The 56,942-nt window shown below is 68.3% G+C and carries 50 protein-coding genes (2 of these 50 cut by a window edge); 22 read left to right on the top strand and 28 right to left on the bottom strand.

Features of this window, described 5'->3' with window-relative positions:
* The 6 genes in view from VPH46_RS00810 to cyoA are tightly spaced (at most 10 nt apart) and all read right to left on the bottom strand, a layout consistent with a single transcriptional unit that may run on beyond the window.
* Positions 1 to 641, bottom strand: partial view of an ATP-binding protein gene (locus tag VPH46_RS00810; RefSeq protein ID WP_416608030.1) — the 5' portion only. It extends 637 nt beyond the left edge of the window; 641 of the gene's 1,278 nt are visible here — the first part of the coding sequence; its start codon is at positions 639 to 641; its stop codon lies beyond the left edge, outside the window.
* On the bottom strand, positions 631 to 1,344 hold the full coding sequence (locus tag VPH46_RS00805; protein ID WP_416608028.1) for an SURF1 family protein: 714 nt from the start codon (positions 1,342 to 1,344) through the stop codon (positions 631 to 633). Before VPH46_RS00805 ends, VPH46_RS00810 begins: the two co-directional genes overlap by 11 nt.
* Positions 1,341 to 1,709 (bottom strand): cytochrome o ubiquinol oxidase subunit IV, encoded by a 369-nt coding sequence (gene cyoD / locus VPH46_RS00800; RefSeq protein WP_125959995.1) that lies wholly within the window; start codon positions 1,707 to 1,709, stop codon positions 1,341 to 1,343. Before cyoD ends, VPH46_RS00805 begins: the two co-directional genes overlap by 4 nt.
* Positions 1,706 to 2,335: a cytochrome o ubiquinol oxidase subunit III gene (gene cyoC, locus VPH46_RS00795; RefSeq protein ID WP_416608026.1), complete on the bottom strand. Its 630-nt coding sequence runs from the start codon at positions 2,333 to 2,335 to the stop codon at positions 1,706 to 1,708. The genes cyoD and cyoC overlap by 4 nt, the downstream gene beginning before the upstream one ends.
* 2 nt (positions 2,336 to 2,337) lie before the next feature.
* Positions 2,338 to 4,341, bottom strand: coding sequence for a cytochrome o ubiquinol oxidase subunit I (gene cyoB, locus VPH46_RS00790; protein WP_416608024.1), 2,004 nt, complete (start codon positions 4,339 to 4,341; stop codon positions 2,338 to 2,340).
* Between the two features lie 10 nt (positions 4,342 to 4,351).
* Complete coding sequence (gene cyoA, locus VPH46_RS00785; protein WP_204991369.1) at positions 4,352 to 5,476, bottom strand: ubiquinol oxidase subunit II; 1,125 nt, start codon at positions 5,474 to 5,476, stop codon at positions 4,352 to 4,354.
* 111 nt (positions 5,477 to 5,587) lie between these two features.
* Between cyoA and VPH46_RS00780 the strand changes: the two genes are divergently transcribed.
* Positions 5,588 to 6,916, top strand: a complete 1,329-nt coding sequence (locus VPH46_RS00780; protein WP_125959998.1) for an MFS transporter — start codon at positions 5,588 to 5,590, stop codon at positions 6,914 to 6,916.
* Between the two features lie 75 nt (positions 6,917 to 6,991).
* On the opposite strand, the gene VPH46_RS00775 is transcribed toward VPH46_RS00780, so the two are convergent.
* The 4 genes from VPH46_RS00775 to VPH46_RS00760 all read right to left on the bottom strand — a co-directional run bounded on the left by VPH46_RS00775 (position 6,992) and on the right by VPH46_RS00760 (position 14,019).
* A complete protein-coding gene (locus VPH46_RS00775) occupies positions 6,992 to 7,972 on the bottom strand; it encodes an aldo/keto reductase (RefSeq protein ID WP_416608021.1) in 981 nt (326 codons plus the stop codon).
* 94 nt (positions 7,973 to 8,066) lie between these two features.
* Positions 8,067 to 9,512, bottom strand: a complete 1,446-nt coding sequence (locus VPH46_RS00770; protein WP_416608019.1) for an efflux transporter outer membrane subunit — start codon at positions 9,510 to 9,512, stop codon at positions 8,067 to 8,069.
* Entirely contained in the window at positions 9,505 to 12,735 is a 3,231-nt protein-coding gene (locus tag VPH46_RS00765; protein WP_416608016.1) for a multidrug efflux RND transporter permease subunit, read from the bottom strand. The genes VPH46_RS00770 and VPH46_RS00765 overlap by 8 nt, the downstream gene beginning before the upstream one ends.
* Positions 12,736 to 12,738: 3 nt before the next feature.
* Positions 12,739 to 14,019, bottom strand: coding sequence for an efflux RND transporter periplasmic adaptor subunit (locus VPH46_RS00760; RefSeq protein WP_416608013.1), 1,281 nt, complete (start codon positions 14,017 to 14,019; stop codon positions 12,739 to 12,741).
* Here VPH46_RS00760 and VPH46_RS00755 point away from each other — a divergent pair.
* Positions 14,012 to 14,794: a TetR/AcrR family transcriptional regulator gene (locus VPH46_RS00755; RefSeq protein ID WP_416608010.1), complete on the top strand. Its 783-nt coding sequence runs from the start codon at positions 14,012 to 14,014 to the stop codon at positions 14,792 to 14,794. The two genes, VPH46_RS00760 and VPH46_RS00755, sit on opposite strands and share 8 nt — an antisense overlap.
* A gap of 19 nt (positions 14,795 to 14,813) precedes the next feature.
* Here VPH46_RS00755 and VPH46_RS00750 read toward each other — a convergent pair whose 3' ends face one another.
* A complete protein-coding gene (locus tag VPH46_RS00750; RefSeq protein WP_416608007.1) occupies positions 14,814 to 15,461 on the bottom strand; it encodes a Crp/Fnr family transcriptional regulator in 648 nt (215 codons plus the stop codon).
* Positions 15,462 to 15,726: 265 nt separating this feature from the next.
* Between VPH46_RS00750 and VPH46_RS00745 the strand changes: the two genes are divergently transcribed.
* The 9 genes from VPH46_RS00745 to ccoS all read left to right on the top strand — a co-directional run bounded on the left by VPH46_RS00745 (position 15,727) and on the right by ccoS (position 24,013).
* Complete coding sequence (locus tag VPH46_RS00745) at positions 15,727 to 16,026, top strand: hypothetical protein (protein WP_125960005.1); 300 nt, start codon at positions 15,727 to 15,729, stop codon at positions 16,024 to 16,026.
* A gap of 97 nt (positions 16,027 to 16,123) precedes the next feature.
* Entirely contained in the window at positions 16,124 to 17,809 is a 1,686-nt protein-coding gene (gene ccoN / locus VPH46_RS00740; RefSeq protein WP_416608004.1) for a cytochrome-c oxidase, cbb3-type subunit I, read from the top strand.
* An 11-nt stretch (positions 17,810 to 17,820) separates the two neighbouring features.
* The gene (gene ccoO, locus VPH46_RS00735) at positions 17,821 to 18,555 is read left to right on the top strand and encodes a cytochrome-c oxidase, cbb3-type subunit II (RefSeq protein ID WP_416608001.1); all 735 of its coding nucleotides are present in this window, start codon (positions 17,821 to 17,823) and stop codon (positions 18,553 to 18,555) included.
* Positions 18,552 to 18,716 carry a cbb3-type cytochrome oxidase subunit 3 gene (locus VPH46_RS00730; RefSeq protein WP_416607998.1) on the top strand — a complete coding sequence of 55 codons (165 nt, stop codon included), beginning with the start codon at positions 18,552 to 18,554 and terminating at the stop codon, positions 18,714 to 18,716. The genes ccoO and VPH46_RS00730 overlap by 4 nt, the downstream gene beginning before the upstream one ends.
* Entirely contained in the window at positions 18,709 to 19,674 is a 966-nt protein-coding gene (ccoP, locus tag VPH46_RS00725) for a cytochrome-c oxidase, cbb3-type subunit III (RefSeq protein WP_416607995.1), read from the top strand. The genes VPH46_RS00730 and ccoP overlap by 8 nt, the downstream gene beginning before the upstream one ends.
* Entirely contained in the window at positions 19,661 to 21,208 is a 1,548-nt protein-coding gene (locus VPH46_RS00720) for a 4Fe-4S dicluster domain-containing protein (protein WP_416607992.1), read from the top strand. The genes ccoP and VPH46_RS00720 overlap by 14 nt, the downstream gene beginning before the upstream one ends.
* A complete protein-coding gene (locus tag VPH46_RS00715; protein WP_416607989.1) occupies positions 21,205 to 21,684 on the top strand; it encodes a FixH family protein in 480 nt (159 codons plus the stop codon). The genes VPH46_RS00720 and VPH46_RS00715 overlap by 4 nt, the downstream gene beginning before the upstream one ends.
* Positions 21,681 to 23,828, top strand: a complete 2,148-nt coding sequence (locus VPH46_RS00710; protein ID WP_416607986.1) for a heavy metal translocating P-type ATPase — start codon at positions 21,681 to 21,683, stop codon at positions 23,826 to 23,828. Before VPH46_RS00715 ends, VPH46_RS00710 begins: the two co-directional genes overlap by 4 nt.
* Positions 23,825 to 24,013: a cbb3-type cytochrome oxidase assembly protein CcoS gene (gene ccoS / locus VPH46_RS00705; RefSeq protein ID WP_416607983.1), complete on the top strand. Its 189-nt coding sequence runs from the start codon at positions 23,825 to 23,827 to the stop codon at positions 24,011 to 24,013. The genes VPH46_RS00710 and ccoS overlap by 4 nt, the downstream gene beginning before the upstream one ends.
* A gap of 284 nt (positions 24,014 to 24,297) precedes the next feature.
* On the opposite strand, the gene VPH46_RS00700 is transcribed toward ccoS, so the two are convergent.
* Entirely contained in the window at positions 24,298 to 25,845 is a 1,548-nt protein-coding gene (locus VPH46_RS00700) for an alpha/beta fold hydrolase (protein ID WP_416607980.1), read from the bottom strand.
* 243 nt (positions 25,846 to 26,088) lie between these two features.
* Here VPH46_RS00700 and VPH46_RS00695 point away from each other — a divergent pair, with 243 nt between their 5' ends.
* Both VPH46_RS00695 and chrA read left to right on the top strand, forming a co-directional pair.
* Entirely contained in the window at positions 26,089 to 26,487 is a 399-nt protein-coding gene (locus VPH46_RS00695; protein WP_416607978.1) for a VOC family protein, read from the top strand.
* A 220-nt stretch (positions 26,488 to 26,707) separates the two neighbouring features.
* Positions 26,708 to 27,898 carry a chromate efflux transporter gene (gene chrA, locus VPH46_RS00690; protein WP_416607976.1) on the top strand — a complete coding sequence of 397 codons (1,191 nt, stop codon included), beginning with the start codon at positions 26,708 to 26,710 and terminating at the stop codon, positions 27,896 to 27,898.
* 145 nt (positions 27,899 to 28,043) lie between these two features.
* Here chrA and VPH46_RS00685 read toward each other — a convergent pair whose 3' ends face one another.
* The gene (locus tag VPH46_RS00685; RefSeq protein ID WP_416607973.1) at positions 28,044 to 28,733 is read right to left on the bottom strand and encodes an OmpW/AlkL family protein; all 690 of its coding nucleotides are present in this window, start codon (positions 28,731 to 28,733) and stop codon (positions 28,044 to 28,046) included.
* Positions 28,734 to 28,863: 130 nt separating this feature from the next.
* Between VPH46_RS00685 and VPH46_RS00680 the strand changes: the two genes are divergently transcribed.
* The gene (locus VPH46_RS00680; protein WP_416607970.1) at positions 28,864 to 29,103 is read left to right on the top strand and encodes a hypothetical protein; all 240 of its coding nucleotides are present in this window, start codon (positions 28,864 to 28,866) and stop codon (positions 29,101 to 29,103) included.
* Between the two features lie 102 nt (positions 29,104 to 29,205).
* Here the strand turns inward: VPH46_RS00680 and VPH46_RS00675 are convergent, their stop codons facing one another.
* The 7 genes from VPH46_RS00675 to carA form a co-directional block, all read right to left on the bottom strand.
* Entirely contained in the window at positions 29,206 to 30,216 is a 1,011-nt protein-coding gene (locus VPH46_RS00675; protein ID WP_416607967.1) for a 2-hydroxyacid dehydrogenase, read from the bottom strand.
* Positions 30,217 to 30,230: 14 nt separating this feature from the next.
* On the bottom strand, positions 30,231 to 31,097 hold the full coding sequence (locus tag VPH46_RS00670; protein ID WP_416607964.1) for a pirin family protein: 867 nt from the start codon (positions 31,095 to 31,097) through the stop codon (positions 30,231 to 30,233).
* Positions 31,094 to 32,056: a glutathione S-transferase family protein gene (locus VPH46_RS00665; RefSeq protein WP_416607961.1), complete on the bottom strand. Its 963-nt coding sequence runs from the start codon at positions 32,054 to 32,056 to the stop codon at positions 31,094 to 31,096. Before VPH46_RS00665 ends, VPH46_RS00670 begins: the two co-directional genes overlap by 4 nt.
* A 71-nt stretch (positions 32,057 to 32,127) precedes the next feature.
* Complete coding sequence (gene greA, locus VPH46_RS00660) at positions 32,128 to 32,604, bottom strand: transcription elongation factor GreA (RefSeq protein ID WP_125960018.1); 477 nt, start codon at positions 32,602 to 32,604, stop codon at positions 32,128 to 32,130.
* 79 nt (positions 32,605 to 32,683) lie between these two features.
* Positions 32,684 to 36,016: a carbamoyl-phosphate synthase large subunit gene (carB, locus tag VPH46_RS00655; RefSeq protein ID WP_416607958.1), complete on the bottom strand. Its 3,333-nt coding sequence runs from the start codon at positions 36,014 to 36,016 to the stop codon at positions 32,684 to 32,686.
* Positions 36,016 to 36,240, bottom strand: coding sequence for a hypothetical protein (locus tag VPH46_RS00650; RefSeq protein ID WP_416607955.1), 225 nt, complete (start codon positions 36,238 to 36,240; stop codon positions 36,016 to 36,018). Before VPH46_RS00650 ends, carB begins: the two co-directional genes overlap by 1 nt.
* Positions 36,240 to 37,454 carry a glutamine-hydrolyzing carbamoyl-phosphate synthase small subunit gene (gene carA / locus VPH46_RS00645; RefSeq protein ID WP_416607953.1) on the bottom strand — a complete coding sequence of 405 codons (1,215 nt, stop codon included), beginning with the start codon at positions 37,452 to 37,454 and terminating at the stop codon, positions 36,240 to 36,242. Before carA ends, VPH46_RS00650 begins: the two co-directional genes overlap by 1 nt.
* Before the next feature lie 141 nt (positions 37,455 to 37,595).
* On the opposite strand from carA, the gene VPH46_RS00640 reads away from it, so the two are divergent.
* The 8 genes from VPH46_RS00640 to VPH46_RS00605 all read left to right on the top strand — a co-directional run bounded on the left by VPH46_RS00640 (position 37,596) and on the right by VPH46_RS00605 (position 49,183).
* The gene (locus VPH46_RS00640; RefSeq protein ID WP_416607950.1) at positions 37,596 to 38,051 is read left to right on the top strand and encodes a GatB/YqeY domain-containing protein; all 456 of its coding nucleotides are present in this window, start codon (positions 37,596 to 37,598) and stop codon (positions 38,049 to 38,051) included.
* 49 nt (positions 38,052 to 38,100) lie between these two features.
* Positions 38,101 to 39,996 carry a DNA primase gene (gene dnaG / locus VPH46_RS00635; protein ID WP_416607947.1) on the top strand — a complete coding sequence of 632 codons (1,896 nt, stop codon included), beginning with the start codon at positions 38,101 to 38,103 and terminating at the stop codon, positions 39,994 to 39,996.
* Between the two features lie 41 nt (positions 39,997 to 40,037).
* On the top strand, positions 40,038 to 42,062 hold the full coding sequence (rpoD, locus tag VPH46_RS00630) for an RNA polymerase sigma factor RpoD (protein ID WP_416607944.1): 2,025 nt from the start codon (positions 40,038 to 40,040) through the stop codon (positions 42,060 to 42,062).
* A 159-nt stretch (positions 42,063 to 42,221) separates the two neighbouring features.
* On the top strand, positions 42,222 to 42,878 hold the full coding sequence (locus VPH46_RS00625; RefSeq protein ID WP_416607941.1) for a DUF6975 family protein: 657 nt from the start codon (positions 42,222 to 42,224) through the stop codon (positions 42,876 to 42,878).
* 73 nt (positions 42,879 to 42,951) lie between these two features.
* Positions 42,952 to 43,494 carry a CHAP domain-containing protein gene (locus VPH46_RS00620; protein WP_416607938.1) on the top strand — a complete coding sequence of 181 codons (543 nt, stop codon included), beginning with the start codon at positions 42,952 to 42,954 and terminating at the stop codon, positions 43,492 to 43,494.
* Positions 43,495 to 43,528: 34 nt separating this feature from the next.
* Positions 43,529 to 44,914: a hypothetical protein gene (locus VPH46_RS00615; RefSeq protein WP_416607935.1), complete on the top strand. Its 1,386-nt coding sequence runs from the start codon at positions 43,529 to 43,531 to the stop codon at positions 44,912 to 44,914.
* 74 nt (positions 44,915 to 44,988) lie between these two features.
* The gene (locus VPH46_RS00610; RefSeq protein WP_416607932.1) at positions 44,989 to 47,262 is read left to right on the top strand and encodes a hypothetical protein; all 2,274 of its coding nucleotides are present in this window, start codon (positions 44,989 to 44,991) and stop codon (positions 47,260 to 47,262) included.
* 262 nt (positions 47,263 to 47,524) lie between these two features.
* Positions 47,525 to 49,183, top strand: a complete 1,659-nt coding sequence (locus VPH46_RS00605) for an MFS transporter (RefSeq protein ID WP_416607929.1) — start codon at positions 47,525 to 47,527, stop codon at positions 49,181 to 49,183.
* Here VPH46_RS00605 and VPH46_RS00600 read toward each other — a convergent pair.
* From VPH46_RS00600 to VPH46_RS00565, 8 genes are all read right to left on the bottom strand, one after another.
* The gene (locus tag VPH46_RS00600; protein ID WP_416607925.1) at positions 49,170 to 50,408 is read right to left on the bottom strand and encodes a S41 family peptidase; all 1,239 of its coding nucleotides are present in this window, start codon (positions 50,406 to 50,408) and stop codon (positions 49,170 to 49,172) included. The two genes, VPH46_RS00605 and VPH46_RS00600, sit on opposite strands and share 14 nt — an antisense overlap.
* 47 nt (positions 50,409 to 50,455) lie before the next feature.
* Positions 50,456 to 51,142, bottom strand: coding sequence for a GNAT family N-acetyltransferase (locus VPH46_RS00595; protein ID WP_416607922.1), 687 nt, complete (start codon positions 51,140 to 51,142; stop codon positions 50,456 to 50,458).
* Between the two features lie 393 nt (positions 51,143 to 51,535).
* Entirely contained in the window at positions 51,536 to 51,796 is a 261-nt protein-coding gene (locus tag VPH46_RS00590; protein WP_239434144.1) for a DUF1467 family protein, read from the bottom strand.
* Positions 51,797 to 51,801: 5 nt separating this feature from the next.
* Positions 51,802 to 53,439: a ribonuclease J gene (locus tag VPH46_RS00585; RefSeq protein WP_416607918.1), complete on the bottom strand. Its 1,638-nt coding sequence runs from the start codon at positions 53,437 to 53,439 to the stop codon at positions 51,802 to 51,804.
* Positions 53,440 to 53,518: 79 nt separating this feature from the next.
* The gene (locus VPH46_RS00580) at positions 53,519 to 54,307 is read right to left on the bottom strand and encodes a type III pantothenate kinase (RefSeq protein WP_416607915.1); all 789 of its coding nucleotides are present in this window, start codon (positions 54,305 to 54,307) and stop codon (positions 53,519 to 53,521) included.
* A gap of 41 nt (positions 54,308 to 54,348) precedes the next feature.
* Positions 54,349 to 55,062 (bottom strand): biotin--[acetyl-CoA-carboxylase] ligase, encoded by a 714-nt coding sequence (locus VPH46_RS00575; RefSeq protein ID WP_416608333.1) that lies wholly within the window; start codon positions 55,060 to 55,062, stop codon positions 54,349 to 54,351.
* Positions 55,059 to 56,516, bottom strand: a complete 1,458-nt coding sequence (gene nuoN, locus VPH46_RS00570; RefSeq protein ID WP_416607913.1) for an NADH-quinone oxidoreductase subunit NuoN — start codon at positions 56,514 to 56,516, stop codon at positions 55,059 to 55,061. The genes VPH46_RS00575 and nuoN overlap by 4 nt, the downstream gene beginning before the upstream one ends.
* Positions 56,516 to 56,942: the 3' end of an NADH-quinone oxidoreductase subunit M gene (locus tag VPH46_RS00565; RefSeq protein ID WP_416607910.1), read on the bottom strand. Its footprint extends 1,142 nt past the window's final position; the window shows 427 of its 1,569 coding nt (coding positions 1,143–1,569); the start codon falls outside the window, past its right edge; its stop codon occupies positions 56,516 to 56,518. The genes nuoN and VPH46_RS00565 overlap by 1 nt, the downstream gene beginning before the upstream one ends.

The raw sequence follows: 56,942 nt of genomic DNA, 5'->3' as shown, positions 1-56,942 counted from the left end.
CCGCTCGCAAGCAGTCCCATGCGGACGATGTGGTCCTCTTCGGCCGCTCGCTGGCGGATCGCCGCCAGATGGGCGTCCCGGTCGCGGACGTTGCGGGCCATGCGGGTCACGAACGCGACCAGCAGGATCGAGGTAAGCGTGAAGTTGAACCAGTTGGCGGCCATGAACCCTGGGGACAAGTCGCTCGCCAATGCCGCCGGCAGCGACAGCGGTCGATGCACCACCGCGAGCGCTGCAAACGCCACGCTGGTCATCGCCACCAGCGCCCAGCTCGACCAGGCGGACAGCAGCACCGCGCCGATGACGACCTGCAACAGGTAGAGGGTCACGAACGGGTTCGTCGCCCCGCCGGACAGGTAGAGCTGGACCGTCAGCGCACCGACATCGACCAGCAGTACGCCGAACATCTGGAGGTTGGTGGTCGACCTGCCCCGGCGGAACAGGGCGAACAGGTTGAGACCGAGGAGTACCCCCAGGGTCGCCAGCATCGGCGTCAGCGGGAGTGCGATGCCCAGACCGAAGTGCACGGCCAGGATCGCGGTCAGCTGCCCCCCGATCGCGATCCAGCGGAGCTGTACCAGCAGCCGCTGGTTCCGGCTCCCGGCGTCGCCGTCGGCGCGAAAGGCGATGCTACGCGTCATGTGGCGGCGCCTCGTGGACCTCCCTTCCCCAGCGGCGGGCGACCGCGACCATCACCAGCAGACCGGCGGCCAGCCCAAACCAGGTGAAGGCGTACCCGAGGTGATTGTTCCGGAAGCGGACGACCGTCAGGCCGCCGCGCGGCCATCCGGAGCGTGGTTCGACGGCATCGATGAAATAGGGAGCGACATTCCCGAGCCCCCGCTTGTTGGCGATCGCGGCGACGTCGCGCGAGTACCAGCGATCCTGCCCGGGATCGTTGCTGCGCAGGAAACCACCGCCGGGCTCCGTCACCCGCAACAGCCCCTCAACAGAGACCTGCCCTTCGGGCGCCGCCACCTTGCCGCGCAGTTCCGGCGGCACGAAGCCCCGGTTGACCAGGAGCGTGAACTTGCCCGTGTCGAGCGGCGTCAGCACCCAGTATCCGGGACCAAGCTGCGTGCTAGCCTGAACGAAACTGTCCGCACCGGCCCGGTAGCGGCCGCTTGCGACAACGCGGGTATAGACATCCCCGTCATCGATGCCGCACCAGGCCGTCGGCCCCGGAGCCGCGACAGGTGGAGCGTGCAGTCGCTGCTCCACCTGTGCGATCAACGCCAGCTTCCAGCTGCGGCGTTCCAGCTGCCAGATCCCCAGCGCCACCAGCGCTGCAAAGACCAGGGCAATCAGCGTGCCCAGCGCGAGCCGGGCGACACGCTGCTTCACATCGCTTCCATGGCCTCGGACGCCATCTCGGGCATCATGTTGAGGTTCATGTGGTACATGACCCAGAGCGATCCGGCGACCACGATGACGACGATGATGATCGTGAAGATCAGCGCCATCAGCGTCCAGCCGCTTTCAGACTTGGTGTTCATGTGCAGGAAGTAGATCATGTGAACGACGATCTGCACCATCGCCATCGCCGTCACGATGCCCGCGGTCACCCGCGGATCCGAGAAGGCGTTGGTCATGACGAGCGCGAACGGGATCGCCGTCAGCACGACCGACAGGAGAAAGCCGATCACATAGTCGCGGCGCGAGCCATGTGCTTCGCCGCTGGCGTGATGGGCCACGGGTTCCGCGCTCATCGCAGCACTCCCAACAGATAGACAAAGGTGAAGACGCCGATCCAGACGACGTCGAGGAAGTGCCAGAACAGCGACAGGCACTGGAGGCGACGCTGGTTGGCGGCGATCAGGCCACCACGCCTCACCTGCACCATCAGCACCACCAGCCAGATGATGCCGAAGGTGACGTGCAGACCGTGGGTACCGACAAGCGTGAAGAAGCCGGACAGGAACGCGCTGCGCCACGGCCCCGCACCCTCATGGATCAGGTGCGAGAACTCGTAGAGCTCGATACCCAGGAACGCGAGGCCGAACAGGCCGGTCGCGGCCAGCCAGCCAAGGGTCACGCCCTTGTTCTGCTCGCCGGCTGCGATCATCGCGAAGCCATAGGTGATCGACGACAGCAGCAGCATCGCGGTGTTCACCGCGACCAGCTTCAGGTCGAACAGCTCATGCGGTCCAGGACCACCGGCCAGGCTGCCGCTGTAGACGCCGTAGCAGGCGAACAGCATCGCGAAGATGAGGCAGTCGCTCATCAGGTACATCCAGAAGCCCAGCATGGTGCTGGACCCGGCGTCGTGATGATGCTCGTCGAGCTCGTAGAACATGGGCGCCTCGGCGCCGGGCGGAATCGTGGCCTCGGCCATCGTTATGCTGCTCCTGCCGCGGCGAGCTGACGCCCGTAGGCTTCCTCGGTGGCGGTTACTTCGGCGGCCGGGATGTAGAAGTCCCGGTCATAGTTGAAGCTGTGGATGATCGTCGCTGCGATCACGCCCAGCAGGCCCAGGGCTGCCAGCCACCACATGTACCAGATCAGGCCGAAGGCACAGATCGCGGAGAACGCGGCGATGATGAGGCCGGCACCCGTGTTCTTGGGCATGTGGATGTCGCGGTAGCCACCGGTCGGACGAACGGCCTGACGGTTCTTCATGTCGTACCAGGCGTCCAGGTCGTGGACGATCGGCGTGAACGCGAAGTTGTAGGCAGGCGGCGGCGACGAGGTCGCCCACTCCAGCGTGCGGCCACCCCACGGATCGCCCGTCAGGTCGCGCAGCTGGTCGCGGCGCAGGATGCTCACCCCGAACTGGATCAGCATGGCGAGGATGCCCACCGCGATCAGCGCGGCACCCAGCCCTGCGATGATGAACCAGATTTGGAGCGACGGATCATCGAACACGCGCAGGCGACGGGTAACGCCCATGAGGCCCAGGATGTAGATCGGCGCGAACGCGACCCAGAACCCGACGACCCAGCACCAGAAGCTCACCTTCCCCCAGAACGGGTCGAGGCGGAAGCCCATGGCCTTCGGCCACCAGTAGTTCACGCCTGCGAACAGGCCGAACAGCACGCCGCCGATGATCACGTTGTGGAAGTGCGCGACCAGGAACAGCGAGTTGTGGAGGACGAAGTCCGCCGGCGGCACCGCGAGGATGACGCCCGTCATGCCGCCGATCACGAAGGTCAGCATGAACGCGACCGTCCACATCATCGGCAATTCGAAGCGCACGCGCCCCTTGTACATGGTGAACAGCCAGTTGAAGATCTTCGCTCCCGTCGGGATCGAGATGATCATCGTCGTGATGCCGAAGAAGGAGTTCACGCTCGCGCCAGAGCCCATCGTGAAGAAGTGATGGAGCCAGACGAGGTACGACAGGATGGTGATGACGAGGGTCGCGTAGACCATCGACGTGTAGCCGAACAGGCGCTTGCTCGAGAAGGTGGAGGTCACCTCCGAGAAGATGCCGAACGCCGGCAGGATGAGGATGTACACCTCCGGGTGACCCCAGATCCAGATCATGTTCACGTACATCATCGGGTTGCCGCCCAGCGTGTTCGTGAAGAAGTTGGTTCCGGCGTAGCGGTCGAGCGACAGCAGCGCGAGCACCGCGGTCAGCACCGGGAAGGCGGCGACGATCAGCACGTTGGTCGCCAGCGACGTCCAGACGAACACCGGCATCTTCATCATGGTCATGCCCGGCGCGCGCATCTTCACGATGGTCGCGATCAGGTTGACGCCCGATAGCAAGGTACCGACACCCGCCACCTGCAAGGCCCAGATGTAGTAGTCGACACCGACGTCCGGCGAATAGTCGAGGCCCGAGAGCGGCGCCATCGCCAGCCAGCCGGTGCGGGCGAACTCGCCCACGAACAGGCTGACCATCACCAGCGCCGCACCGAACGCCGTCATCCAGAAGCTGAAGTTGTTCAGGAACGGGAACGACACGTCGCGGGCACCGATCTGCAACGGCACCACCAGGTTCATGAGGCCCGTGACGAACGGCATCGCCACAAAGAAGATCATGATCACGCCATGGGCGGTGAAGACCTGGTCGAAGTGGTGCGCGGGCAGATAGCCCTCGCTGCCGCCGAAGGCCATGGCCTGCTGCAGACGCATCATCACCGCGTCGGCGAAGCCGCGCAGGAACATGATCAGCGCCAGGATGATGTACATGATCCCGATGCGCTTGTGGTCGACCGTGGTGAACCACTCCTTCCAGAGATAGCCCCAAAGCCGGAAATAGGTGAGCGCCGCGACGGCCGCGAGGCCGCCCAGCATGACCGCCGCAAAGGTGACCAGCAGGATCGGCTCGTGGATCGGGAAGCTCTCGAGCGTCAGTCGCCCGAAGATTGTCTTGAGAATGCTGTCTGACATGGTTCGGCCTTTATGCGCGGTCGGCCGCGCTCGCACCCGGCACGCGGGGGCGGAGGAGCTGGGTCATATTGCGGTTCGCCTCGGATCCGGGATCCTGGGTGCCCTGGGCCGGGCCCGCCGGCTTCGACTGGTGATCGCCGCCGTGCTTTTCCTCGTTGCCCTTGAAGAGCGCGCCTTCCGGCTCACCCGGCATCGCGTGGCGGTTGTTCACGCCCGGCTGGCCGCCGTGCCCCATGTTGTGGGTATCGCACGGACGCTTGGGATCCGGGCACATCTGCACGATGCGTTCGAACAGGCCCTTGTCGACGCCGCCGAAGCGCATCACCGGCACCTTTTCGGACGGCTTCTCGAGCTTGAGATAGGTCGCCGCGTCGAGCGTGCCTTTGGCGGCCTTCGCCTCCGAGACCCAGCGCGCGAAGCCCGCGTCATCCACCGAGTGGGTGGTGAAGCGCATGTGGCTGTAGCCGGCGCCGCTGTAGTTCGAGGAGATGCCCGGGAACTGGCCGGGACGGTTCAGGACGGCGTGAAGCTTCGTCTCCATGCCCGGCATGGTGTAGATCATGCCCGCCATCGCCGGCACGTAGAACGCGTTCATCACGCTGGACGAGGTCAGGCGGAACTGGACCTGGCGGCCGACCGGCACCACCAGCTCGTTCACCGTTGCGATGCCCTGTTCCGGGTAGATGAACAGCCACTTCCAGTCGAGCGACACCACTTCGACTTCCAGCGGCCGCTCGTTCGCCTTCACCGCCTGAGTCGGCGAGAGGCGGCCCAGCGGGCGGTACGGATCGAGCAGATGCGTCGAAGTCCAGGTCAAGGCGCCGAGCGCGATGATGATCAGCAGCGGCGCCGACCAGATCACCAGCTCGAGCATGATCGAGTGATCCCAGTCCGGCTTGTACTCGGCGTCCTTGTTGCTCGCGCGATAGCGCCAGGCGAACAGGACGGTGAGCACCATCACCGGAACGATGATGAGCAGCATCAGACCGGTCGACCAGAGAATCAGGTCGCCTTGCTGACGCGCCACGTCACCAGAGGGGTTCAGCACCACCAGGTCGCACCCTCCCAGGAGTGCGGCAAGCGGCAAGCTCAGGCCGCATCGCGCGGCGAAGGAAGACGATAGGCGGGACATCATCGGCGCGCCTAGACCTCCGTTCGCACATGCGGAATAGGACAATTTGTCCTATCCCCGATCGGCGCCCCGGAGCCTATCGGGACGCCGAACGTTCGGAGAGTTGAATACGTAATGGCTCAGGCCCATGCCTCGTCCGCGCCCTTGGAGCGCGATGCCCGCGTCGTGAATTCCCGCGGCCATGATGACGTGCACCCGGGGGAGATCGCCGTCGGTGTGATCATCGGGCGCACTTCGGAATTCTTCGACTTTTTTGTCTATGCGATCGCGTCGGTGCTCGTGTTCCCCCGGTTCGTCTTCCCCTATCTGGAAGCGGTCCAGGCGACCCTCGCCTCCTTCGCGCTGTTCGCATTGGCCTTCATCGCGCGCCCGGTCGGCAGCCAGATCTTCATGGCGATCGACCGCCGTTATGGCCGCAGCGTCAAGCTGACGATCGCGCTCTTCCTGCTCGGCACGTCCACCGTGTCGGTGGCCTTCCTGCCCAGCTATGCGCAGGTCGGCGCCGCTTCGGCGGTTCTGCTGGCGATCTTCCGGATCGGCCAGGGGCTCGCGCTGGGAGGTAGCTGGGACGGCCTGGCATCGCTGCTCGCGCTTAACGCGCCGCCGCACAAGCGGGGTTGGTACGCGATGGTGCCGCAGCTCGGCGCTCCGATCGGCCTGATCGTGGCGAGCGCGCTGTTTGCCTTCTTCCTCGGCACGCTCGGGGGCGAGGACTTCCTGAGCTGGGGTTGGCGCTATCCGTTCTTCGTGGCGTTCGCGCTCAACGTCGTGGCGCTGTTCGCGCGCCTTCGCATGGTGGCGTCGCCGGAATATTCCGAGCTGTTCAAGTCGCGCGAACTCACCGCCTCGCCGGTGCCCGCGACGCTCAAGAACCAGTGGCGCAACATCATCATCGGTGCGTTCGCACCGCTGGCGAGCTTTGCGCTGTTCCACATGGTCACCGTATTCCCGCTCTCCTGGGTCGCGGTGTTCACGCAGCAGAGCGTCACCCGCTTCCTGGTGATCGAGATGGTCGGCGCCGTCTTCGGCGTGGTGGCGATCGTGTGCTCGGGCCTGCTTGCGGATCGCATCGGGCGTCGCTCGGTGCTCGGCTACACCGCTGCTGCAATCGCGATCTTCGCCTGCGTCGCACCGATGCTGCTGAATGGCGGCGAGGCGGGCGAGACGGCCTTCATGATCGTCGGCTTCATCCTGCTCGGCCTGTCGTTCGGCCAGTCGTCGGGTGCCGTGACCAGCAACTTCCCGAAGCGCGCGCGCTACACGGGTGCCGCGCTCACCTCGGACCTGGCCTGGCTGTTCGGTGCGGGCTTCGCTCCGTTCGCCGCGCTGTGGCTCGCGGAGACCTTCGGCCTGATCGCCGCCGGCGGCTATCTGCTGTCGGGTGCGGTCGCCACGTTGATCGCGCTGGGCCTCAACCGCGAACTGGCCCGTCGCCTCGACTGAGGCTGCGCTCCGGATCAAAGGAAAGGCGGCGGGGACCCGGTCCCCGCCGCCTTTTTCTTTGTCCGCTCCCGGCGATCAGGAGAACCCGACCACCGCGTGGGGCACATAGGGTGCTTCGAGCCGCTCGATCTCCTCGTCGCTCAGCACGAGATCAAGCGCGGCGATCGCGTCCTCCAGGTGAGCCGGCTTGGATGCACCGATGATCGGCGCACTCACCATCGGCTTTGCCAATACCCAGGCAAGCGCGACCTGTGCGGGCGGCACGCCCCTGCCCGCCGCCACCTCTGCCACCGCCTCGATGACCTTGCGATCCCCATCGGCGGTGTGCGCGTAGAGGCTCCTGCCGAACGCGTCGCTCTGCGTTCGCTCCGTCTCTGCGTTCCAGGGCCGCGTCAGCCGCCCGCGCGCAAGCGGGCTCCACGGGATGACGCCGATCCCCTCCGCCTCGCAGAGCGGCAGCATCTCGCGCTCTTCCTCGCGATAGAGCAGGTTTACGTGGTTCTGCATGGTCGCGAACCACGTCCAGCCATTCGCCTCGGCGACATGGAGCATGGTGGCGAACTGCCAGGCGTACATCGAGGAAGCGCCGATGTACCGGGCCTTGCCGGCCTTCACGACGTCGTGCAGCGCCTCCAGCGTCTCTTCGATTGGGGTGTCGGGATCGAACCGATGGATCTGGTACAGATCCACATAGTCGGTGCCGAGCCGGCGGAGCGAGGCGTCGATCTCCTGCAGGATGGCCTTGCGGCTAAGGCCGGCGCCATTCGGCCCCGCATGCATGCGACCGTGCACCTTCGTGGCGATCACCACCTCGTCGCGCCGCGTGAACTCCTTGAGCGCCCGCCCGACGATCTCCTCCGACGTGCCATCCGAATAGACATTGGCGGTGTCGAAGAAGTTGATCCCCGCCTCCACTGCCTGACGCAGCAGCGGCCGGCTGCGCTCCTCGTCCAGCGTCCATGGGTGGGTCCCACGATCGGGAACGCCATAGGTCATGCAGCCGAGGCACAGGCGCGACACGTCCAGACCGGTGCTGCCGAGCTTCCGATATTCCATGCTGATCTCCTCCAGACGCAAAACGGCCGGCACGGGAGGCTGATCCCGTACCGGCCGTGATTTGGACGATCGACGGGCCGCAGCCCGCCGCATGTTACTGGGCGGACACCTCACGAAGGCCGCCGCCCAGTGCCACATAGAGCGACACGCCGTTCTGGAGCTCTGCGGCGCGAAGCGCCAGCAGCTGCTGCTCGGCGGCGAACAGGTTGCGCTCCGCGTCCAGCACCTCGAGGTAGATCGAGATGCCGTTCTGGTACCGCAGCCGCGCCGTGCGGGCGAGGCTCCGCTGCGCGGCCACCGCGCGTGCCTGCGCGTCGATCTGCTCGGCGTAGCGCCGACGTGCGACCAGAGCGTCTGCGACTTCGCGGAACGCCTCCTGGACCGTACGCTGATAGGCCGCGACGAGTTCGTCCGCCTGTGCCCGCGTCAGCTGCAGATTGGCCTCGCGGCGTCCCCAGTCGAAGATGGGCAGGTTGAGCGCACCGCCGAAGGACCAGCTCTGCGAACTCCCGCTGAACAGGCCCCCGAGGTCCGGCGAGGCGAAGCCATAGTTGCCGGTCAGCGAGATGTTCGGGAAGAAGGCTGCCCGCGCTGCGCCGATGTCGGCATTCGCCGCACGCAGCTGCAGTTCCGCGCCCAGGATATCCGGCCGGTTGGCAAGGAGCGCAGAAGGCAGTCCGGGGTCGATCGCGCTGAACTGCGCGGACTGGCTGAGAGGACGCGCCTCCGGCAGCGGCCCCGTCAGCGGCCCGCCGATCAACACGGTCAGCAGGTTCTCCGACTGGGCGGTGGTCCGCCGCAACTCGGCGAGTTCCGCTTCCGCCTGGGTCACCAGCAAGGTTGACTGGTCGAAGTCCACCGAGGAGGTGACGCCCCGCTCCATGCGAATACGCGCGATGCGCAATCCCTCGCGGCGGGCTTCCAGCGTCCGTTCGGCAAGCGCGATGCGCTCCTCGCCCGCGCGAATCGACAGGTAGGTCGCCGCCACCTGGCTCACCAGCGACAGGCGGAACGAACGCTCCGCCTCGATCGTCGCCAGATAGCGCGCCCGTGCCGCTTCGCTGAGGTTGCGCACCCGGCCCCAGAAGTCGAGTTCGAACGAAGTGACCGCCACGCCGACGTTCAGCTGCGTGACCTCGATTGCGTCCGGCGACTCCGCCGCCTCGCCGCCGCCCCCCAGCGCGTCGCCGAACCCGAGCGAGTTGAGCGGGGTCCGGGTGCGGGTGCCGCTGGCCTGTAGCCCTAGCTCCGGCAAGCGCTGCGCGTCGGTGATGCGGTACTGCGCCCGCGCCTGCTCGATGCGCGCGACGGACTGTGCCAGGTCGCGGTTATTGGCGAGTGCCGCAGCGATATAGGACTCCAGCCGCGCATCGCCGAAGAACTCGCGCCAGCCGATCTCGGTCGCGAGGCGGCTCCCCGGGGCGGCCACCGCCTCCGGGAACGTCCCGGACACGGGTGCCACGGGCTGGCGGTACTGGGGTGCGAAGTTGCACCCCGCGAGCATGGTGGTCGCCGCAAGGGCGGTGACGAGCTTACGCATTCTGGGGCTCCCCGGCGCGGCCGTCGCGCTCCGCAAGGCGTCGGGCATCCTCCGCCTCCTCGCGCGCATCCATCGCCTCATAGTCGTGGTCGCGGGCAAGCCACTTCTTCGCCGCGATGTAGAACACCGGCGTGAAGAAGATGCCGAGCAGCGTGGCGGTGATCATGCCGCCCATCACGCCCGTACCCACCGCATGGCGGCTTGCCGCACCCGGACCGGTCGCGATCACCAGCGGGACCATGCCCAGGATGAAGGCAAGGCTGGTCATCAGGATCGGCCGCAGGCGCTGGCGTGCGGCCTCTATGGTCGCAGCCTCGGCAGTCTTGTCGCCCTGCTCGTCCTCGATCGCGAACTCGACGATCAGGATCGCGTTCTTTGCGGCGAGGCCGATGATCGTGATCAGGCCGACGTTGAAGTAGACGTCCGCCGACAGCCCGCGCAGCGAGGTGAAGACCACCGCGCCCAGCACGCCGAACGGCACCACCAGAAGCACCGCCAGCGGGATCGGCCAGCTGTTGTAGAGCGCGGCCAGCAGCAGGAAGACGACGACCATGGAGAGGCCGAGCAGAAGGCCGATCTGGCCGCCCGCCTGCTTCTCTTCATAGGCAGTGCCGGTCCACTCATAGGCCTGGCTGCCCTTCAGCACCTCGCCCGCGATCTTCTCCATCTCCTCGAGCGCGGTTCCGCTCGACTGGCCCGGAGCCGCCTGGCCCGAGATCGTCAGCGACGGATAGCCGTTGTAGCGTTCGAGCTGGGTCGGGCCCGAAGTCCAGCGCACGGTGGTGAAGGCGGAGAACGGCACCATGGTGCCGGTCGTCGCATTGCGGACGCGCAGGTTCAGCACATCCTCCGGCTTCATCCGCTGCGGAGCATCCGCCTGCAGATAGACGCGAAGTACGTTGCCGTCGCGGCTGAAGTCGTTGGCATAGGCCGAGCCGAAGCTGATCGCGAGGGTCGCGTTCACGTCCGCGATCGAGAGGCCAAGCGCACGCGCCTGTACCCGATCGATGTCGACGTAGAGCTGCGGCGCCTCACCCTGGCCTTCCGGCCGGACGCCGGCGAGCACCTTGCTCTGCATGGCGCGGCCGAGGATGGCGTCGCGTGCTGCAAGCAGGCCGGCACGATCGGTGCCGCTGCGGTCCTCGATCTTCATCGAGAAGCCCGTGGCGTTGCCGAGCGACTGGATCGGCGGCGGGTTCAGCGGGAATACCGTCGCCGATGCGATGCCCGACACGAAGCCGAACGTCTTGCCGATGATGGTGTCGACGCTGTTCTCCGCGCCCGGACGCTCTTCCCACGGGTGGAGATCGACGAACGACAACGCCGCCGACTGCCCCTGGCCGAAGAAGTTGAAGCCCACGATCGACACGATGTTTCGGACCTGCGGCTGCTCCTTCAGGAACGCCTCGGTCGTCCGCACCGCGGTTTCGGTCCGCTGCATCGTGGAACCGGGCGCCGCGTCATAGTTGACCATGAAGTAGCCCTGGTCCTCGTTCGGCAGGAAGCCGCCGGGCAGACGCATGAACATCAGGACGGTGATGACGAGCACGACCGCGAACACGGCGAGCCAGCGCACCGGACGCGACAGCATCGATCCGACACCACGACCGTAGCGATTGGTCGCGCGACCGAACCGGTTGTTGAACCAGTTGAAGAAGCGCTGCGGGATGCCCCGCCAACCCGGCTTCGGCTCGGGCGGGTGCTCACCCGGCAGATGCGCCTGATCCCGCTTCAGCAGCTGCCCGCAAAGAGCAGGCGTGAGCGTGAGCGCGAGCACGGCCGAGAAGAAGATCGACACTGCCAGCGTGACGGAGAACTGGCGATAGATGCCGCCGGTCGAACCGGGGAAGAACGCCATCGGGATGAACACCGCGATCAGCACCAGCGTGATGCCGATGATGGCGCCGCGGATCTGGCCCATCGCCTTCACGGTTGCGCGGCGGGGGCTGAGCCCCTCCTCGGCCATGATGCGCTCGACGTTCTCCACGACGACGATCGCGTCGTCGACGAGGATGCCGATCGCCACCACCATGCCGAACAGCGACAGCGTATTGATGGAGAAGCCGAAGAGGTAGAGCCCCAGGCACGCGCCCGCGAGCGCGATCGGGACCACGATCGCCGGGATCAGCGTCGCCCGCCAGTTCTGCAGGAACAGGAACATGACCAGGAACACCAGCACCATCGCCTCGACCAGCGTATGGATGACGCTGTCGATCGACGCGTTGATGAAGGGCGTGGTGTCGAACGGGACGCGCCACGTCATCTCGGGCGGGAAGTTCGCCTCCAGCTCCTGCATGCGGGTGCGCACGGCCTCTGCGGTGGCGACCGCATTGGCGCCTGCCGCGAGCTGCACGCCCATGCCGGCGATCTCGCTGCCGTTCAGGGTCGCCTTGAAGCCATAGCTCTCGGCGCCGAGCTCGACGCGCGCCACATCGCCCAGGCGGATGGTCGCACCGCTGGGATCGGAACGGACGATGATGTTCTGGAACTGCTCGGGATCGCTGAATCGGTTCTGCGTGACGATCTTCGCGTTGAACTCGGTCTCGCGCGTGATCGGCTGCTCACCCAGGCCACCGCCTGCGGTCTGGCTGTTCTGCTCCTGAACCGCCGCCAGCGCCTCGGCCGGCGAGATGCCGTAGCCGGCAAGCTTTTCCGGATCGAGCCAGATGCGCATCGCATATTGCGAGCCGAACAGCTGCACGTCGCCCACGCCCTCGACGCGGCGCAGTTCGTTGACGACGTTGTTCGCGGCGTAGTTGCCGAGCTCGACGACCGGCATCGTGCCGTTCTTCGAGGTGAGCGCGACCACCATCAGGAAGCCGGAGGTATTGTCGGTGATCTGAATGCCCAGGCGCCGCACGTCTTCGGGCAACCGCGGCTCGGCCCGGTTGAGACGATCCTGGACCTCGACGCGGGCGGTGTTCAGATCGGTGCCGCTCTGGAAGGTGAGCGTGATCTGCGCCGTGCCGTTCGAGCGGCTCGTCGAGTTCATGTAGAGGAACCCGTCGATGCCGTTCATCTCGCGCTCGATGACCGAAGTCACGTTGCGGTCGAGCGTCTCGGCGTCGGCACCATTATAGGTGAAGGCGAGGTTCAGCGCCGGCGGCGCCACCTGCGGATATTGCTCGATCGGAAGGCCGATCAGCCCGATCACGCCGGCCAGGGCGATGAACGCCGCGATGACCCACGCGAAAACGGGCTTGTAGACGAAAAAGCGGTCCATGGATCAGCGTCCCGATGCGGGGCCGTTGGCGGCACCCGGTTGCCCGGGCTGCCCCGACTGCGCGGCAGTGCCGCCCTGGCCCGGCTGCCCGGCGGCCCCACCCTGTCCGGCCGGCCCGGCGCGGCCAGGGGCGCCGGCTGCGGCGGGCTGCTCGCCCTGCACCCGCACCTTGCCGCCCGGCTGCACCTTCTGCCAGCCTTCGGTGATCACGCGGTCGCCCGCCTTCAGGCCCGAGCGGATGATCCAGTTGGCACCGCTCTGCCCGCCCAGCTGCACCTGGCGCGTGCTGACGCTTCCGTCCTGCGCGACGACGGAGACGCTCGCGTTGGTGCCGTTGATCTGCACGGCGCGCTGCGGCACCATGAAGCCGTTGACGGTGCCCGCCGACAGGCGGCCGCGCACGAACTGTCCCGGCAACAGGCGGCGATCCGGGTTCACAAAGCTTGCTCGCAGCACCTGGCTGCCGGTTGCGGGATCGACGCTCAGGTCGGCGAAGTTCAGCCGGCCGACCGGACCATATTCCTCACCGCTCTCCAGGATCAGCCGGACTTCCACGCCGGTGAGCGTCGGAAGCTTGAGTTCACCGTTGCGCGCGCGGGTAAGCAGCGTCTGCAGCTCGGTGCTCGACTGGGCGAAGACAGCGTAGACCGGGGTCAACTGCTCGATGGTCGTGAGCGGCGTCGCCTGGGTAGCGCTTGCAAGCGCACCCTCGGTCACCTGCGCCCGACCCACCCGGCCGCTGATCGGCGCCCGCACGGTGGCGTAGCTCAGCTCCAGCTCCGCACGCGTCAGCGCCGCGCGCGCATCGGCGACGCTCGCCTCCGCCTGGCGAAGCGTGGCCTGGGCGGCCTCGAACTCCTGCGCGCTCACCGCACGCTCGCTGATGAGCGGCCGGTAGCGTTCATATACCTGGCGGGCGTTTACGCGCGTCGCCTCTGCACGCTGCACTGCAGCGCGAGCCTGCTGCACCGCCGCGCGCTTGTCGCGCGGATCGATCAGGAACAGCGGCGTGCCTTCGCGCACGTCGGTTCCTTCCTGATAGAGACGGCGCTCGATGATGCCGTCGGTCCGCGCGCGGACTTCCGCCGAGCGCACCGCCTCGATGCGGCCGGGCAGCTCGATGATGTTAGGGACGCTCTGCGCCTGGATGGTCACCACCGACACGAGCGGCGGCGGGGGTGCAGGCGCTTGCTCCGCACCGCCGCCACAAGAGGCGAGCGCAAGCGCACCAGCGACGACGACCAGCGTCCGGCCGGGCCGGCCGAAGGAGGGGGCGATGATCACAAACGATTCTCCAAGAGGGCGAGCCCGTGCAGGCGCGGATTTCTGTACCGCTCCGATGCGACAAATCAACTGCGTCGTGCATTTTTTTGCGGACCAGTTTATAACGTTTTCCGGGAAGCGTGGAGCTACTGATTTGAAATGTGGTGAACGCCGGGGCGCCGGCCGTCCGACGCGCGAAGAAGCAGCTGCTATCAACGATCGTGTGCTCGACGGGGCCCGTACCGCTTTCTGCCGCCAGGGGATATCTGGGGCGTCGATGGATGAAATCGCAACCGCGGTCGGCGTCACCAAGCACACCATCTACCGCCGCTATCCCAGCAAGGCAGCCTTGCTCGAAGCCGTTGTGCAGCGCGACATCGCGCGCTTCGCAGGAGAGATGCAGGCCGATAGCGATCAGGCGGCGGCAGAGGTCGGTGACCCCGTGGAGGCGCTGAAACTCGCCACGCGACGTTTCTTCCAATGCTGCGTGACGCCGGAGGACGTCGCCTTCATCTCCTTCCTTCAGGCGGAGGGCGCCTTTTCGGAGGACATGCGCCGCAAGCTGACGGAATGGGAGCGCGTTGCGAACGCACCGCTGCGCGAGCGCATCGAGGATGCGCAGGCGGCCGGCTGCGTTCGCACGGGCGACCCCGCCAGGATCTGTGAGGTCCTGGTCGATCTGATCGACGGCGGCGCCCGGCGGTCCACCTCCACCGAAGGTACCAAAAGCCTTTCCGAAGATCGGTTCGAGGAGCGCTGGAGCATCTTCGCGCGCGCGATGCTCGAACGCTGTTGAGGCACCTTAGCCGGCGAGGTTACTTGGCGGTCTCGCCCTCCGTCTCCAGGCGTTCCGCATCGAGGATGCGCACCCGCTTGCGTCCGGCCGCGACGATGCCGGCACGCTCCCACCGGCTCACCAGCCGGCTGACGCTATGGAGCGTCGTGGCGGTCAGTTCGGCGAGGTCCTGACGCGAAAGCGCCACCTGCACCCCGCCCTCGCCCGGCGCCCCGTCCGCTGCGAGCCGAAGGAGCGCGCGCGCCACCCGCTGGGCGACCGGAAGCGTGGATACCTCATGAAGCCGCTGGAGCATCTCCTCGTTCCGCTCGGCGATCATCTGCAGGAAGTTGCTCGCAAGTTCAGGGTGCGCGGCGATGAGCTGGCGCATTTTATCGGCCGGCCAACTCAGCGCGCGAATGTCGGTCAGTGCCGTGACAGTCGCGGGATAGGGCATCTGGCGGAGCGCCGCGACGCAGCCCGGCATCGTCCCCGGCCCCAGCATGTGCACGGTCATGGCCGTGCCCCCGGTCGACGTCCGCCACACCCGCACCCGCCCCTCCGTCAGCAGCAGGAACTGATCGGGGTAGTCCTCCTCGTACATCAGGACCTGACCGGCCCGGTACGTCCGGGGGGTCGCAGCGCGACGCAGCGCGGCGTCCAGTTCTTCCGGAAGACCGTCAAACAAGCGGCAATGGGTCAACAATCCTGGCACGGTGATTCCGTTTCTCCGCGCGAGGAAGCGGCGCGCCCGTTACAAGCAGCTGCGAACCCCCGCGGCCTCCCCGACAGTCCAGCACCTAGAAACCCGCACGACATGCTTCTTTGACGCGCGTCAAACGGCGTTGTTTGACCGCCATCAAATCCCGTTCGTCTCGGTCGTGCCATGCGGAACCCGTGATTCCGGGCACCTGAGCTGTGCCGGGACTATGGGCGCAGGGAGGACGATGCGCATGCCGATCGGAGTAATCACCGGTACCTATGGGCTGTTGATCCTGGTGACGCTGGTGTCGGGGTATTTCGCATTCCTGCACGCAAACACGCTCGCGCGGGAATCGCAGACGCCCGACAACGACGTCGTCGCCGGTCGAAGTCGCCCGGTCGGCCGCCGCGGGCGGGCACGCCGTTCGATCCTGGCGGTGATCATCTTCCACCTGGCCTGGATTGGCCTGATGGTTCTGATCGGCCTGCACGTGAGCGGCACGCTTTCCACCCTGGTCAAGTCTCAGGACGTGACGGTGCAGCGGCCGTAGGCGCCCGCGCCGCAGGTCTTGACGGAAATCAATGTTGCAGGGGGCCGAGCAGCCGAGGGCCCCCGTTAGCTGGATCGGCTGCTCGAGCGAGGGGCTCATGGACAATATCATCACAAATGCCGGAGCCTGGTTGCTCCTGGCCATTCTGGCGCTGTTCGGCGCGGCGCTTGCCGCCGACGCGGGCTTCGCCGTCCACATGGGAATCATGGCGATCGCGGCGCTGGCTGCGTCGTTCCTCACCATCTCGAAGGGCGACTTCAACGCGCTCCCGGGTCGGCTTGCCGGTCCCGCGGCACTGCAGAGCCGCTATTACGACGACGTGATCCGCTGGGGCGTGATCGCGACCGTCTTCTGGGGCGTCGTCGGCTTCCTGGTCGGCGTCGTCATCGCCCTACAGCTCCCCTTCCCGGCCCTGAACCTCAATAACGAGTTCACGACCTTCGGGCGCCTGCGGCCGCTGCACACCTCGGCCGTGATCTTCGCGTTCGGCGGCAACGCGCTGCTCGCGACGAGCTTCTATGTCGTGCAGCGCACCTGCCGCGCGCGGCTGTTCGCACCCAAGCTCGCGAACTTCGTGTTCTGGGGCTACCAGCTGTTCATCGTCCTGGCGGCGACCGGCTATGTCCTCGGCATCACCGAGGGCAAGGAATATGCCGAGCCTGAATGGTACATCGACCTGTGGCTGACGATCGTCTGGGTCTGCTACCTCGCGGTCTTCGTCGGCACGATCGTGAAGCGGTCCGAACCCCACATCTATGTGGCCAACTGGTTCTACCTGTCCTTCATCATCACCATCGCGATGCTGCACATCGTCAACAACCTGTCGATGCCGGTGTCGCTGCTGGGCTCCAAGTCCTACGCCGCATTCGCGGGCGTGCAGGATGCGCTGACCCAATGGTGGTATGGCCACAACGCGGTCGGCTTCTTCCTGACCGCCGGCTTCCTCGGCATGATGTATTATTTCGTGCCCAAGCAGGCCGAGCGCCCGGTCTACAGCTACCGGTTGTCGATCATCCACTTCTGGTCGCTGATCTTCCTCTACATCTGGGCGGGTCCGCACCACCTCCACTATACCGCGCTGCCGGACTGGGCGCAGACGCTGGGCATGGTGTTCTCGGTGATGCTGTGGATGCCGAGCTGGGGCGGCATGATCAACGGGCTGATGACGCTCAACGGTGCCTGGGACAAGATCCGCACCGATCCGATCATCCGCATGATGGTCTTCGCGCTCGCCTTCTACGGCATGGCGACCTTCGAAGGCCCGATGATGTCGATCAAGTCGGTCAACTCGCTCAGCCACTATACCGAGTGGACGGTCGGCCACGTGCACTCCGGTGCGCTCGGTTGGAACGGCATGATCACCTTCTCGGCGATCTACTACATGGCGCCGCGCCTGTGGGGTCGTGAGCGGCTCTATTCGCTCCGGATGGTGAACTGGCACTTCTGGCTCGCGACGCTGGGGATCGTTCTCTACGCCTCCTCCATGTGGGTGGCGGGCATCACCCAGGGCCTGATGTGGCGCGAGTACGGCGAGGACGGCTACCTGGTCTACGCGTTCGCCGAAGTCGTCTCCGCGATGAAGCCCTACTACGTGATCCGCATGCTGGGCGGCCTGTTCTACCTCACCGGCGCGCTGGTGATGGCCTGGAACATCTTCAAGACGATCAAGGGCGACCTGCGCCAGGAGGCACCGATGACCGACGCCGCCTTTGATCCCGAGGCGGACCGCCCGGTCGTGCGGGTGCCCGCCGCCGGCGCCGCCCAGCCCGCTCCCGCCGAGTAAGGACAAGGACGATGGCTTCCAAGTTCCTCGATCACAAGAAGATCGAACGCAATGTCACCGTGCTGGGCGTCCTCGCCTTCCTGGCGGTGATCATCGGCGGCATCGTGGAGATCGCTCCGCTGTTCTGGATCGACTCCACGGTGGAGAAGGTGGAGGGGGTTCGACCCTACACCCCGCTCGAGCTGGCCGGTCGCAACATCTACATCCGCGAGGGCTGCTACAACTGCCACAGCCAGCAAATCCGCCCCTTCCGGGACGAGGTCGAGCGCTATGGCCACTACAGCCTCGCGGCTGAGAGCATGTACGACCACCCGTTCCAGTGGGGCTCCAAGCGCACCGGGCCGGACCTCGCGCGGGTCGGCGGTCGCTATTCGGATGAATGGCACGTCCAGCACCTCAAGGACCCGCGCTCCGTGGTGCCGGAGTCGATCATGCCGCCCTATGCCTTCATGGCCGCGCGCGACCTGGAGGCGGGCGACATGGCCAAGCACCTGACCGCCATGCGCCGGGTCGGCGTCCCCTACACGGACGAGGACATCCAGAAGGCGCAGCAGGACCTGCAGCTTCAGGCGCTTGCCGACGGCGACGCCGCGGACCTGGTCCGCCGCTATCCCAAGGCGCAGGCCCGCGATTTCGACGGGGATCCCAACCGGCTGACCGAGATGGATGCGCTGGTCGCCTATCTCCAGATGCTCGGCACCACCGTCGATTTCCGGTCGGCGGAGGCACAGGAGCAGCCCCGGTGACCTACACCGATCTGCGGCATTTCGCAGACAGCTACGGCCTGGTCTTCATGAGCGTGGTCTTCCTCGTGCTGGTCGGATGGACGTTCCGCCGCAACGCCGGGAAGCACCACGACCAGGCCGCCCACAGCATCTTCGAGGAAGAGGACCGCTCCGATGGTTGAGCGCAAGCGGATCGACGACAAGACCGGCACCAGCACGGTCGGCCACGAATGGGACGGCATCGAGGAACTCGACACGCCGATGCCACGCTGGTGGCTGATCACCTTCTTCGCCAGCATCGTGTTCGCCGCGGTGTATGTCGTCCTCTATCCGGCATGGCCGCTGGTCCACAGCGCCACCGCGGGCGTGCTCGGCTGGTCCAGCCGGGGCCAGCTAGCGAAGGAAGTGGCATCCGAGGGCAATCGCAAGGCACCGATCGAGCAGGCACTGGCCCGCATTCAGATCGAGCGCCTGCCGGAGAACAGCGAGCTGTTCCAGGCGGCCGTCGCCGGCGGCAGCGCAGCGTTCAAGGTCTATTGCGTCCAGTGCCATGGTGCAGGCGCCGCCGGCACCAAGGGCTATCCCAACTTGAACGACGACGACTGGCTCTGGGGTGGCGACCTGAAGACGATCCAGCAGACGTTGCTGAACGGCATCCGCCAGCCGGGCAACGATGCGACCCGCATGTCGGTGATGCCCGCCTTTGGCCGCGACGGCATCCTCCAGCCGGCAGAGGTTCAGGACGTGGTGAGCTATGTCCGCGTCATCTCCCGCCAGGAGAAGCCGAGCGAGGCCGCCCGCCGCGGCGCCACGCTGTTCGCGAACAACTGCGTCGCCTGCCACGGGCCGCAGGGCAAGGGCATGCGCGAGTTCGGTGCCCCGAACCTGACCGACGGCATCTGGCTGTACGGCGGTGATCGCGACACGCTGACGGAGACCGTCACCAACTCGCGCTATGGCGTGATGCCCGCCTGGGGTCATCGCCTCGACCCCGTCACCATGAAAATGCTCGCGGCCTATGTCCATTCGCTGGGCGGCGGCGAGGCGTTCGTACCCGAGACGCCGGCAGCCGTTGCGGCCGCCACGTCCAACCCGGAGGCGGCCACACCGGTCGCGCAACCCCGAAATGTCCAGCCCTGACGACCTGGCGGGCCCCAAGCAGAAGCTGTTCGAGGCCCGCACCAAGATCTTTCCCAAGGCAGTCGACGGCAGCTTCCGCCGGCTGAAGTGGGCGCTGATGGCCGTGACCCTGACCATCTACTATGTGACGCCGTGGCTGCGGTGGGATCGGGGCCCGTACGCCCCCGACCAGGCGGTGCTGGTGGACATCGCCCACCGCCGCTTCTTCATGTTCTCGATCGAGATCTGGCCGCACGAGTTCTACTATGTGGCCGGCCTGCTCATCATGGCCGGGATCGGCCTGTTCCTGGTGACCTCTGCCGTGGGGCGCGCCTGGTGCGGCTATGCCTGCCCGCAGACGGTGTGGACCGACCTGTTCGTCCATGTCGAACGCGCGATCGAAGGCGACCGCAACGCGCAGATCCGCCTGCAAAAGGCGCCCTGGGGTCCGGCCAAGATCGCCAAGCGCGTCACCAAGCACGGCATCTGGCTGCTGATCGCGGTTGCGACCGGGGGCGCCTGGATCTTCTACTTCGACGATGCGCCGACGCTGTTCGGGCAGGTCGTCCGCGGCCAGGCGCCGATCGCCGCCTATGCCACCATCGCGATCCTGACGGGCACCACCTATGTGCTGGGCGGGCTGATGCGCGAGCAGGTGTGCGTCTATATGTGCCCGTGGCCGCGCATCCAGGGTGCGATGCTCGACGAGAAGTCGCTGCTGGTCACCTACAAATACTGGCGGGGCGAGCCGCGCACCCATGGCCTGAAGCGCGCCGGCCCTGCCGCGCGCCGGCCGGAGGTGCAGGACCAGGGCGCCGAGCCGCAGGGCGGCATCCCGTCGCTGGTGGCGCTCGCCGCCAACCCGGAAAAGACGCCGCGGATCGGCGACTGCATCGACTGCAATGCCTGCGTGGCGGTGTGCCCGACCGGCATCGACATCCGCAACGGCAGCCAGATCGGCTGCATCACCTGCGGGCTGTGCATCGATGCGTGCGACCAGATCATGGCCAAGATCGGCCGACTGCCGCGGCTGATCGGCTACAGCACCATCGCCGACGAGACGATCGCGGGCGAAGGCGGCGAGCCGATGCATCCGCTGCGCCGCCTGCTGCGGCTGCGCACCATCCTCTACACGCTGGTGTGGGCAGGGATCGGCATGGGCATGTTGTTCGCGCTCGGCACCCGCACGCGCATCGACCTGTCGGTCAGCCAGACGCGCAACCCGCTCTACGTCCGCCTGTCGGACGGCAGCATCCGCAATACCTACACGATCAAGGTCCGCAACATGGAGAACCGCCCGCGCGAGGTAGCGATCAGCCTTTCGGGCCTGACGGGCGCCGCCATGTGGAACGACGCCGGCAGCCGCGAGACGGCGGGCTCGACCGTGCGGCTGAAGGTGCCCGCCGACCAGGTCGCGAGGACCCGCGTGTTCGTAGCCGCGCCCGCTCAAGGACCGACCCGCCAGGACGTGACCTTCACCGTCCGCGCCCTCGACCAGGAAGGCGGCCAGGACACCGACGAGAACTTCTTCGAGCGCCCGGAGACCGGACAATGATCAGCCCCCGCCCCGCTCCCGGCCGCCGCTTCACGGGCTGGCACATGCTGGCGATCCTGCTGGGCATGTTCGGCACGATCATCGCGGTGAACTTCGTCATGGCGCGCTTTGCAGTCGGCACGTTCGGGGGAACCGTGGTCGACAACAGCTATGTGGCGAGCCAGAAGTTCAACCGCTGGCTTGCCGAGGCACGCGCGCAGGAAGCGCTTGGCTGGAAGCTCCAGACGGTGGTCGACGAGGGCAGGATCGTGCGCATCACGACCAACTCCCCGATGGGGCCGCTGTACGCCGCCACGATCGACGCCGTGGCGACCCACCCGCTGGGCCGCGCCCCCGAGCAGAAGCTCCACTTCGTGAACGTCGGCGGCGGCGCCTTTGCCTCGCAACAGCCGCTGCCGGAAGGTCGCTGGCTGCTGCGGATCGAGGTACGCGAGGGCCGCGACACCGCCCGCTTCGACGACCAGGTCGGCGCATGAACGCCCCCGCCCCCGCGGTCGTCGCGGCCGAAGGCTGCGCCACCAGCCAGTTCAGCGTGCCGACGCTGCACTGCGCCGGCTGCATCGCCAAGCTGGAGGGCGGGCTGGCCGCCACGCCGGGGGTGATCGACGCGCGGGTCAACTTCACGGCCAAGCGGGTGCGGGTCACCCACCTTCCCGAGCTCGACACCGGCGCGGTGCGCGCGGCGATCGCCCGCATCGGCTTTCCCGCCGAGCCGTTCCTGGGCGAAGCGGACGGTGCCGCCAGCCGGGAGAGCCGCGAGCTGGTGAAGGCGCTGGCCGTCGCCGGCTTTGCCGCGATGAACGTCATGCTGCTGTCTGTGTCGGTCTGGTCTGGCGCGGAAGGAGCGACCCGGCAGTTGTTCCACTGGCTGTCGGCGATGATCGCTCTGCCGGCGGTCGCCTATGCCGGGCGCCCATTCTTCCGCAGCGCCTGGGCGGCGTTGCGCCATGGCCGCACCAACATGGACGTGCCGATCTCGATCGGCGTGGTGCTCGCCTGCGGGCTGAGCCTCTACGAGACCGCGACGGGCGGCCACGACGCGTACTTCGACGGCGCCGTCATGCTGCTGTTCTTCCTGCTGGCGGGGCGCTTCCTGGACAGCGTGATGCGGGCGCGGGCGCAGGACAGCGCGGGCGCGCTGCTGCGCCAGACGGCGCCCGGCGCGCAGGTGCTCGACAAGCAGAACGTGCCCCAGTGGCGCGCGGCCGAGGAGCTTGCCCCCAACATGCGGATGCTGGTGGCGGCGGGCGACCGGCTGGCGGCCGACGGCGTGGTGGAGAGCGGCACCAGCAGCGTCGACCGGTCGCTGATCACCGGCGAGAGCGTGCCGGAGACAGTGGCACCCGGCAGCAAGGTGCTCGCGGGCACGATCAACATGGACGGGCCGCTGATCGTGAAGGTGACCGCTGCGGGCGAGAACACCGCGATCGCCGACATCGCCCGGCTGATGGAGGCGGCGGGCGGCACCAAGTCGCGCTATGTCCGCATCGCCGACCGCGCGGCGCGGCTCTACGCGCCGGCGGTCCACAGCCTGGCGGCGCTGAGCTTCCTGGGCTGGATGCTGGCCGGGGCGGGCGTGCATCAGGCGGTGCTGATCGCGGTCGCCGTGCTGATCATCACCTGCCCGTGCGCGCTGGGGCTGGCGGTGCCGGTGGCGCAGGTGGTCGCGTCCGGCGCGTTGATGCGGGCGGGCGTGCTGATCAAGGACGGTTCGGCGCTGGAGCGGCTGGCGGAGGCCGACGTCGCGCTGTTCGACAAGACCGGCACATTGACCCTCGGCCGGCCGACCCCGTTCGGCACCTTGCCGCTCACCGCAGAGGAGAAGCCGGTCGCGCTCGCACTGGCGCGCGCCAGCCGCCACCCGCTGTCGCGGGCGCTGGCTACAGCGCTGGAGGCAGAGGGCATTCAGGCGGCGACGCTCGCGCACATGATCGAGCAGCCGGGCCTCGGCATCGAGGGACATGTCGATGGGGTGCGCGCACGGCTCGGCCGGGCGGACTGGGTCGGCGCGGAGCAGCCGGCGGGGGGCGCGGCGCTCAGCACCGGCTTCGTGCTGGGCAGCGCGCCCGCGCGGCTGCTGCGGTTCGAGGACGCCCTGCGACCCGATGCCGAGGCGGCAGTCGCGCGGCTGCGCAGCCAGGGGCTTGCGCCCGCCATCCTGTCCGGAGACCGGGCGCAGGCCGTGGCGGCGATCGGCCATCAGCTGGCGGTCGACGCGACGGCCGAGCTGTCGCCCGCCGACAAGTTCGCCGCGATCGAGCGGCTGTCGGCATCGGGGCGGCGCGTGCTGATGGTCGGCGACGGCCTCAACGACGGCCCGGCGCTGAAGGCGGCGCACGTGTCGATTGCGCCCTCCTCCGCCAGCGACGTGGGCCAGACCGCCGCGGACCTGCTGTTCCTGGGCGACCGGCTGATGCCGGTGCCGGTGGCGGTCGCCGCCGCGCGCCGCACCATGGCCGTGGTGCGGCAGAACTTCGCGCTGGCGATCGGCTATAACGTGCTCGCCGTGCCGCTCGCGATCGCGGGCTATGTGACGCCCCTGATCGCGGCGCTCGCCATGTCCGGTTCCTCGCTGATCGTGGTCGCCAATGCGCTGCGGCTGCGGAGTGCTGCCCGATGAACGGCCTGGCTCTGTTGATCCCCATCGCGCTGCTGCTGGGCCTGGCGGGCCTCGGCGCGTTCTTCTGGTCGGTGAAGTCTGGCCAGTTCGAGGACATGGACGGCGCGGCCATGCGGGTGCTGATCGATGACGAGGCCCCTGCCGAGGCTCCCGACGAGCGGTCGGATCGCGGAAGGTTAGGCTAAAGTTAGTCCAAGAACGCTTCCGTCGTCCTGTGCCGAAAGCGCGTTTTCGCGGCAGTGCGCGGCTTCTCCGGGCGGCATCACGCCGGCCCGGATTGCATCCTTCGCGCAGCTGATGGCGATCATGCTCCGGCAACGCTCCGACCTTCGGTTGAGGGGAGAGCAGCGTAGCGCGGCGTCGCTGCTGTAGGACAGAGGCGGCCTCGTCCCGGCGCGCCTGGAGCCTGGACCTCCGCCTTCAGATCGTGCGCTCTCTAACGGCATCGGGTGGAAAGCGGACGTCCGGCTTATCGGGCAGCCTCAAGCCTGCGCGGCGCGAGCACATCGCGCAGCCAGTCGCCGACCAGCGAAACGAGCCGGGGCGAACCGAGGTTCGCACCCAGGGCGGCGCTCTCTTCCGCGGTTCCGGTCGTGGCGCCTTCCTGGAACCAATGGCTCAGCCCGTCGAACACCACCACCTGGGCGCGCGGATTGCCGGCAAGCGCTGTGCGCGCGGCGGGCGCCTCCTGCGACGCGACGACCAGCGGATCCAGCGTGCCGAACACCGCCAGCACCGGCACCTGCAACGCGCGCAGATCGGACGCGGAGCGCAAGCGGTGCGCTCGGGCCACCTCTTCGGTATCGATCATCGCCAGCCCCGCTTCGCTTTCGACGCGTGTGAAACCCGACGCCTGCAGCCGGTCGACCAGCGTGGCGCGCAGCGGCGTCATCGCTGCGGCATCGCGGTTGTCGATCCGACCCTGGATCAGCGCAAGCGCGGCATCCACCGTCGGCTCGATCGAAGCCGCCGGCCGGTGTGCTGCAACCATCTGGTTGCGCAGCGCCTGGCGGAGGTAGGGCAGGCCGTCGCCGACGGAGCCCGCCAGCGTCACCACCGCGGCGATGGCCGGATCGGCCGCGGCCACGGCCGGCGCGATCACGCCGCCTTGGCTCTGCCCGACCAGCGCGACGCGGCGGCCGTCGAGCTCCGGCCGGCGGCGCATCGCGGCCACCGCCGCTGCGGCATCGGCAGTCAGCCGCTCGATGTCCTCGCGATACTCGCCGGTCGACTGGCCGATGCCGCGCTTGTCATATTCCAGTGTGGCGATGCCATCTGCGGCGAGTCGATTTACGATCTCGGGGAAGCCGCCGCGACCGTTGGGCCCGTGACCCTGGATCAGCGCGGCGATTGGCAACCGGCCGGAGCGCCCGACCGGCAGGTGCAGCGTTCCTGCGAGCGTCACGCCGGGTTCGGACGGGATCATCACGTCCGTGGCGATCGACCGCGGGCGGAAGGCGGCAAAGGCGCGAGTCACCCCGCCGCGGTCGGGTGCGCCGCGCTGAAACGCGACCGGGCCCAACGTCACGCTTCCCGCGGCGAGCCCGAGCGGGACGGACAGCGACTGGGTTCCGGCGGCGAAGGCGGAGGGCGCGGTGCCGCTGATCGTCACCTGCTGCCACCTGGGGGCAAACGTGACCTGCGCCTGGGCGAAGCGTGCGTAGCCGGGTGCTCCGCCCTGCATTCCGATCGTCACGGCCGTGGGGCGTTCCGCGCGTACCCAGAACACCGCACTCACCCGTTCTCCAGCGGAGAGCGCTCCCGGTATCGGAAGCGCAGCGCCGCTGGACCATGGCTCGCCGCCGCTCGTGCCACGCGGCTCGACCCGCACCGTGCCCTCTCCAGGCACGTCGGCATCGCGTGTCCGGGTATAGGCGGTGCCATAGACCTGCCATTCGGACGCGGACAGCACCTGCGCTTCCTGCGAACGCGCCGGCATCGGTGCGGAGAGCGCAACGATCGCCAGCGGCAGCGCCCAACGCAGTAGACCCTTCGAGCGTGTGCCGGTGTGTGCCATGCGCCTTCTCCCTGTTCGGTTACGATCAGTCCGTGAGCATGCGGTCCACGCACAGCCGCGCCTGCCAACGCGAACGCTTCGGGGCGTGACCTTCCGGCCCGCGACTGGGTGATCAGCGGGCAGCCTCCCTTGACGAGGAAGACCGTCATAGCAGGCATCGCGCGGCGCCGCTGCCCTTCCCGCGACGATCTCAAACGGGCAGCGTGCCTTGGCGCATTGCGCAGATTCGGGCAGCTTCACCGGATGCCGCAGCGCTTGAGTCTGACCACCCTTCTCGTCGACGAATATGACACTGCCCTGTCCTTCTTCGTCGGGAAGCTTGGCTTCGAGCTGCGTGAGGATTCCGAGCTGGCAGACGGAAAGCGGTGGGTCGTGGTCGCGCCGCGCGGTGCGCAGGGCGGACTGCTGCTGGCGCGCGCAATAGGCGACCGGCAACGGCAAGCGATCGGCAATCAGAGCGGTGGGCGGGTGTTCCTGTTTCTGGAGACCGATGACTTCGCCCGGGATCACCTCACCTACACACGGCGGGGCGTGCGTTTCGTCGAGGCGGCTCGCCACGAGCCATATGGCATCGTCGCCGTCTTCGAAGACCTTTACGGCAACCGATGGGATCTGATCCAACCTGCTTCCGTGAAGCGATAGTTCGCGGACTTGCCGGCTGGGGTTGGAAACGGAACAATCCCGCTGAACAGGTGGCAGCATCGCGGATCGGCCGCGAGGGCGTTCATCGCTCACCGCGGACGTTGTGTCCGGGCCGTGATCGTGCGTAGATGGCCGCACGGGCTTTTACCGCGGACGCCCGTTCAGACGGTTGTCGTCCAAGTCCGCTCCCGGATTCGCGCCCGCGCGACCAGGAGCCGATATGATGCACGCCCATTCGCCCCACCCTTCCGCCATCAGCCTTCCCCGGTTGTTCGCCAAGTTCCTGCGCTTCGGCATGCTGGCCTTTGGCGGGCCCGTCGCGCAGATCGCGATGATCCGGCAGGCGCTGGTGGAGGAGGAAGGCTGGATCCCCGGCAGCCGGTTCAATCGCCTGCTGGCGGTGATGCAGGTGCTGCCCGGGCCGGAAGCGCACGAGTTGTGCGTGCACATGGGCATGGTCGCGCGCGGGCGCATCGGCGGAGTGCTGGCGGGCCTGGGCTTCATGATGCCGGGCTTCCTCCTGATGCTGCTGTGCGCCTGGGCCTATGCCGCCTTCATTGCGGGCAATGCGCAGCTCGCGGGCGTGCTGCTGGGCGTGCAGGCAGCGGTGCTGGCGATCATCCTGCGGGCCGTGCACCGGATCGGCAGCCATATCCTGGTCGACCGGACCCTGGTGGGGCTGGCGATCCTCGGCCTCCTCGGCACGCTGGCGGGCATCCCCTTCTGGATCCTGCTGGCGGCGGCGGGGGCTGCCCATGCGTTTCTCAGGCGGCCGGTGGCGATCCTCGGCTCGGTGCTGCTGGTGGCGGTCGCGGCCTGGATCGGGATCCAGGCCCGCGGGGCGCCGGACGCCGTGGTCGCGCACGCGGCGGCCCCAGCCGGGGTTCTCGCCCTGTTCGTGGCGGGGCTCAAGGGCGGGCTTCTCACCTTCGGGGGCGCCTATACCGCCATCCCCTATGTGCGCGAGGATACGGTCGGCCGGGGCTGGCTGGCGGACGGCGCCTTCCTCGACGGGGTGGCGCTCGCAGGACTGTTGCCGGCGCCATTGGTGATCTTTGCGACCTTTGCCGGCTATCTCGCCGGGGGACTGGCGGGCGCGCTGGCGATCACGGCGGGGATGTTCCTGCCGGCCTTTGCCTTCTCGCTGCTCTTCTTCGAGCGGCTGGAGGCGCTGGTCGACAACCCGACCCTGCACCGCGTGCTCGACGGGGTGGCGGCGATGGTGGTCGGCATCATCGCGGCGACCTTCCTGGAACTCGGCGCCAGCACGCTGGAGCGAGCGCCGCGGCTGCTGCCGGTGGTGGCGATCTTCGTGGTTGCGGCGCTGGTCAGTTGGTGGCTGAAGGGGCGTTGGCTGCCGCTCGCGCTCGTGGGCTTTGGCGGCGCGGCGGGTTGGCTGGCGCTTTCCTGACGCCCTGCTGCCGCTTGCGCCGGGGGTTCGTCTTCCACTCCAGCGTCGTCGCACACGCAAAAACCCTGCCCCTCCGCCTCTCCGTCCTGCGCGGGCAGTCAGTTGAGGTGGAGGAACAGGGTCCCCTCGCTCTGGGCTGAGAGCCTTAGAAGCGGGTGCCGATGCCGATGCCGAACACCAGCGGATCGAGGCTGAGCTTGACGGTCTGGCGACCGGCCGCGGTGGTGTAGAGCTTGGCGGTGGTGTCGATGTCGATGTACTTCACGTCCAGGTTCAGGAAGACCTTGGGCGTGAGATCGATGTCGACGCCGGCCTGGGCGGCCCAGCCGAAGCTGTCGTCCATCTTGACCCGGGTCTCGCCGACCGCGTCCTCGAGCGAGCCCGACGCCTTCTCGTTCCAGAAGATCGTGTAGTTGACGCCGGCGCCGACATAGGGGCGCACGGTGCCGGTCGGGTTGAGGTGGTACTGGGCCGTCAGCGTCGGCGGGAGCACCCAGGTGCTGGCGAGCTTGCCGAGCGAGCCGGTGGTGCCGGTCTGGCCCGACGCCTTGTGCTTGGTGGTGGAGGCGATCAGTTCGAAGCCGATGTTGTCGGTCGCCATATAGGTGACGTCAACTTCGGGCATGAAGCTGTTGTTGACGCTGACCTTTTCACCCGGGAACGCCGGGAGCACGCTGCCCGACTCTTCGTTGGGCGCCACGACGATGCCGCGCAGGCGGACCAGGACATCGCCTGCCGCGACTCCGACGCGGCCGGTATCCTGGGCTGCCGCAGGCGTTGCCGCCACACCGGCTGCAAGAGCGGCGAGGATCGCGCCCTTCATCGTCTTGTTCATCCCCCGTCTCCTTCAAATTGGGTGAGGGCGGGATAGGAGCGGCCCCGCCCGCCAGCTTTGATCCAGCCCAAAGCCGTGTTTGCGCGCGGTCAACGTGGACAGGGAGGCCACGGCGCATGAAGGTAGCGCGATGCTGACCAGCGCCCCGCCCTTCACGCGTCTCGCCTGTGCGGCCCTTTCCGGGGCGAGCGCGCTGATGCTGGCAGTGCCCGCGGGTGCGCTGCCGAGCCGGGTGCTGGTGGTGGCGACGTGCCACGGCGGGCGCGTGTCGATCCCCATCGGGGAGGATCGGCAAGGGCCGGACAAGCAATGCCCCGGCGGGTGCCACGCGGCGTGTGCGCGCAAGCGTGGGGAAGACGACGCGGACTAAAGGCCCGGCTGCCCCGGTCGGCGGTGCCACGGTTCCAGGAACACGGAAACGCCGCTCCTGGACCGTGTAGCCACTCCCGCAGCCGCCGGTGGTATGGCCTGGCTAGGCGTGCACCATCTCTGCGCTGACGCGTAGCGGGAGGGGCGCACCGGCTTCGGCGCGGGCGAGACTGTCGAGGGTGGTGGCGGCGATGGCTTCGAGCGCCTCGTTGGTCAGAAACGCCTGGTGGCCGGTGACGAGGACGTTCGGAAAGGTCAGCAGGCGCTGGAAGACGTCGTCCTGGATGATCTCGTCGGACAGATCCTCGAAGAACAGGTCCGCCTCCTGCTCATAGACGTCCAGCGCGACGCCGCCGATCTTGCGGGACTTGAGGCCCTCGATCAGCGCAGAGGTGTCGATCAGGCCGCCGCGGCTGGTGTTCACGACGATCAGGCCGGGGCGCGCGGCCGCGATGGCAGCGGCGTCGACGATGTGGCGCGTCTCGGGCGTCAGCGGACAATGAAGGCTGACGATGTCGACCTGGCGCAGCAAGTCGGCCGGCTCGACATAGCGCACGCCGATCGCCTCCAGTTCGGGATCGGGCGTGACGTCGCTTGCCAGCACCTCGCAACCGAAGCCGAGGCGAAAGGCGCGCGCGACATACCCGCCGATGCGACCGGTGCCGATGACGCCCACCGTGCGGCCGTGGACGTTGCGGCCGATCAGCCCGTCGAGCGCGAAGTTATTCTCCCGCACGCGGGCCCAGGCGCGGTGGATCTTGCGATCGAGCGCCATCAGCAGCGCGACGGTGAACTCCGACACCGCATGCGGCGAATAGGCGGGCACGCGCACGACCGTGATGTCCAGCGCGTCGGCTGCGCGCAGATCGACATTGTTGAAGCCGGCGCACCGCAGCGCGATGGTGCGGATGCCCGTGTTCGCCAGCGCCTCCAGCACGGGCCGGTCGACCCGATCGTTGACGAAGACGCAGACCGCGTCGTGGCCCTCTGCAAGCACTGCCGTCTGCTCGTCCAGCCGCGCCTCGAAGAAGCTCAGCGCGTGACCGAACCGCGCATTGGCAGCCTCCAGGAACCGGCGGTCATAGCCCTTGGTACTGAACACCGCGACGCGCATGCTTGTCTCCCCTGTCAGATGCGAAGGCCGGCGGGATCGCCGAAGCAACCGGCCTGGTAATCCTGGATCGCCTGCACGATCTCCTCGCGCGTGTTCATCACGAACGGGCCGTGGGCGACGACCGGCTCGCCGATCGGGTCGGCGTGGCCGAAAAGAAGCAGCGCCCCGGCCTCGCTTGCGAGCGCGAGCGTGTCCCCGTCGTAGGCGAGTTCGGCGAGATGCCATTGCGGGAGCGGCTTGCCCGCGACGGCAACGTTTCCGCGCACGGCGTAGAGGAAGACGCTGCGGTCGGCGGGTGCCGGCAGGCGGACGTCGGCTCCGGGTGCGAGCGATACGACCGACATGAAGACGCCGGTGAGCGAGTCCACGGAGCCCTGCGTATCGGCGAAGCTGCCGGAGATGAGCCGCAGTTCGCTGCCGCTCCCGAGCGGCAACACCGGGATCGCATCCGCCTGCACGCCGGTGTAGCGCGGCTCGGTCATCTTGAGGCGGCCGGGCAGGTTCACCCAGAGCTGCAGGATCTCCATCGGGCCGCCGGTGCGCTTGAATGCGGGCGGGGAGAGTTCAGCGTGGATCAGGCCAGAGCCGGCCGTCATCCACTGCACGCCGCCGGCATCCACCACATAGGCGTGGCCGCCGGTGTCGTGGTGGGCGAGGCTTCCCTCCAGGATGAAGGTCACCGTCTCGAACCCGCGATGCGGGTGCGGGCCGAACGGCAGGCCGTGGTTGCCGGGCGCATAGGTCTGCGGACCGTGATGGTTGAGGAAGAGGAAGGGATCGACCTGCGGCAGGCTGGGTCCGGGCAGCGGACGGCGGGTGACGAGATCAGCGATGTCGTCGCGGTGCGCCGGGTGCGCGGCGATCAGGCTGCGGTCGCTCATGCGCCGAGCTCCAGCGCCATGTCCGGCCCGACGGGGACGATGCCGGTCGGGTTGATGGTGGTATGGCTCTGGTAATAGTGCCGCTTGATGTGATCGAAGTTGGTCGTCTCCGCCACGCCCGGCAGGTGGTAGAGGTCGCGCACGAAGCGGGAGAGCGCGGGATAGTCGGCGATCCGCCGCAGGTTGCACTTGAAGTGGCCGTGGTAAACCGGATCGAAACGAATGAGGGTGGTGAAGAGGCGGATGTCGGCCTCCGTCAGCGTGTCGCCGAACAGGTAGCGCCCCTGCCCCAGCCGCGCCTCCAGTGCGTCGAGGGCTGCGAACAGCGGGACGACGGCTTCCTCATAGGCGTCCTGGGTGGTGGCGAAGCCGGCGCGGTACACGCCGTTGTTCACGTCGTGGTAGATGCGCTCGTTGAGCGCGTCGATCTGCGCCCGTAGCGGTTCGGGGTAGAAGTCACCCTTGCGCGCGCCGACGCCGTCGAAGGCGCTGCCGAACATGCGCAGGATGTCGGCGGATTCGTTGCTGACGATGGTGGCGCGCTGTTTGTCCCACAGGACCGGCACGGTGACGCGTCCGCTGTAGTGCGGGTCGGCGGCGGTATAGACCTGGTGCAGATAGTCGGCGCCGTGGAGCGGATCACCGGTGACGCAGGGGCCGGCGGCGAAGGTCCAGCCGTTTTCCTGCATCAGCCAGTGCACGACCGAGACGGAGACGAGGTCTTCCAGCCCCTTCAGCCGGCGCGCGATCAGCGTGCGGTGCGCCCAGGGACAGGCGAGGCTGACATAGAGGTGGTAGCGGTCTGGCTCCGCGGCAAAGCCGCCCTCGCCCGTCGGACCGGCGGCACCGTCCGGCGTCACCCAGTTGCGGAACTGGCTCTTGGAGCGTTCGAAGCGCCCGCCCGTCTTGCTGGTGTCGTACCAGCGATCCTGCCAAACTCCGTCGACGAGCAGTCCCATGCGTTTCCTTCCTGGTTGCCCCGGCGGAACGCACGAGCCCGGCGAACGTCCCCGCGCGCCGGGCCGGTCGATCAGATGAACTCGATCTTGGACACCACGTAATAGCGGTCGCCGGCGGGAACCGAGACCTCGACCTCGTCGTCGACCTTGCGGCCGATGAGCGCGCGGCCGAGCGGCGAGTTGTACGAGATGCGGCCGGTCTTGGCGTCCGCCTCGGTCTGGCCGACGATCTGGTACTTCACCGGCTTGTCATCGTCGTCGAGCAGCGTGACGGTGGCGCCGAACACGATCTTGTCGCCCGACAGGTCGCGCGGGTCGATCACCTGCGCGCGGCTGAGCTTGTCCTCGATGTCGGAGATCGATGCCTCGACCTGGCCCTGGCGCTCCTTGGCAGCGTGGTATTCGGCGTTTTCCGAAAGATCGCCGTGCGCGCGCGCTTCCTCGATCGCGTCCACGATCTGCGGCCGTTCTTCTTTGAGACGCTTCAGGTCCTGGATGAGCTTTTCATAGCCCTCCTGGAGCATCGGCATCTTTTCGACGGTCGCCATCGTTGCGGTCCTTCGTTCACGTCCCCTGGCGCGAGCGGACCCGGATGGCCCGCCCGCACCTATCGTCTTGTTCTGGGGATCAGTTGTGCGGCCGCGAATAATAGGCCTGTAGCGGACGCACTTCAAGGGAGCGCCGCGAGAGGGCCTCGATCGCCTGCGCCGTGGCCACGCTCGCCGATGCCGTGGTGAAGTACGGCACCTTCTGCGCGACCGCAGACGCGCGGATGGACTCGGAGTCCCGCAGCGACTGCCAGCCTTCGGTGGTGTTGAAGATCAGCGCGATGTCGCCGTCGAGGATGCGATCGACGATGTGCGGCCGGCCCTGTGCCACCTTGTTGACGCGCTCGACCGGCACGCCGTGTTCGGCCAGATAGTCGGCGGTGCCGGCGGTGGCGACAATGGCGAAGCCCAGCTCCACCAGCAGCCGCGCGCCCGGCAGGATCACCGCCTTGTCGCTATCCTTGACCGACACGAACACCGTGCCCCCGGTCGGCAGGGTGATGCCGGCGCCAAGCTGCGACTTGGCGAAGGCGGTCGCGAAATCGCTATCGATTCCCATGACTTCGCCGGTGGACTTCATCTCCGGGCTGAGCACCGGATCGACACCCGGGAAGCGGCCCCAGGGGAACACGGCTTCCTTGACGGCGATGTGATCGATGTTGCGGTCGATCGGCGGCAGGTCGGCCAGCTTCTCGCCCGCCATCACCCGGCTGGCGATCTTGGCGACCGGAACGCCGATCGCCTTGGCCACGAACGGCACGGTGCGCGAGGCGCGCGGGTTCACCTCGATGAGGTAGACCTGCCCGTCCTTGACCGCGAACTGGATGTTCATCAGCCCCTTGACCGAGAGCGCCTTGGCGAGCGCCACCGTCTGACGCTCGATCTCGGCGATGAGTTCGGCCGACAGGCTGTAGGGCGGGATCGAGCATGCGCTGTCGCCGGAATGGACGCCGGCTTCCTCGATGTGCTGGAGCACGCCTGCGACCGTCACGTCGACACCGTCGCTGATCGCGTCGACGTCGACCTCGATCGCGTCGCGCAGATACTGGTCGATCAGCACGGGGCTGTCGCCGGAGACCTGCACGGCCGTCTGGATATAATCGTCGAGCTGGCGCTGGCTATCGACGATCTCCATCGCGCGGCCGCCGAGCACATAGCTGGGGCGCATCAGCACCGGGTAGCCGATGCGCTCGGCCACCGCGACGGCCTCGTCGCGGCTGCGGGCGATGCCGTTCGCCGGCTGGAGCAGGCCGAGCTTGGAGACGAGCGCGGCGAAGCGCTCGCGGTCCTCGGCCAGGTCGATCGCATCCGGGCTGGTGCCCAGGATCGGGATGCCCGCGTCCTCCAGCGCCTTGGCGAGGTTGAGCGGGGTCTGGCCGCCGAACTGGACGATGACGCCCAGCAAGGTGCCCTTCTGCTGCTCGACGTGCAGGATCTCCAGCACGTCCTCGGCCGTCAGCGGCTCGAAATAGAGGCGGTCGGAGGTGTCATAGTCGGTGCTCACCGTCTCCGGGTTGCAGTTGACCATGATCGTCTCATAGCCCGCGTCCGACAGCGCGAAGCAGGCGTGGCAGCAGCAATAATCGAATTCGATACCCTGGCCGATGCGGTTGGGACCGCCGCCCAGGATCACGACCTTGGTGCGCTCCGACGGCTGGCTCTCGTCCTCGGGCTCACCGAAGCTCGGCGCCTCATAGGTCGAGTACATGTACGGGGTCTTCGCCTCGAACTCGGCGGCGCAGGTGTCGATGCGCTTAAAGACCGGGCGGACGCCCAGTTTCAGGCGATGCTCGCGCACCTCCGCCTCGGTCACGCCGCCCGACATCGCCTTCACCACCTCGTGGATCAGTCCCGACCCTTGCGCGATGCCGCGCTGCATGCCGCGCAGGTGGACCGAGTCCAGCGCGAGCTTGGCCAGGCGCTTGTCGGAGAAGCCCATCGCCTTGAGGCGGCGCATGCCGGCCGTGTCGATCGGCAGGCCGTTGCGCTTCACCTCGTCCTCGGCAGCGATGATCTCGGCGATGCGCTCCAGGAACCAGGGGTCGTACTTGGCGATCGCATGGACCTCGGCGACGGTGAAGCCTTCGCGCAGCGCCTGCGCCGCGACCAGCAGCCGGTCCGGCGTGGCGACGGCGAGCGCCGCCTCGATCAGGTCGCGGCGGGCGCCGACCAGCCGCTCGACCTCGTTGAAGCCGCACAGACCGGTTTCGAGGCCACGCAGCGCCTTTTGCAGGCTCTCGTGGATGTTGCGGCCGATCGCCATCACCTCACCCACCGACTTCATCGCGGTGGAGAGCACGGCCTCCGAGCCCTTGAACTTCTCGAACGCGAAGCGCGGGATCTTGGTGACCACATAGTCGATGGTCGGCTCGAACGACGCCGGCGTCGCGCCGGTGATGTCGTTGGTGATCTCGTCCAGCGTGTAGCCGACCGCGAGCTTGGCCGCGACCTTGGCGATCGGGAAGCCGGTCGCCTTGGACGCGAGCGCCGAGGAGCGCGACACGCGCGGGTTCATTTCGATGACGATCAGGCGACCGTCCTTCGGGTTGACTGCGAACTGGACGTTGGAACCGCCTGTTTCGACGCCGATTTCCCGGAGTACCGCGATCGATGCATTGCGCATGATCTGGTATTCCTTGTCGGTCAGCGTCAGCGCCGGGGCGACCGTGATGGAGTCGCCGGTGTGGACGCCCATCGGATCGATGTTCTCGATCGAGCAGACGATGATGCAGTTGTCCGCACGGTCACGGACCACCTCCATCTCATACTCCTTCCAGCCGAGCAGCGACTCCTCGATCAGCACCTCGGTGGTGGGCGAGGCGTCGAGGCCGGCGCGGACGATCTTGAGGAACTCGTCCTTGTTGTAGGCGACGCCGCCGCCGGTGCCGCCGAGCGTGAAGCTGGGACGGATGATCGCGGGCAGGCCGACCTTGTCCAGACCCTCCAACGCCTCCGCCTCGGTATGCGCGATCGCCGAGCGCGCGCTTTCGAGGCCGATCTTGTCCATCGCGTCGCGGAACTTCAGCCGGTCCTCGGCCTTGTCGATCGCGTCGGCATCGGCGCCGATCATCTTCACGCCGAACTTGTCGAGCGTGCCGTCGCGGAACAGCGCGAGCGCGGTGTTGAGCGCGGTCTGACCGCCCATCGTCGGCAGCACCGCATCGGGGCGCTCCTTCTCGATGATCTTGGCGACCACGGCCGGGGTGATCGGCTCGACATAGGTCGCGTCGGCCAGCTCGGGATCGGTCATGATCGTCGCCGGGTTCGAATTGACCAGGACGATGCGGAAGCCCTCTTCCTTCAGCGCCTTGATCGCCTGCACGCCCGAATAGTCGAACTCACAGGCCTGGCCGATGACGATCGGCCCCGCGCCGATGACGAGGATGGAGGAGATGTCGGTGCGTTTTGGCATTAGAAGTGCTTAGTCCCGAGTTCGACGAGCTTTCGGAATGCAGCCTCGTCGAGGCGCAGCGTCTGCGAAAGCTTGTTGGGGTTCTCACGATCCGCTCGACCGTAGGTGTCGATCTGAATGAGCTTCTCGCCGTTGCATTCGATTAGACGAACCGTTGCCGGCACTTCCTCATGCGGACGAACTGTCGAAAGCTCACCAAGGTCAAAGTGCCGAACGGTTGCCATCAGGCGATCTCCGCTTTCGTGCGCAGCATGCCCACGAACCGCTCGAACAGATAAAAGCTGTCCTGCGGGCCCGGGCTGGCTTCGGGGTGGTACTGGACGCTGAAGGCGGGCTTGTCGGTGAGCTCCAGGCCGGCGTTGCTGCCGTCGAACAGCGAGACGTGGGTCTCGCGGACGTTGGCGGGCAGGCTGTCGCGCTCGACGGCGAAGCCGTGGTTCATCGAGGTGATCTCGACCGCGCCGTCCTCCAGCCGCTTGACCGGGTGGTTGGCGCCGCGGTGGCCCTGGAACATCTTGGTCGTGGTGGCGCCCACCGCCAGGCCGAGCAGCTGATGGCCCAGGCAGATGCCGAACAGCGGCTTGCCGGTGTCGAGTAGCTGGCGGATCACCGGCACGGCGTACTCGCCGGTCGCGGCCGGGTCGCCCGGGCCATTCGACAGGAAGATGCCATCCGGGTTCTGCGCCATCACCTCTTCGAAGGTGGCGGTGGCGGGCAGCACGGAGACGCGCGCGCCGGCCTGGACCAGGTTGCGGAAGATGTTGCGCTTCGAGCCATAGTCGATCGCGACGACGTGGGGGGCAGCGCTGGACTGTGCCGCCTGCGCCTGCGCCTCGTCGGCCGGGTTCTCGCTGGTGTCGTAGCCGGCGCCCAGGCGCCAGATGCCGCCCTGCCAGCCGTAATGCGTCTCGCAGCTGACGTCCTTGGCGAGGTCCATGCCCTCCAGCCCCGGCCAGCTGCGCGCCTTTTCAAGCAGCGCGTCGATGTCGAACTCGCCGGTGGGCGAATGGGCGATGACGCCGTTGGGGGCGCCGCCGACGCGGATGCGGCGGGTGAGCGCGCGCGTGTCGATGCCGGCCAGGCCGATGCGGCCGTGCTTGCGCATCCAGGCGATCAGCGGCTCGGACGAGCGGAAGTTGCTGGGTGCGGTCGGATCCTCGCGCACGATCATGCCGAGCGCGTGGGGGTCGTTCGCCTCGATGTCGTCGGGGTTGGCGCCGACGTTGCCGATGTGCGGGAAGGTGAAGGTGATGATCTGCCCGGCGAAGGACGGATCGGTCATGATCTCCTGGTACCCGGTCATCGCGGTGTGGAAGCAGACTTCACCGACGGCGTCGCCCTCGGCACCGAAGCCGCGGCCCCACAACACGTCCCCCGACGCCAGAACGAGTACGCCGGTGGCTCCTTCGGGCGCGGGCATGGGTTTGGCGTCGGCCACTCGGGCGATCCTCCTGAAAAAGGTTGTGCTGGCGATGTCGCTAAGCGCTGCCGGCTAAGGCCCACTGGCCCCCACGTCAATCTGTTAAAGAAGGCGAGTTCCGGCTACCCTCCCCGGCTTTCCGACGAACCGAGAGAACCGATGATTCGCGACACCATCAAGGCTGCGCTGGTTTCCGCCATGAAGGGCGGCGACAAGCAGACGACCGCCACGATCCGCCTGATCCAGTCCGCGATCAAGAACCGCGACATCGAGGTGCGGACCGGCGGCGCCCCCGCCGACGACGACGCGCTGGTGGTCGAGGTGTTGCAGAAGATGGTGAAGCAGCGCCGCGAATCGATCGCCATGTACGAGCAGGGCAACCGCCCGGAGCTCGCCGCGAACGAAGCCGCCGAGGTCGAGGTGATCGAACGCTTCCTCCCCGCCCAGATGGACGAGGCCGAGACCGCCGCGGCGATCGAGGCGATCAAGGCGGAGCTCGGCGCCACGGGCATGAAGGACATGGGCCGCGTCATGGCCGAGCTGAAGGCGCGTCACGCCGCCAATCTCGACATGAGCAAGGCGTCGGGCGCGGTGAAGGCGGCGCTGGCAGGCTGAGCCCGAGCGCGCCCCTGCCTGGCGGCGGGGGCGCCGGCGGCGCGTACCCATGAGCCTCTCCCCCCAGTTCCTCGACGAGCTGCGCGCCCGCACAATGCTGTCGGCGCTGATCGGCAAGACCGTGAAGCTCCAGCGTGCGGGGCGGGAGTGGCGCGCCTGCTGCCCGTTCCACAACGAGAAGACACCCAGCTTCTACGTCAACGACGACAAGGGCTTCTATCACTGCTTCGGCTGTTCGGCGCATGGCGATGCCATCCGCTGGATGACCGACCAGCGCGGGCTGCCTTTCATCGACGCCGTTAAGGAACTGGCGCAAGCCGTTGGTCTGGAAGTGCCGGCGCAGGACCGGCGCTCCGCGGAACGGGCCGAGCGTGCCAAGGGCCTCCACGATGCGATGGAGGAGGCCGCGCGCTGGTTCACCGAGCAGTTGCACGGGCTCGCCGGTGCCGAGGCGCGGGCGGCGCTGGAGCGGCGGGGCATTTCGGCGAGCACGGCGCGCAGCTTCGGGCTGGGCTACTCGCCCGACTCTCGGGGTAAGCTCAAGGAGGCGCTCGGCAGCTATGGCGACCCGATGCTGGTCGAGGCCGGGCTGCTGATCCAGGTCGAGGACAAGGCGCCCTATGATCGCTTCCGCGGCCGGCTGATGATCCCGATCCGCGACGTGCGCGGGCGCGTGATCGCGTTCGGCGGACGCGTGATCGGCGACGGCGAGCCGAAGTACCTCAATTCCCCCGAGACGCCGCTGTTCGACAAGGGGCGTACGCTCTTCAACCTCGACCGCGCGCAGGCCGCCGCCCGCAAGGCCGGCCGGGTGATCGCGGTCGAGGGCTATATGGACGTGATCGCCCTCGCCCAGGCTGGGTTCGGGGAGGCAGTGGCGCCGCTCGGCACCGCGATGACGGAGAGCCAGCTGGAACGGCTGTGGCGGATGGCGGACGTGCCGATCCTGTGCTTCGACGGCGATGCCGCGGGGCAGAAGGCGGCGATCCGCGCGGCGCATCGCGCGCTGCCGCTGCTGGGGCCGGGCCGCAGCCTCTCCTTCGTGACGCTGCCGCAGGGACAGGATCCCGACGACCTGGTCCGCAGCAAAGGACCGGGCGCGTTCGAAGCGCTGCTGCGCGAGCCCGAGCCGCTCGTCGAGCGGCTGTGGAAGCAGGAGCTTGCCGCAGAACCGCTCACGACGCCGGAGAACCGCGCGGGCCTGAAGCGCCGGCTGGGCGAGCTTGCCCGCACGATCGGCGACCCGATGGTGCGCGACGAGTATCTGTCGGAGTTCCGCAACCGCTGCGACGCGGCGTTCGCGCCGCCCGAGCGGACCCGGCAGTGGCAGGGCGGCGGCGGTGGTTCGTGGCAACGCGGCAACGGGGGACAGCAGCGCGGCGGCAACCGGCCGGGCCAGCGCGGCGGCTGGCGTCCGCCCGAGCCCCCGCCCTCCGACACCGCGCGCCAGATCGCGCAGGGGATCGACCCGGTGCTCGCCAAGGCCGTGGTCGCCGGGCTGATCCGACACCCCGCGCAGATCGCCCGGCACCTGGAGGTGCTGGGGTCGCTTCGCCTGGCCGACGGCGCGCTCGGGCGGTTATTCGAAGCGGTCGTCGATGTGGCACTTGCCGACCGGCAACTTGATAGCGGCGGAGTTCGTACCATATTGGCGAAGTCTGGTTTCAACGACATCGCAAACGAACTGCTGAGGGCGGATACCTTGCCCTTTTCGTTCACTCGTCATGACGGGGACGACGAAGCGCGCGCGGTGGCGGACCTGGACGAGGCGATCGCCGTTCTGGTGACGCGTCCCGCGGTGGATGCGGCATTGGCGGAGGCGACGGCAGCGTTGCAGGCCGGGCTCGATGAGACCGCATTCGAGCGTCAGGTGGCGCTGGTGCAGGAACAGGAAGCGCTCAAGGCGCGTCTTGCAAATCTGGTGCTGGCAGACGAAGACGATTAGAATCAGGCCGGATTTCAGTCCGGGTTTTTCGAGGGCAATTGATGGCGAAGGCGAACGGTGGCGGCGACGACACGATGGAGACGGGCGACGCGCCGCTGATCGATCTGAACGAGGGATCGATCAAGAAGCTGATCGCGCGCGCAAAGAAGCGCGGCTACATCACGGTCGATCAGCTCAACGAGATGCTGCCGCAGGACCAAATGTCCTCGGAGCAGATCGAGGACATCATGGCCGCGCTCAATGAAATGGGCGTGAACGTCGTCGAAAACGAGGAGGCCGGCGAGGAAGGCGAGACCGAGCAGGCCGCCGACGACGGCGACGAGGATTCGGGCGACCAGCAGGACGATTCCGCGCCTGCGTTCGAGGCGGCGAAGAAGAAGGAGACGGTCGATCGCACCGACGATCCCGTCCGCATGTACCTGCGCGAGATGGGCGCCGTCGAGCTGCTCAGCCGCGAGGGCGAGATCGCGATCGCCAAGCGCATCGAGGCCGGCCGGGACACGATGATCCTGGGGCTGTGCGAAAGCCCGATCACCTTCAACGCGATCATCGGCTGGTCCGAGGCGCTGAACGAAGGCACGATGCAGCTGCGCGAGATCCTGGATCTCGACGCGATGCTGTCGAAGGGTCCGTCCGCCGAGCAGGTCGAAGCCGCCGAAGACGACGAAGGCGACGAGATCAGCGAGAAGAGCACCGGCCCGACCTTCAAGGAAGAGGAAGAGCCGGAAGAGGAATCTTCGGAGGACGAGGATGGCGAGCGCCGCGGCCCGCGCAACTCCGACGACGAGGAGGAGGACAACACCCTGAGCCTCGCGCAGATGGAGGAGACGCTCAAGCCGCAGGCGCTGGAGAAGTTCGCCAACATCACCGCGATCTACGAGCAGTTCTCGCGCATGCAGGCGCGCCGGCTGGACGCCATGTCGTCGGGCGGCGAGCTGTCGGCCGCCGACGAGGCGACCTACCAGAAGCTGCGCGAGGACCTGACCGCGGAGGTCGAGAGCGTCCAGTTCCACCAGGCGAAGATCGAGTATCTCGTTGACCAGCTCTATGCGTTCAACCGGCGCCTGACGACGCTGGGCGGCCAGATGCTGCGCCTTGCCGAGCGCCACAAGGTGCCGCGCAAGTCGTTCCTGGAGCAGTATGTCGACCACGAGATGGACGAACAGTGGCTGACCTCGGTCGCGACGCTCGACAAGAAGTGGAAGGCGTTCGCCGAGAACGAAGCCGCCGCCGTCGATCGCATCCGCAGCGAGGTCGCCGAGATCTCGCAGCAGACGGGCATGGCGCTCACCGAGTTCCGCCGCATCGTGAACATGGTGCAGAAGGCGGAGCGCGAGGCGCGCATCGCCAAGAAGGAGATGGTCGAGGCGAACCTGCGCCTCGTGATCTCGATCGCCAAGAAGTACACGAACCGCGGCCTGCAGTTCCTGGACCTCATCCAGGAAGGCAACATCGGCCTGATGAAGGCGGTGGACAAGTTCGAGTATCGCCGCGGCTACAAGTTCTCGACCTATGCGACGTGGTGGATCCGCCAGGCGATCACCCGCTCGATCGCCGACCAGGCGCGGACCATCCGCATCCCGGTCCACATGATCGAGACGATCAACAAGCTGGTGCGGACCTCCCGCCAGTTCCTGCACGAGCAGGGCCGCGAACCGACGCCGGAGGAGATGGCCGAGCGCCTCTCCATGCCGCTGGAGAAGGTGCGCAAGGTGATGAAGATCGCCAAGGAGCCGATCTCCCTCGAAACGCCGATCGGCGACGAGGAAGACAGCCACCTGGGCGACTTCATCGAGGACAAGAACGCGATCATCCCGGTGGACGCCGCGATCCAGGCGAACCTGAAGGAAACGGTCACCCGCGTCCTCGCCTCGCTCACCCCGCGTGAGGAGCGCGTGCTGCGCATGCGCTTCGGCATCGGCATGAACACCGATCACACGCTGGAAGAGGTCGGGCAGCAGTTCTCGGTCACCCGCGAACGCATCCGCCAGATCGAGGCAAAGGCGCTCCGGAAGCTCAAGCATCCGAGCCGGTCTCGCAAGATGCGCAGCTTCCTCGACCAGTAAGCACCAGAAAGCCCCGGAAAGCAGCGCTTTTCGGGGTCTTTCTTTTGTGGTTCCCCGGCGCCACGTGCACGGTCTGTTTACGCCCTTCTGCTACGCGTCCGGGCACCAGCGGGTGTCATGGCGGCCCCGGGGCATGGAGGCGACGGAGGAGGCCGGTCCGTGGGTGGGGTGATCAGCGCGACGGCGCCGGACGCATGGTCCATGGTGTCGTCGCTGGCGAAGCGCGACGGCAGTGCCGGGCAGCCGCAGCTTGCGGCGCTCGCCCGCGACGCGTGCGACCCACGCGACGTCGCTGATGCCGCCCATCACCTCTGCATCCTTCACGGCCGGCAGCCCGGCGTCATCGAACATGCGGCGGTCCATAGTGACTTCGACTTTGCGCGCGACTGGCTGATCGAGGCGGCGGCGGGCTTCGCCCAGGAGCGCGGCCACCTGGTGGCGCTTGCCGCCGGGGCGGGGCCGATGCCGAGCACGCCGGGACAGGCCAATACCGAAGCCGCGATTGCGGCCCAGCGCCACGCGATCGACATGCTTTCGCAGTCCGAACGTCGTGGCTGTGCGCTGGGCGCTGCGATCGCGCTGGTGCTCGATTGGCCGGCGATCCGCACCGGCCTCGATGCGGCGGCGATCCGACAGGGGGCGGACCCGGTGCCGCTCACCCTGCCCGACTCGGCCGCGACTGCCGACTTGGTCGCCATGCTCGCTGCCAACCGGGCGACCGAGCGGGCGATGCTGTTCGGGATGGAGCAGCTGCTCGCCCAGCACCGCGGGCTCTGGGACCTGATGGAGGCACGATCGGAAGCCCGCGCCGGCTGAGCGCCCGTGCTTTTGCGATCTTCCCTGCGCCCGCGTTAACCGACAGGTTAGGAAGCCGGGCTACCACCGCCCTATGTTCGCTTCGATGCTCAGGGGCGCGCTCTGCCTCTCCCTTGCTGTCACCGCGACGCTGCCCGCCGGCGCGCGAACCCTGCTCGACTATACGGGCGAGTGCGTGCCCTTTGCCCGCAGCGCGTCGGGCGTGCAGATCTACGGCGATGCCTGGACCTGGTGGGACCAGGCGAAGGGCAAGTACGAGCGCGGCCACGTACCCAAGGTCGGCGCGGTACTGGCGATGGCGAAGTCCGAGCGGCTGCGGCTCGGCCATGTCGCGGTGGTCAGCCGCATCGTCGACAAGCGCGTGCTGATGGTGACCCACGCAAACTGGTCGCGGATCGGCGGCACGCGCGGACAGGTGGAGCAGGACGTGACGCTGTTCGACGTCTCCCCCGGCAACGACTGGACGCAGGTAAAGGTCTGGTACCGCGACAGCGAGGGACTGGGGGGCAGCATCTATCCCGCGCACGGCTTCATCTATGGGGACAAGCCGGTGGCGGAGCTGAGCGGGAAGAGCCCCGATTACGTAGGATCGCTGATCGACGCCTATGCGCGCTGACCCCTGCCCGCTAGCCTGATCTCGGGGGGTACCAATGGGGGTGTGGAAGCGGGACGAGCGCTGGGCGCTTGCGGCCGCCGCGGCAGCGATCGCCGCAGGGCTCGCGCTGCGCATCGCCGCGGGCACCGGCGCACTGTGGCTGGACGAGGCCTGGTCGGCGGTGTTCGCCCGCGACGCGGGAACGCCGCTCGGCATCCTCTGGCTGATCAACCATGACAACAACCACCACCTCAACACGCTGTGGATGCAAGTGGTGGGGTTCGATGCACCGCCGCTCCTCCAGCGCGGGCTAGCGATCGCGTCGGGCACGCTCACCATCGGCGTGGCGGCGGCGATCGGCTGGCGGCGCAGTCCCATGGGGGGCGCGATCACGGCCGGGCTGTTCGCGCTGTCGCCCGCGCTGGTCTGCTACGGTTCGGAAGCCCGAGGCTATGCGCCGATGCTGCTGGCGTTCGCGACGGCGGTGCTGCTGGTCGACCGCTGGCTCGCCGCCCCCGAACGGCCGCCGAAGGCAGCGAGCCTCGCGATCGCGCTGGGCCTGGGGCTGCTCGCTCAGGCGACGATCGTCTTCGGACTGGCGGCGCTGCTCGGCTGGGCGGTGATCGAGCGGCGGCGCGTCGTGGGCCCGGGCACCGTGGCGCGCGAGATGCTGCGCCTCTTCGGTCCTGCCCTGCTGACGATGGCGGGGATCGTCGCGCTGATGTGGCTTGCCGCGCACAGGAGCGCGACCGGCTTTGCCGTGGGCGGAGTGCAGCCGCACAGCTGGGCCGGCTGGGCGCATGCGCTGTCGCAGCTGCTGCACTATACGCTGGGGCTGCCGCCGCTGGTGGGCGCGGTCGTTCCCCTGATGCTGTTGCTCGCACCGCGGAGCCGGCTGCGCGACCTGGCGCTGTGGAGCGCGATCGCCTTTCCGCTGGTGCTGGCGCTGCTGGCGCTGCCCAACAGCATGATGCCGCGCTACTATCTGGTCGGCAGCGTCGGGCTGCTGCTGTGGCTGGGCGAGTGGCTGGCGCAGCTTGCCAAGCGCGGCGCCCGGGCACGGGCGGCGGTGGGCGTGGCGCTGGTTGCCGGGGCGATGGCGATGCTGGCGACCGACCGGCTGCTGATCGCGGACCAGCGTGGCGATCCCAGGCAGGCGATCGCCGCCATGGCCGCGCTTGCGCCCAAGGGGACGACCGTCGTGGTGCACCGCGATCGCGAGACGGCGGTGCTCGACGCGGCAGCGGCCGCGCGCGGCTATCCGCTGAAGGTGCAGGTCCCGCCCTGCCCGGCCGCGCCGTTCGTGCTGGTCGACCGGGACGGCGATCACCCCTTCCCGGCGCACGTGCGCGCGTGCGGCCACTCCTATGCCGTGGTGGCGGAACGCCGCGCCCTGGGTCTGTCCGGCCTTCACTGGCAGCTGCTGCGTCGGAGCGACTGATCCGCCCGCGACCGCGCCGAGGCGAGAGGCCGGCCGGTGTTGCGCAGGCGCAATAAATGCTACAGCCCCGCCCCATGGATTCCGGCTTCAGCACCGCGGGCGAACAGGCGCCAGACGTACAGGCATATGCGGGCGAGACGCGCCGCTCGTTCGAACCCGTGCAGGACGAGGCCGAAGCGGAAGCGCCCTCGGCGAAGCGCTGGCTGTTGCCGGCCGCCGTGCTGGTGCTCGCGCTCGGGTGGGTGATGCTGATGGTGTCGCTGGCGGGGCCCTGGCTGGGGAGCGGCCCCTTCCCCCCGCAGGTAGCGAGCTTCGTGGCCGCGCTGTGCGTACCGCCGATGCTGCTGGCGATCCTGTGGCTGGTCTTCCAGCGCAACAGCGCGGCGGAAGCGCGGCGGTTCGGCGACGTGGCGAGCGGCCTGCGCGAGGAGTCCGAGCGCCTGGAACAGTCGGTCGCGGCGCTCACCGAGCGGCTGGCGGCGAATCGCGCCGAACTGGCGGAACAGGCGAACACGCTGCTGGCGCTCGCCGGCAACGCCAGCGAGCGGCTGGCAGTGATCCGCAGCGGGATGGCGCAGGAGAGCGAGGCGCTGAAGCGCCACACCGACCTGCTGGGCGGCACCGCGCGCGAGGCCGAGCAGCGATTGCAGCGGCTGGTGCAGGCGCTGCCGGATGCCCGGACCGAGATCAGCGAGATCGCCGAGGCGGTAGAGCGCGCGGGCAAGGCGGCGACGCGCTCGGCAGGCGAGCTCGACACCCGGCTGGTGCAGCTGGGGGAGCATGGACGCGTCGCGGGTACCGAAGCGGGAGCAGCGAGCGAGCGGCTGGCGCAGCATCTCGCGCGGATCGAGGCAGCGGGCGACTTTGCCGGCGCACGGCTGGAAACGGTCGCGGGCAGCATGGTCGACATGATCGAGGCGGTGCTGGAGCGGACCGGCAGCGCGGTCGAGAACGCCCGCTCGGCACTTGCCGCCGAAGGGGACGCCGCGATCGAGCGGCTCCAGCGCGAGCATCTGGCGATCGAACGCACCGCGCGCGAGGGGGGCGAGGCGCTGGACGCGCGCATTGCCCGCATCGAGGAGGGACTGGCGCGGATTGGCGCGACCCTGGACGAGCGGCACCGCGAAGGCGATGCGCTGGTGCGTACCCTGGCCGAGGGCATCGACGACGTCGACGCGCGCTTTGCCACGCTGCATGCGACCGGCACCGAGCGCGCCCAGGCACTGGCGGCGGCGATCGACGCGCTGCGCAACCTGGTGGGCTCGACCACCGCGGCGATGCGCAATGGCGATGCGACCGCGCAGGAGGTGATCATCACGGCCGAGCGGCTGCTAACGGCGCTAGACGCATCGGCACGCGAGCTGGACGAGACGCTGCCGGCGGCGCTCGAGCGGCTGGACCAGCGGCTCGCCGTCACGCGGGGCGCCGTCGCTGGTACCACGCCGGAAGTGCGCGCGCTGGTGCAGGACGCAGAGGCGACGCAGCAGGCGGTGGAAAAGGTCGGCGCGCTGATCGAGGGCCAGCGCGTGGCGCTGAACGACGCGGCACGTACCATGGCCGAGACGTTGGACACGGGCCGCGAGCGCGTGGACGGGGTCCATGTCATCGTCGATGCGACGGTCGCGACCACCCGGCGCTTCGCCGAGGAGGCGGCACCCCAGCTGATCGAAGCGCTGGAACAGATCCGCGCGACCGCGACCGGCACTGCGGAGGACGCGCAGAACGCGTTCGACCGGATCGTGCCGACCGCGGCCAAGCGGCTCCAGTCCGAAAGCGCCGCCGCGCTTTCGCGCGCGATCGACCGGGCGGTCGTGCAGCAGGTCGCAGCCCTCGGCGAGGCTGCGACCAAGGCGGTCGAGACCGCGCACCGCGCCTCCGACCGGCTGGCGCAGCAGCTCGGCCAGATCGCGGAGACCAGCGCCGCCATGGAAGCACGCCTCGCCGAGCATGAGGCGGAGCGTGAGGCATCCGACACCGACACGCTGGCACGCCGGGTGTCGCTGCTGATCGAGGCGATGCATTCGGCCTCGATCGACATCACCCGGGCCTTCTCGCAGGAAGTGACCGACGCCGCCTGGGCCGCGTATCTGAAGGGCGACCGCGGCGTCTTTACTCGCCGGGCCGTCAAGCTGATCGACTCCGCCCAGGCGCGCGAGATCGCCCAATTCTATGACGAGGATGCGGGCTTCCGCGAGCAGGTGAACCGCTACATCCACGACTTCGAGGCGATGCTGCGCCAGATCCTGACGCTGCGTGACGGATCGCCGCTGGGCGTGACGCTGCTGTCGTCGGACATGGGCAAGCTCTACGTCGCGCTTGCGCAGGCGATCGAACGACTGCGCGGCTGAGCCGCTTCGCGGGAAGTTAGTCGAAAGTTAGTCCAAGAACCGTTCTCCCCGCATCCCCGGCGGACGGCGCCGGAAGGCCGCCGCCGGGACGTGTGCCCGGCGAGTCAGATCAGAGGCGGGCGCTGTAGGAAAGCCTCCGGCGGCAGGGTTGCCGCCTGGCCGCTGGCCGATATCGCGCCCGCGATGCAACTTCTGGGGCCGCCCACCGCTCTAGCCGGGTCTGCAAGTCAAAGCCGGCGGGGTGTTGCCGATGCCTTCTGCGGTGCTGCGTACCATTCTGGCCCCCCGCGCGACGATCTCGCCGGAAGCGCGCGAGCGCGGCTTGCGCTTCCTGCTGATCGACGCCGCCTTTGCGACCGCGATCGGCGCGCTCAACAGCGGCGTGGTGCTGCTGGCACTGGCGCTGCATATCGGGGCGAGCGAGATCGAGATCGGCGTGATCGCGGCCATCCCGCTCCTGACCCAGATGCTCCAGGCGCCGGCCGTGACCCTGGTGGAGCGGGTCCGGCGGCGGCGGCTGATCTCGGTCGCCTGCGTGTTCGGCGCGCGGCTGGCACTGCCGGTCTATGCGGCGGTTCCGCTGATCCCGGACCGGAACATCGCCGTCGGCGTGCTCGTCGCCGCAGCACTGCTCCACTACGGCCTGAACGCGGTGGGCGCCTGCAGCTGGAACAGCTGGATGCGCGACTTGCTGCCCGAAGAGCAGCTGGGGGCGTTCTTCGCGCGCCGCAACCTCTATGGAACGGTGGTGGGGGCGGTGGCGACGCTGCTGGCAGCGTTCGCGCTGCAACGCGCGGGGCGATCGGACGCGGGCGGCGACCGCGTCTATGTGGCGCTGTACCTGATCGGCTTTCTGTGCGGGCTGGCGAGCACCGCGGCGCTGGCGCGGGTGCCGGAGCCGTGGATGGGACGGCGGCGCGGGCGGCCATCGCTGCGAAGGCTGCTGCTGCGGCCACTGCGCGATCGCAACTTCCGCTCGGTGCTGCGCTACCTGGCCAGCTGGCAGTTCGCGGTGAACCTGGCGACGCCGTTCTTCACCGTCTATTTCGTGCGCGAGTTGGGCTTTTCGGTGGGCTTCGTCCTCACCCTGACGGTCGCGAGCCAGCTGGCCAATGCGGCGGTGGTGCGCGGCTGGGGGAGCCTGTCCGACCGGTTCACCAACAAGTCGGTGCTGACGGTCGCCTCCCCCCTCTACCTGCTGTGCGTCGCCGGGATGATCTTTGCCGACGACTTCACCGGCGAGCTGTCGCGACCGGCCTATCTGCTGGCGCTGCACCTGGTGATGGGCGCCGCCCAGGCCGGCGTCGGCCTCGCGGCCGGCAACATCGTCATCAAGCTGAGCCCGGCGGGCGCGGCCACCAGTTACATGGCGACGAACGCGCTGGTGGGCGCGCTGGCATCCGGCAGTGCGCCGATCGTCGGCGGCTGGCTGACCGAGTTCTTCGCGGCGCGCAAGCTGCACCTGTCGATCGACTGGACGAGCCCGAGCGGCACCGCCGAGCTGTTCGGCGTCGGCATCGCGCATTGGGAATTCTTCTTCCTGCTGTCGGCCGTCCTGGGGCTCTATGCGCTGCACCGGCTGTCAGTGGTGACGGAGTTGGGCTCCGTCGAGCGGCGCGAGGTGATCCAGCACATCGTCCAGTCCGCGCGCTACAATCTGCGCAACGCCTCCTCGGTCGCGGGCGTGCGCCAGGCGCTCGCCTTCCCCGCCGACGCGCTCATCAAGTCGCGGGAGGGAACGCGCTTCCTGGTCGAGGCGCTGTTCGAGCGCCACCGCGACACCCGCGCGCCGGAGGTGGCGCAGGAAGCGGTCGGCACCATGCTGGACGCAGCCTTCGAGCCGCCCGCCGACGACCTGTTCGACGCGCTGGTCCGCCAGCTCGACGCGCAGCCGGGGCGGGAGCCGCCTAGCGCCCGATAGCCGCCAGCACCGGATCGTGGCGGCCGTCGCGCTCGGCACGGGGAAGGTAGAGGCGGGGACGATAGGCTTCGCGCGGGAGGCCATCGACCGTGAAGAGCTGCTCGGTGCCGAGGTCGACTTTGGCCGCGGAGCCGTCGATCGTCTCGTTGCTCAGCGCGCCGAGCAGGTCGCCTAGATCGCTGCCCACGGTGGTGGCGCCGATCGCGTCGAAGCCGATCATCAGCCCCTCCCCCATGCTGCCCGTCCAGCGGCCGCCGGCGACATAAACCTTGCCGGCGTAGCGCGCGCCGAAGGGGGCGACGTATTCTGCGAACCGGCGCGGCGGCCCGAGTACCCGCGACTCAAAGGGGATGACGTGCACCTGATAGGGCCGCTCGTGATCGACGAAATGGCCGAGGATGCCGCGCGCGACGCTGGTGTTGCCGCCGCTAGGCGTGTTGCGCAGGTCGATCAGCAGCGTGGTGGTGTCGGCGAGGCTTGCCAGCGCCTGCGAGAATTGCGCGATCAATGCCTGATCGCCGAGCGAATTGTGGATGCGGAGGATACCGAGCGTGCCCTGCCGCTCTACGCTGAGCAGCGGGCCTTCTTGCACCCTCTTCGCCTGATCGGTGGTGGCGGCCAGGGCGACGCTGCGGCGGTGACGCCCGTCGACGAGCTCCAGCGTGCGGGGGCGCCGGCGAGTGCCGGCGAGCGCCATGTTGAAGGCGAAGTCGACCTGGGCCGGGGCGAGCGTCGCAAAGGGTCGGCCGGTGATGGCCTCGATCGCCTCGCGTGGTGACCGGCCGTCCAGGGCCCGCACGATCATGCCGGGCTTCAGGTCCTTGGCGAGCGCGTCGCTGTCGGCGCGCACTTCGACGATCCGGAACGCGGTGCCATCATAGCTCCCGAACAGGTCCGACGCGGTCGGAATGACGGCCCAGTCGTCCAGGTCGAGCGGGCCGACGACGAAATGCGGGTCGGCGAAGTTGTGCGCGACCAGCTGGAGCGTGTCGATGAAGGCCTTGTCGTCAGGGGCGCGGCGGGCCTGTTCGGAGAAGGTGGAGAGGATGGCGTTGCCGTCGATGCCGGGCCGGTCGAAATAGCCGTAGCGCTCCCGCAGCAGGGTTTCGAAGGACGTCCAGGCGGTCGTGGCGTCGAACGGCTTTGCCGGCGATTGTGCATGGGCCGCGGGGGCGGAGAGCAGCAGCAGGGCTGCCAGCGGAGCGGTCGCGCGGAGATGGGCCATCGGGCGATCATCCAACATGGGGCGGCGGAATGGCAAGCGCGGGCGGATCAGGCAGCGGTGAGGCGCGTCATCAGGATTTCGCGGCGGTGGCGGAAGCCCAGGCGTTCGTAGAGGGCGATCGCGGCCTGGTTGCTGGCATAGGCGTGGAGGAACGGCGTGTCGCCGCGATGCAGGATGCCCGTGGCGACGCGGCGCATCAGCGCGGCGGCGTAGCCGCGGCCGCGATGATCGGGGTGGGTGCAGACGCCGCTTACCTCCGTGAAGCCGTCGGGCTGCATGCGCTCGCCGGCCATGGCCACGAGGCGGCCGTCCTGGCGGATGCCGACGAAGCGGCCGAGCTGGTGGGTTTTTTCGAAGAACGGGCCGGGTTCGGTGAGGGTCGCGAGCGCGAGCATCTCGGGCGCGTCGGCGTCGCCGAGTGCGATGGGCGTGGCGTCGGGTGCGCTCGCGTCGGTGATGTGGGTTGCCACCATCTGGACGCCGAGGTCCTGGGACGCGACCGCGAGGCCGGGGATCGGTGGAGGCGCGTCCGGCTGGAGCAGTGCCACGTCGCCATGCTCGGTCACCAGCGCGGCAAGGTTGGCGAGGCTGCGCTCCGCATCGTCCGCGAGCGCGGCGAAGACGCCATAGGCGGGATGGTAGCGGCGGGCTGTGCCCTGGACCACAGCGAAGCGCGCGTGGCGGCCGTTGAGCGCGGAAAGGGCTGGAAGGTCGAGGGGGTGCGGTGCCGTCATGGGGCGGAGCTTAGTCGCAGTGGGGGTGCGTCGATAGCGCTGGTGGCGAGGGGGGCCGCGGATATCGGGCCGCGTCGCAACTGGGCCCCGGCCTTCGCCGGGGTACGGTTGAGCTTTGGGGTTGGGCGGTGGTTAGTTGCGGGGGTTCGGCTTTGGCCACACCCTGCCCCGTGATCGTACCCCGGCGGAGGCCGGGGTCCAGGTGGGGGCCGGTTGCGGCGAAATGTGCTGCAGCATTACCCCCCTTGCTCGCGTCACACCGTGCTCCTGCGCAGGCAGGAGCCCAGGGTTATGAAGCGCGCCGCTTGTGGCTCTGGGCTCCTGCCTTCGCAGGAGCACGGTTTCGGGCGGTACGCGGTGGTCCGATCCACGCGGGGCCGCCGCCATCCTCGACTAACCGAAGAAGTCGAGGTTCTCCGGGGTCAGCCAGCCATAGATGTAGTTGAGGTAGAAGGCCCCGAAGAGCACGAGCGAGACGATCGTGGTGCGGAGCGCGATCCTGCCCGGGGCGAATTGGGCAGGCGCGCTTTCGGCCTGGCCGGGGACGTGGGCGTGGCCCGCCTCCTCGGCCGTGCGCATGCCGAACGGCAGGACGAGGAATGCGCTGAGCACCCAGAACAGCAGGTAGATCGCCAATGCCGACTGCCAGCGCATGTCCCTCAGGCCTCGATCAGGAGGACGTCCACAATCGGCTTCTTGCCGGTCCAGCGGGTCGCGACGCGACGCACCGCCAGGCGAAGCTGCTCGCGCAGCTTCTCGCGGTCGCGACCGCCCTTGCGCACCGCGGCCTCGGCGGCGTCGGCGGCTTCCTCCAGGAAGGGATCGCGCTCGTCCTCGACCGGCACGCCCTGGGCGCGCACCACGGCGTTGCCGACAAGATTACCACGACGGTCGATCGCGACCGCGACCGACATCTGGCCATATTGCGAGATGCGGCGGCGCTCGTTGATGGTGTTGCCGTCCGCCGGCAGGATCACGTCGCCGTCGAGGGCCAAGCGGCCGACCACGGCATGGCCGATGCGGCGCGGATCGCCGGGCGCGAGGCGCAGGATATCGCCGTTCTGCTGGGTGATCGCATCCGGCACACCCTGCGCCAACGCGAAACGGGTGTGCTCGGCCAGGTGGCGCGCTTCGCCATGGACGGGGACGACGAGGTCCGGGCGGATCCACTTGTACATGGCGGCGAGTTCCGGACGCCCCGGGTGGCCGGAGACGTGGACGTGGGCCTGACGATCGGTGATCATCTCCACGCCCTTGGTCGCGAGCGCGTTCATGATGCGGCCGATCGCGACTTCGTTGCCGGGGATCTGCTTGGAGGAGAAGACGACGCGGTCGCCCTGCTCCAGGCTGATCTGGTGGCTGCCGTCGGCCACGCGGGCGAGGGCCGCGCGCGGTTCGCCCTGCCCGCCGGTGGCGATGATCAGCACCTCGTTGCGGGGCATCGACATGGCGGTATCGAAGTCGACGGTCGCCGGGAAGTCGGTGAGGTAGCCGGTGGCACGCGCGACGCGCAGGATGCGGTCGAGCGAGCGGCCGGCGACGCAGACGGCGCGGCCGGTTTCCTGTGCGACCTTGCCCAGCGTCGAGAGGCGTGCGGCGTTGGAGGCGAAGGTGGTGACCATGACGCGGCCGCGCGCGCTGGCGACCGTGTCGAGCAGCCCGGCATAGACGTCATCCTCGGAACCCGAGGCGGTGTCGTTGAGGACGTTGGTGGAATCGCAGACCAGCGCGAAGACGCCTTCGTCGCCGATCGCTTCCAGCTCCGCCGGGGTGGAGGCTGCGCCGACCAGGGTGGTCTTGTCCAGTTTCCAGTCGCCGGTGTGAAACACGCGGCCGTGCGGCGTGTCGATCAGGAGCGCGTTCGCCTCCGGGATCGAGTGGGCGAGCGGCACGAAGCGGAAGCCGAACGGGCCCGCACGGAAGCTGCCGGCGCGCTCGATCACCTTGAGCTCGACGGTGTCGGCGATGCCCTCTTCCTCGAGCTTGCCGCGGATCAGGCCGGCCGTGAACGGCGTGGCGTAGATCGGCACGTCGAGGTCGGCGGCGAGGTAGGGCAGCCCGCCGATGTGATCCTCATGCCCGTGGGTGATGACGATGCCGACGAGGTCGTCCAGGCGATCCTCGATGAACTGGAGGTCGGGCAGCATCACGTCGATGCCGGGATAGGCCGGATCGGCAAAGGTGATGCCGCAATCGACCATCACCCACTTGCCCTGGGTGCCGTACAGATTGACGTTCATGCCGATCTCGCCCGATCCGCCGAGCGCGACAAAAAGAAGTTCGTTTCCGGGAGTCACTGGGTTCTTTCTTCAGGTAACTCGCCGCCATCCCGCGACGAGGGGCCCGGCCGTGCCGGTACCACTTTGCAAAATCTCTTCAGGCTTTGGCGGCTATATGGGTTCTTGCCCACAGCATCGCCAGCCCTCGCAAGGTGAGGTCCGCCTCCACCACGTCGAACACCGGGGTGCGCTGTTCGAACAGGATGGCGAGGCCGCCGGTCGCGATCACCTTCACGGGGCGGCCGATCTCCTGCTTCAGGCGGGCGACCAGCCCCTCGATCATCGCGACATAGCCCCAATAGATGCCGATGTGCATCTGGCTGACGGTGTTGCGGCCGATCACGGTGGAATCCGCGGGCGCCTCGATCGCGATCCGGGGCAGCTTGGCGGCGGCGGTCACCAGCGCGTCGAGCGAGAGGTTGATGCCGGGGGCGATGATGCCGCCCTTGTAGGCACCGCGGAAGTCGACCACGTCGAAGGTGGTGGCGGTGCCGAAGTCGATGACGATCAGGTCGCCGGGATGCTCGGCATGGGCGGCGATGACGTTGAGCGCGCGGTCCGCGCCCAGGTTCTGCGGCTCGTCCACGTCGAGGGGGAAGCCCCAGGGGGCGGCGGGGCTGCCGGCGATCACCGGCTCCGTCCCGAAATATTTGCGGGCGAGCACCTGGAGGTTGTGGAGCGCGCGCGGGACTACGGTGCCGATCATCACCCCGTCCACGTCGGAGCGCTGGTGCCCCTCCAGCGCGAGCAACTGGCTAAGCCACACGGCGTATTCGTCGGCGGTCCGCCGGGGATCGGTCGCGATGCGCCAGCGCGCGTGGATGGTCTCGCCTTCCATCAGCGCGAACACGATGTTGGTGTTGCCGGCGTCGATCGCGAGCAGCATGGCGGCTTCTACCCTTTGGTTCGTGGCGGGCGCGCGGGCGATCAGGCCAGCAGCACGTCGCCTGCGTGCATGGCATGGCGCGTGCCATCGGCCAAGCGCAGCAGCAACGCTCCGTCGGAATCGAGCCCGTCGAACAGCCCGGTGACGCTGCCGCCGTCGGGCAGGCGCGCGGTGAGCGCGGTGCCGAGCGGATGGGCGCGATCGAGCCAGCGCTGGCGGACGGGCGCGAGCCCCTCCCCCCGCCAGCGGCCGAGCCAGCGCGCGAAGCCTTCCGCCAGCGTCTCCAGGAAGGCGTCGGGTGCGACCTGGGCGCCCTGGGCGGCGAGGCTGGTGGTGGCGCGGTCGGCAAGATCGGGATGGTGGGCGAGATTGACGCCGATGCCGATCACGACGATGTCCCCTGCCCGTTCCAGCAGCATGCCCGAAAGCTTGGCGCCGTCGACCAGCAGGTCGTTGGGCCATTTGAGCGCGAGCCCCCCCGCTTGCGGAAGGTAGACGCGCACCGCCTCATCCAGCGCGACGGCTGCCACGAAGGCGAGCGTGGATGCCGGGGGATCGGTGGGGCGCAGGCACACGACCGTGCTGGCGTAGCAATTGCCGGGAGGCGACACCCAAGGGCGGCCGAGGCGGCCGCGGCCGGCGGTCTGGCGCTCGGCACGCAGCCACAGGCCTTCGGATGCGAGACCGGCCCCAGCCAACGCCAACAGGTCGGCGTTGGTGGAGCCGGTCTCCGCAACGACGCGGATGGTCGTCAGAACAGCGACCGTGCCGCCGTCATGGTCCAGGCGCCGAGCGGGGCGAGCAGGAACCAGCCCACCGGCGAGATGAACACGGCGCTCGCCGCGAGCAGGCCGCCCTCGAAGCGATCGGTGCGGACGGCAACGCCCTCTGCCGGTGCGTCGAAGTAGAGCGTCTTGACGATGCGGAGGTAGTAATAAGCGCCCGGCACCGAGCCGATCACCGCAACCACCGCCAGCACGAACAGGTCGGCCTGCACCGCGGCGTTGAACACCTCCAGCTTGGCATTGAAGCCGAGCAGCGGCGGGATGCCTGCGAGCGAGAACATCATGATCGCGAGCGCAGCGGCGAGGCCCGGATGCGAGCGCGACAGGCCGGCGAAGCCCGCAATGGTCTCGATCGGACGACCCGCCACGTCGCGCATCTGCAGCACCACCAGGAAGGAGCCGAGCGTCATGACGATGTAGATCGCCATGTAGAACAGCACCGAGGCGACGCCCTCCGGCGTACCGGCAGCGAGGCCGACGAGCGCGAAGCCGACGTTGTTGATCGACGAATAGGCGAGCAGGCGCTTGATGTTGGTCTGGCCGATCGCCGCGACCGCACCGAGCACGATCGACGCGAGCGAGGCGAAGATCACGATCTGGCGCCAGTCGGCGGTCGCCGGGCCCATCGCCTCGACCGCGACACGCATGCCGAGGCCGATGGCCGCCACCTTGGGCGCCGAGGCGAAGAAGGCGGTGACCGGGGTCGGTGCGCCCTCGTACACGTCCGGGGTCCACATGTGGAACGGCACGGCCGACATCTTGAACGCGATGCCCGCGAACACGAACACCAGGCCGAACAGCAGGCCGAGCGAACGATCGCCGCCGACGTCCCCGGCGTAGGCCTGGGCAATGTCGACGAACAGGGTCGTGCCGCTGAAGCCGTACACCAGGCTGATGCCGTAGAGCAGGATGCCCGAGGCAAGCGCGCCGAGGACGAAGTACTTCAGGCCCGCTTCGGCCGAGCGCGTGTCGCGGCGCATGAAGCTGGCCAGGACGTACGCCGCAAGGCTCTGCAGCTCGAGACCGACGTAGAGCAGCAGCATGTCGCCCGCCGACACCATCATGCCCATGCCGGTGCACGAGAGCAGGATGAGGATCGGATATTCGGGCTTCAGGTTATCGCCGGCCGTTTGCGCGAAGAAGCGCGGAGCGACCATGATCGCGATCGCCGAGGCGGCGTAGATCAGCACCTTCGCGTACGCCGCGAAGGCGTCGGCACGGTACATGCCGCCGAACGCCGTCGTCCCCGACGAGGCCGGGCCGATGAGGGCGATGCCCGCGCCCACCAGGACGAAGACGGAGGCGATGCTGACCGCGCGGGTCGAGCGCTGCCCGCCCCAGGCGGCGACGAGCATCAGCACGATCGCGCCGGCCGCGAGCACGAGCTCCGGCAGGGTGGTCGCGAGTTGGGATGCGTAGCTCATCAGTGCGCCTCGGAGTGTGCAGGGGCGCCGTGCGCCGCTTCGCCGCCGTGCTCAGCCGCCGCGGCCGCAGCCGCTTCGGGGTTGCCGGGGGTGGGTCGGGAATCGCTGGCCGGGGTCGCACGTTCGATGCGGGCCAGCAGCGTGGTGACGTCGTTGCGCATCGGCGCCATGAAGCTTTCCGGATAGACACCCATCCAGAGCGCCACGGCCGCGACCGGTGCCAGCAGCGCGATCTCGCGCACCGACAGGTCCGGCATCGCCCGCACGTCTTCCTTGTCGAGCGGGCCATAGGCGACCCGGCGATAGAGGTAGAGCATGTAGGCAGCGCCCAGGATGATGCTGGTGGTGCAGATCAGCGCCGCCCAGGTCGACACCTGGTAGAGGCCGGCGAGGCTGAGGAACTCGGCGACGAAGCCGCTGGTCCCC

This window comes from Sphingomonas sp. MJ1 (PH-R8) (assembly GCF_048058635.1).
Taxonomy (GTDB): domain Bacteria; phylum Pseudomonadota; class Alphaproteobacteria; order Sphingomonadales; family Sphingomonadaceae; genus Sphingomonas.
Note: the sequence above shows the minus strand (reverse complement) of the source record. Positions and strands in the feature narration are given on the sequence as shown.

Excerpts from the sequence above, each read along its gene's own strand:
- ccoS (WP_416607983.1), top strand. The coding sequence starts at position 23,825 with ATGAACGGCCTGGCTCTGTTGATCCCCATCGCGCTGCTGCTGGGCCTG.
- VPH46_RS00775 (WP_416608021.1), bottom strand. The coding sequence starts at position 7,972 with ATGGAATATCGGAAGCTCGGCAGCACCGGTCTGGACGTGTCGCGCCTG.
- VPH46_RS00715 (WP_416607989.1), top strand. The coding sequence starts at position 21,205 with ATGATCAGCCCCCGCCCCGCTCCCGGCCGCCGCTTCACGGGCTGGCAC.
- cyoD (WP_125959995.1), bottom strand. The coding sequence starts at position 1,709 with ATGAGCGCGGAACCCGTGGCCCATCACGCCAGCGGCGAAGCACATGGC.
- VPH46_RS00615 (WP_416607935.1), top strand. The coding sequence starts at position 43,529 with ATGGGGGTGTGGAAGCGGGACGAGCGCTGGGCGCTTGCGGCCGCCGCG.
- ccoO (WP_416608001.1), top strand. The coding sequence starts at position 17,821 with ATGGCTTCCAAGTTCCTCGATCACAAGAAGATCGAACGCAATGTCACC.
- cyoC (WP_416608026.1), bottom strand. The coding sequence starts at position 2,335 with ATGGCCGAGGCCACGATTCCGCCCGGCGCCGAGGCGCCCATGTTCTAC.
- VPH46_RS00710 (WP_416607986.1), top strand. The coding sequence starts at position 21,681 with ATGAACGCCCCCGCCCCCGCGGTCGTCGCGGCCGAAGGCTGCGCCACC.
- VPH46_RS00650 (WP_416607955.1), bottom strand. The coding sequence starts at position 36,240 with ATGGCAACCGTTCGGCACTTTGACCTTGGTGAGCTTTCGACAGTTCGT.
- VPH46_RS00600 (WP_416607925.1), bottom strand. The coding sequence starts at position 50,408 with ATGGCCCATCTCCGCGCGACCGCTCCGCTGGCAGCCCTGCTGCTGCTC.
- VPH46_RS00675 (WP_416607967.1), bottom strand. The coding sequence starts at position 30,216 with ATGCGCGTCGCGGTGTTCAGTACCAAGGGCTATGACCGCCGGTTCCTG.
- VPH46_RS00595 (WP_416607922.1), bottom strand. The coding sequence starts at position 51,142 with ATGACGGCACCGCACCCCCTCGACCTTCCAGCCCTTTCCGCGCTCAAC.
- VPH46_RS00755 (WP_416608010.1), top strand. The coding sequence starts at position 14,012 with ATGATCACAAACGATTCTCCAAGAGGGCGAGCCCGTGCAGGCGCGGAT.
- VPH46_RS00780 (WP_125959998.1), top strand. The coding sequence starts at position 5,588 with ATGGCTCAGGCCCATGCCTCGTCCGCGCCCTTGGAGCGCGATGCCCGC.
- ccoN (WP_416608004.1), top strand. The coding sequence starts at position 16,124 with ATGGACAATATCATCACAAATGCCGGAGCCTGGTTGCTCCTGGCCATT.
- carB (WP_416607958.1), bottom strand. The coding sequence starts at position 36,016 with ATGCCAAAACGCACCGACATCTCCTCCATCCTCGTCATCGGCGCGGGG.
- greA (WP_125960018.1), bottom strand. The coding sequence starts at position 32,604 with ATGGCGACCGTCGAAAAGATGCCGATGCTCCAGGAGGGCTATGAAAAG.
- VPH46_RS00765 (WP_416608016.1), bottom strand. The coding sequence starts at position 12,735 with ATGGACCGCTTTTTCGTCTACAAGCCCGTTTTCGCGTGGGTCATCGCG.
- nuoN (WP_416607913.1), bottom strand. The coding sequence starts at position 56,516 with ATGAGCTACGCATCCCAACTCGCGACCACCCTGCCGGAGCTCGTGCTC.
- VPH46_RS00685 (WP_416607973.1), bottom strand. The coding sequence starts at position 28,733 with ATGAACAAGACGATGAAGGGCGCGATCCTCGCCGCTCTTGCAGCCGGT.
- cyoB (WP_416608024.1), bottom strand. The coding sequence starts at position 4,341 with ATGTCAGACAGCATTCTCAAGACAATCTTCGGGCGACTGACGCTCGAG.
- VPH46_RS00700 (WP_416607980.1), bottom strand. The coding sequence starts at position 25,845 with ATGGCACACACCGGCACACGCTCGAAGGGTCTACTGCGTTGGGCGCTG.
- VPH46_RS00610 (WP_416607932.1), top strand. The coding sequence starts at position 44,989 with ATGGATTCCGGCTTCAGCACCGCGGGCGAACAGGCGCCAGACGTACAG.
- cyoA (WP_204991369.1), bottom strand. The coding sequence starts at position 5,476 with ATGATGTCCCGCCTATCGTCTTCCTTCGCCGCGCGATGCGGCCTGAGC.
- VPH46_RS00680 (WP_416607970.1), top strand. The coding sequence starts at position 28,864 with ATGCTGACCAGCGCCCCGCCCTTCACGCGTCTCGCCTGTGCGGCCCTT.
- VPH46_RS00745 (WP_125960005.1), top strand. The coding sequence starts at position 15,727 with ATGCCGATCGGAGTAATCACCGGTACCTATGGGCTGTTGATCCTGGTG.
- VPH46_RS00670 (WP_416607964.1), bottom strand. The coding sequence starts at position 31,097 with ATGAGCGACCGCAGCCTGATCGCCGCGCACCCGGCGCACCGCGACGAC.
- VPH46_RS00590 (WP_239434144.1), bottom strand. The coding sequence starts at position 51,796 with ATGCGCTGGCAGTCGGCATTGGCGATCTACCTGCTGTTCTGGGTGCTC.
- VPH46_RS00695 (WP_416607978.1), top strand. The coding sequence starts at position 26,089 with ATGCCGCAGCGCTTGAGTCTGACCACCCTTCTCGTCGACGAATATGAC.
- chrA (WP_416607976.1), top strand. The coding sequence starts at position 26,708 with ATGATGCACGCCCATTCGCCCCACCCTTCCGCCATCAGCCTTCCCCGG.
- VPH46_RS00640 (WP_416607950.1), top strand. The coding sequence starts at position 37,596 with ATGATTCGCGACACCATCAAGGCTGCGCTGGTTTCCGCCATGAAGGGC.
- rpoD (WP_416607944.1), top strand. The coding sequence starts at position 40,038 with ATGGCGAAGGCGAACGGTGGCGGCGACGACACGATGGAGACGGGCGAC.
- VPH46_RS00720 (WP_416607992.1), top strand. The coding sequence starts at position 19,661 with ATGTCCAGCCCTGACGACCTGGCGGGCCCCAAGCAGAAGCTGTTCGAG.
- VPH46_RS00620 (WP_416607938.1), top strand. The coding sequence starts at position 42,952 with ATGTTCGCTTCGATGCTCAGGGGCGCGCTCTGCCTCTCCCTTGCTGTC.
- dnaG (WP_416607947.1), top strand. The coding sequence starts at position 38,101 with ATGAGCCTCTCCCCCCAGTTCCTCGACGAGCTGCGCGCCCGCACAATG.
- VPH46_RS00580 (WP_416607915.1), bottom strand. The coding sequence starts at position 54,307 with ATGCTGCTCGCGATCGACGCCGGCAACACCAACATCGTGTTCGCGCTG.
- VPH46_RS00665 (WP_416607961.1), bottom strand. The coding sequence starts at position 32,056 with ATGGGACTGCTCGTCGACGGAGTTTGGCAGGATCGCTGGTACGACACC.
- ccoP (WP_416607995.1), top strand. The coding sequence starts at position 18,709 with ATGGTTGAGCGCAAGCGGATCGACGACAAGACCGGCACCAGCACGGTC.
- VPH46_RS00770 (WP_416608019.1), bottom strand. The coding sequence starts at position 9,512 with ATGCGTAAGCTCGTCACCGCCCTTGCGGCGACCACCATGCTCGCGGGG.